Below are 57,671 nucleotides of genomic sequence, written 5' to 3'. Positions count from 1 at the left end.
CCTCCCCTACATTATGCCGGTACTGTGAAACAGGCTCATGAGGAGCGAGTTGTTCAAGCCATTTTTCATAATCGTGGTGCAGGCCTGATTCATCATCATTAATAAAGACCGATGCGGTGATATGCATTGCGTTACAGAGTAATAGGCCCTCTTTAATTTCGCTCTCCTTCAGGCATACCTCAATATCGGGCGTGATATTGATAAAGGCCCTTCGTGTAGACACATTAAACCACAGCTCTTTTCTGTATGACCTCATAAAATCTCCAGCACCTCATACTCCTGGAGCCCGCCAGGTGTTTTTACCCTTACCTCGTCACCCACCTCGCTTCCGATAAGGGCCATGCCTATGGGTGATTTTACAGAGATCCTTCCATTATCAGGGTCAGATTCATATGGCCCTAAAAGCTGATACTGCACCTCTTCTTCCGTTTCCATATTATAGAGGAGCACGGTACGGCCAAAAACTACCCTGTCTGTCGGGCCATTTGTAAAATCTATTACCTCTGCCTGACCGATGACCGATTCCAGTTCATTTATCTTGCCTTCAAGAAATGACTGCTTTTCCTTTGCTGCATGGTATTCTGCATTCTCACTCAGGTCCCCATGTTTTCTGGCCTCTTCAATGGCGCGTATATTATCCGGACGCTCAACCTTTTTTATGTGTGCAAGCTCTTCCTTAACCTTATCAAGACCTTCCTTTGTAAACGGGATTCTCTCCATAAATGCTCCTCTTTGAAATAGTTAGATATTCAGCTTTTGCCATTCTTCCTGACATAAACATCATCCAGCACCTCAGGGTCAATGGCAAGGTCTGTCTCCCCCACCTTGAGTACAAATGCGGGGTAGGTCTGATGAACCTTTACCATCTCGCCTGGTGTGATGCCAAGGTCTGTGAGCCTGTCAAGGCGTGAATGGTGTTTTGTAGAGACATATACAATCCGTCCTGTTTCTCCCGACTTTAATCTGTTAAGGGGCATAATTACAGGCTGTATATTCTGTTCCGCCCTTTTACAGCAGGCCCCCGGAGGGATATGCCTGCCGTGAGGGCATTCACGCGGGTGGCCAAGCAGGGTGCATATGGCATCAAGGGCCTCATGGCTCAGGCAGTGTTCAAGGCTGCATGCAGTCTCTTCCATGGGTGCATCCTCTATCTCCATGACATCTGTAAAGAGCCTTTCAGCAAGCCTGTGAGCCCTGATGAGTTTCCTGGCAATCTCCTCTCCCTTCTGGGTAAGGTTTATCTCATCTCTGACCTCAAATATGAAATCATCATCTATGAGCCCATCAATGACCTCCTCTGTTACCTTAGGGTTCTCTATTTTCAGAAGGTCAGCCCTTTTTACAGAGCCTATCTCCTTACCGCACCATATGGATTCAAGGACCTCATCAATCTCTTCTTTTGTCAGTAACATCTTTATCTCCTTTGGTTACTCTCTTTATCCAGTCAATGATGCCGGATCTTTCAACTGTGCTGTACCCGCAGTGGGGGCAGCAGATGCTCCTGCAATTTTTATTTACAGGACACCCCTTACACTCATTTTTATCAGGGTCAAATTCGTATCCGCACAGGGCGCATTTCATAGGGTTACCTTAAGTATACGCAGAATAAAATTAAATAACCCGCCGAACAAAAAGGCAAAGACAAATATAAAAGATACAATAATGGAGGCTGTCTTTATGCCGCGCTCCTTGATCATTATAAACATATTGGCTATGCAGGGCACAAAAAGGGTGATGGTGACAAGGGCTACGAGCATCTGGATCGGATCAAGGTTTCCCTCCTTTACAACAAGCACTGCAGCGTAATCTCTTCTTAAAAACCCCATCACAAATGCACCTGCAATCTCCTTTGGAAGCCCGAGCAGGTTCACCACAACAGGCGCGGCTAAATCCTGAATCAGTGTAAGTACGCCCAGTTTATCAAGGGTAAATAGTATTATTGTGCCCAGCATGAACAGGGGAACTGCCTCTTTCAGATACCACTCAATACGTGCAAAGGTTTTTATAACTATGTTTGAAAACTTGGGTATCCTGATGGGCGGAGTCTCAAGTATGAAATCTGATTTTTTCCCGGGGATCACGATAGATGAGAAATAGCCGATCACAAAGATGACACATATAATGACGAAGGCCCAGATAATGGTGGCCCAGGGGGATATGGTTGATGTCCCGCCAAAGATTACACCAAGCTGGGCAGAGCACGGGACAGCAAGGGCCAGGAGCAGTGTAATGATAATCCTCTCCTTTTTGCTGGGGAGTATCCTTGCGGTAAGGGTTGCCATGGTCGCGCACCCCAGGCCCAGAATCATGGGTAAAACAGCGGTGCCATTGAGGCCGATTATCCTGAATATCCTGTTAACCATTATTGCAAGCCTTGGCATATACCCTGAGTCTTCCATAAGACCAAAAATCAAAAAGAAGAAACCCACAATGGGAAGCACTATCGCGATGGCGTAGGTGAAGGCCATGGTAAAGATGCCATATTCACCGATCAGGAATTCCCTTATGAGTGCATTACCTGTTACTGAATGAACAACCCTTCTTAAGAATGGGTTGATATATTCACCGAACACGATGCTCTCCATAAAATCAACACATGTGCCTGCGCCGAATTCACCAACAATCTTGTATGTAATGTAGAGCACTGCAAGCAGAATGGGTATGCCCCATACAGGGTGCATGGAAAGCCTGCCAAAGGTCTGGGCGATATTGTGATCCGCGGCCCGTTCATCCTTTGTCTGAACCTCCCTCATGATCTCATCTACCTTTGCCATCCTGCGCTTGTTGATAAGGTAGCTTAACGGTGTGGGGCTCATGGACTGAATAGAGGTTCTTATCGCATATACCCTCTCAATTGCCTCTTTGCCATACCTGGCTGAAAACCATTCATCTATTCCATGCTCCCCCTCAAGGAGCATTATGGCAATCAACCTGGATATCTTTTCAGGGTAAAGCCCCTGTATCTGCCTTATCCCAGTTTCCAGCTTATCGCCATAATCCACAGCTACATTTGGTTTCAGAGGGTTTGAGATCCCCTTTATGATCCCATGTATCCCCTCCCTTCTGGTGGCAACAGTGGGGATAACCTCGGTTCCGAGGATCTGGCCGAGTTTTTTTGTGTCTATGTAAATACCCCTGCTCATCGCCTCATCAACCATGTTGACGTCCAATATAAAGGGTATCTCCATTTCAGAAAGCTGTATGCTTATGGAAAGTCCCCTGCGCAGATTTTTTGAATCGGCCACCTGGACAACAATCTGTGCATTTTCGTCAAGGAGTATGTCGCGCGTAACCCTTTCGTCTTCTGACTGGGGAATGAGGCTGTTGGTGCCAGGGGTGTCAATAACCAGATATTTTTTTTTGCCGCCAAAACGGGAGAATGCCCTTGATACCTCAACGGTTGTTCCGGGGTAGTTGGAGACGGTTACATATTTGCCGGTCAGTAGCCCGAAGATTACACTTTTCCCCACATTGGGGTTACCGACAAGTATGATCTTGTCCCTTTCCATGTAATCCAGTTGTTTTTTGGTATCATGACCGCTCGGGCTCATTTCTTCTCCTGAACACCTTTACTCAATGAAAAACCGGATCGAAAAGTGATTAACTGATCGATCCGGGTATATTTGTAAAACAATAATAGTGTCAAAACGGTTCTGGATTATAGGTAGGTAAACATGCTATGTCAAGTAATAAGCCTTTGCTGGGTCTCTGTATCTTGGACTGTTGAAAAGCCTTCAATAAACATGGATTAATGCTTGCAGATTACCCGGAAATATCAGAGTGGGTATGGGGCACCTCTCCATGACCATGGGTATGGACATGGCTATGTGCAAATTCTCCCCTTTCCTTAGTAATCCTGCCATCTAACATGCCATATATTACCCCGGTGGTATGGCTGATAAAATCCATGTCATGCGAGATGATTATGGCTGAAACATCTATAGATTCAAGTATATGCATTATTTTATGGGTGGTGTCAGGATCAATGCCCGATGTTGGTTCATCAAGGAGAAGGACCTCAGGTTTCATGGCAAGCACTGTTGCAAGGGATACAAGCTTCTTTTCCCCGCCGGAGAGTTTATATGTTATCCTATCCTCAAGATCCCCTATGCCAAGGTCAGAAAGCGCCTTCCTTGAGATATCCTTTGCATCCTTAATACTTTTCCCCTGATTAAGGGGCCCGAAGGCCACATCATCAAGCACGGTCGGGTTAAAAAGCTGGTCATCCGGGTCCTGAAAAAGCAGGCCGATCCGCTGCCTTACCGGAAAGAAGTCCCTTTTATGTGTCATCTCCTTCCCGAAGATAGTGAGTCTGCCGCTCGTGGGTCTTAACAGACCCATTATGAGTCTGAACATAGTGCTCTTCCCGCTTCCGTTTGGCCCGATTATGCCGAGCCTTTCCCCTTTTTTAAGGCGAAGGTCAAGATCATTAATCACCTTTCTACCGGAAGGGTATGAAAAGGATACCTTTTCCAGGTTTATGATGTTATCTGTTTCCGTCATCTTGCAAAGATAATAGCAGTAAGGGTAAAAAGAAATATGATCACAAAAATAAAATCAGCACCATTTATATTAAACCCGGTAAGGTCATAAAACCTACCATGAAAGCCCCTGCACAGCATCGCGGAATGTACCCGCTCTGCGCGGTCATGACTTTTAACAATCAGCATCCCTGCCAGATAGGCATAGGAACGGTAAGTATGCAGGTTTGTACCAGGGCGGAATCCCCTTATCTCCATGGCCTCTTTAAGCCTTCGGTATTCATTCATGATAGTATGGATATACCTGTAAGAAAAAATAAATAGATTTACTATCTTTGAAGGCAGACCCAGCGCCCCCATTGCCCTGCCCATGGTAAACACAGGCATTGTGGCTGTAAGTGCGATAAGAACAGTAATTATGGCATTTGATTTTATTGTAAGGCGAAGGCAGTATATGAGCCCCTCCAGTGAAATATTAAACGGCCCGATCTGTAAAAGGCTCTCCCCCTTTATGGTAAAAGGGAGAAAGAGCCACAAAAACAGTATAAAGAGATTAGCGCAGAGGATACGCACCAGGAATTTTTTAACCTGAAGCCTGGCTAATGCCGCTATTACAAGCGCAGCAATAAGGCCAAGAAAAACAGGGGGAACCCTTTCTGAAGATGATATTACCACTGAAAAGGCAAATGCAGAGAGTATTCTGACCCTGGGATCAAGCCTGTGTATTATGGAACCCCCTTCTGAAAAGCCTTCATTGATATTCATCTTCTGCAAGCCTTTTATTCTGAGCCAGATGCATGCGTGTATCAGGATTTCCTTGCTGTAGGCAGCATCACCTGTGGTTCAGTGAGAATAAAATCCCCTTTTTTGATCCATGTTTTTAATATCTCCGCCACCTCAACAGCTCTCACATATGAAGAAAGGGGTACTGTCGGAATATCCCTGCCATTGAATTTAATCATGCCGCTTTTAAGCTGGGCATAGCTTACCATGGCAAGGGTCTTTGATTCCCCATTAGGGTAGTCATTGCCATAGTCAACAACACGGGTGTAGATATCCTCATCAGCGACACCTGTAAACTTTGCCATATCTTCATTGAGTATGGGTATTGGGACACCGAGCCCTATGTTAATACTGCATCCATAACCCTGCATGCTTACACCCGCAATCCATTTCGGGTCCATCTGTTTCATATCACCCATTACCATGAGTGTGCCTGCCCCGGACAGGGGCGTGCCGTTTTTTGCCCTCTCCGCATTCGGGTTATGCTGTGTGCCGGGGCCTACAATATAACCCTGTGCGCCCCCCAGAAAGATCCTTGTACCCATGCCCAGTGTAAGGTAATAGGGGTCGTTGAAGAGTGGGCTTACACAGCCTGCGGTTGCGTAGTTGGCATTCCCGGCCTTGGGTTTTAGGACTCCCATGTATGTATAGATGGTCTTTGCGCTCAGGTTTATTGCACAGTTATAGTTCTGATAGGCATTCCGGGGGTTCAGCATGGTAGCGTAAGGCAGGTCGGAAAGTGTAATCTTCTTTTCAAATTCCTTTCTGGGGTAACAGTCTGTTCCATATGATGTTGCCCTGAGTGTTATCTTTTTCCCTGCGATAAGGTCATGTATAACATGGCCTCCGCCATACTTGAACTGTCCGGGATATACTCCGTTTAATGGATCATCCTCTGCAACCTCGGTTGCACCGATATATGCATCGACTGCTGCAATACCGCCATAAGCAGGGACATTATTAAACAATACCTTTGAGGCCCTGATAGCCGGTTTTGTGTGGCCGAAGTTAATAAATGCACCGGAAGAACACATTGGTGAAAAGGTCCCTGTTGTGACAACATCTATTTCTGCTGCGGCTGCGCTGGCGCCCTTCTGTTTAACGATCTCTGTCATCTCGTCGGCCCTGACAACTACTGCCTTTCCTGACCTGATCTTTTTATTTATCTCTTCTATTGTCCTGGTTGTCTTTTTACTGGCCACCTTTTAACACCTCCGGGATCATATTGTTATGACATAAAAAAATCTGCCCCATTGAGGCAGCGGGGAGCAATGATAGTTCCAAAACATGGATAAGACAAGCAAAAGTTTATGTTGAAAGACTCTTGAAGATGAGGCGCATGTTGTTTGCTTGACATTTACCTACCCTTTTTATAAGCATTAAACCTTTCCCGGCTAACCATGCCAATTTATGAGGCACATCCCCGGGAAAGAGCTGTTCATTATTCCATGGAGAAGTGTATGGGTAACACAGTATATGCGGGAAATATCAGGATAGACGAAAAAGGGCCATTCTTTATCATTGCCGGGCCCTGCGTCATAGAGTCGGAAGAGATAACATTGAGGGTAGCCTCCTTTTTAAAAGAGACATCCGAAAAACTTGATATCCCGATTATATTCAAGACCTCATATGACAAGGCAAACAGGACATCGGTTACCTCATACAGGGGACCCGGGTTAGAAAAAGGCCTTGAGATCATCATGAAGGTTAAAGAAAAGACTGGCCTTCCGGTACTTTCAGATATCCACAGCCTTGATGAGGTGGAAAAAGCCGCCTCAGTGCTGGATGTACTTCAGATACCTGCCTTTTTAAGCAGGCAGACAGACCTCCTTGTAAAGGCAGGGAAATCAGGGAAGACGGTCAATATCAAGAAGGGGCAGTTTGTATCACCCCTTGATTTTGAGCAGGCCGTAAAAAAGGTGCTATCAAGCGGGAACAAAAATATCATGCTCACGGAAAGGGGCACATTCTTCGGGTACAATAATCTTGTGGTGGACTTCAGGGGTATCCCCATCATGAAAGGCTTCGGATTCCCTGTTGTCTTTGACGCCACCCACAGTGTTCAGCTGCCGGGTGGTGACGGTACCAGTTCTGGCGGAGAGAGAAAATATGCAGCATCCCTCGCCCGTGCAGCAGTGGCTGCGGGCGCTAACGGGGTATTTATGGAGGTGCACCCTGACCCTGACAGGGCACTGTGTGACGGCCCCAACTCTTTACCTCTTGAAGAGGTGAAACCCCTTCTGATACTGCTCAAGGATATCCACTCCCTTGTCAACTGACCCAAAGGAGAAACAGATAATGATAGAAAACAGGGCAAAAGAAATAGCGCTCCTTGTACTTGATGTGGATGGTGTAATGACAGATGGCCGCATAGTAATGAATGACCTGGGGCAGGAGACAAAATATTTTAATGTAAAGGACGGGCATGGCATAAGGCTTTTACTTCATGCGGGTATTGATGTTGCGATTATCACCGGCAGGGAATCTGAGACGGTAAGATTGAGGGCCGCTGACCTGGGGATTACCATGGTCTATCAGGGTATAAAAGAGAAGGAAGCAGTATGTAAAAAGATAATAGCTGAAAAAGGTCTTAAAATAGATCAGGTCTGCTGCATGGGGGATGATCTCCCTGATATCCCCATGTTAAGGTGTGCCGGGCTTCCGGTTGCCGTAGCAGATGCCACCATGGAAACCCGTGATGCAGCCATCTATGTAACCAAGGCCCCGGGAGGGTTTGGCGCTGTAAGGGAGATGTGCGAGATCATCCTCAAGGCAAAGGGGAAATGGCCGGAATTTTACGGAAACAATGAAAAAACCAAATTAGGCTTTACATAGTAAAAATGTATCTGGTATAATTATTGCATTATGGTGAGGCTCTCAAAAAAATCGTTGCCATTAATCGGGGTTGTTCTCCTGTTATCTATCATCGGATTTTTTCTGGTAAAAACCGATAAAGGAGAATCCGAGAATAAGATGCCGGAGGTGACTGTCCCAAAGGCGGATATCAGCTCGGAAAATTTTAAAATTTCTAAGACTGATCCCGACAAAGGTACTAAACTGACACTTGAGGCTGATGAGGGTAGTTTTTCTACTGAAAAGGATAGTGAAATAGGCAGCTTTACGGGGTTCAGGCTGAAATACCAGACAAAAGAGGCCCTTGATTTTAAACTCGAAGGGGCAAGCGGGGAGTTTGACAGGGCAAAAAATGAGATTTACCTATCCGGGGGGCTTAAGGGTAAAACAGCAGACGGGTATCTCCTTTACACCGAGCGAATAACGATTCAACAGGATGAAAACTGTATTAAATCCGATGAGGTTGTTACAGTAGAGGGGCCTTTTTTCAGGATAACTGGCAAGGGGTTGTTTATGGATCTGGAAAAGAAAACACTGGAAATACTCAAAGATGTAAATTCGGTCTTTGATACAGGGGCACTTGATTAATGAAACAATTACACAACATTTTGCTGATATTCATATTATTATTTATATTGCTGCCCGGTAGTGTCTATCCGGAGACAAAAAAAATTGAAAATATCTTTGACACCCAGGCCGGGGAGGTAAAAATAGAGTCTATCTCCTGGAAAATGTACATGAAAGAGTCAAAGGCAACCTTTAATGGTGATGTAAAGCTTGATGGTTTTAAGGTTGAAGGTGATGATATTACCATGTCCTGTCAGAAGCTTGAGTTGTATTTCAAAAACACAGGCAAGGATACAAGCATAAAATCCAATGTGATAGAAAAGATTATTGCCACAGAATCAATAGTAATCAAACGTTCAGATGGAAGTTATGCAGCAGCGGAAATGGCGGAATATATTATAGAATCCGAAAAGATAATCCTTACAGGAAACCCATATTTTAAATATGGTAAAGGCGGTGAAGGGCGTGCCCAAAAGATTATATATGATATAAAAGAAGAAAGTTTCAGTGCTGAAGGAACAAAAGAGGACAAGGCAACATTATCCAGAACCGGAAAGGATGAAAGGTAACAGGATTGTCCATACCGGTTGAAAAACTAGAGGCAAGGGATGTTGCCAAGATATATAAGGGTAAAAGGGTAGTTGATAAAATCAATATCAGCATAGAAAGGGGTAGTATTGTCGGGCTCCTGGGTCCGAATGGGGCAGGAAAGACAACCTCCTTTTACATGATGATAGGCCGTGTAAGGCCGGATGAGGGACGCATCCTGCTCGACGGCAATGATATAACAGATGATCCCATGTATATGCGGGCAAGGAAGGGGATAAGCTATCTGCCACAGGAACCATCTGTTTTCAGAAAACTGACTGTTTATGAGAATATACTTGCGGTTGTAGAAGGAAACAATTATTCTTCAACCGAAATCAAAGAGAGGGTGAACAGGTTTCTTGATGAGCTGGATATAAAACACCTGGCAGGTCAGAAGGCCTCATCCCTTTCCGGCGGAGAAAGAAGAAGGCTTGAGATATCAAGGGCGCTTGTATCGGAACCCAGGTTTATGCTGCTGGATGAGCCCTTTGCCGGGATAGACCCGCTGATCATTAATGATATAAAACAGATAATAAGGCGGCTAAAGGAAAAGGGCATAGGGATTATTATTACTGATCACAATGTAAGAGAGACCCTTGATGTATGTGATGCCGCTTATCTGGTCAAGCAGGGGAATATAGTTGAATACGGTTCACCCGCAGATATACTGAACAGCAAGGTTGCAAGGGATGTATACCTGGGTGAAGACTTTAATATGTAATGACAACACTAATGGATTAATAACAAGGTCAAATGGCGCTTCAACTTAAACAATCTCTAAGCCTCTCCCAGCAGCTCATAATGACCCCGCAGCTGCAGCAGGCTATTAAACTTTTGCAGCTCTCAAGGCTTGAACTGCTTGAAACCATTACACAGGAAATGGAAACAAACCCCCTTCTGGACGAACAGTCCCCATTGGATACAGAAGGCGATAATATTGAGATCGTTGAAGATGCTATCTCTTCACCTGAAGAACAGCCGGCAAAAGAGGTCACCATAGATGAAAATGCCACAAACGATACTGTAGACTGGGAGACATATATCTCAGAATACAACACCGGTTGGGCAGATACACCATATCAGGGCAAGGAGGCCCCTGCCTTTGAAAATATGAACCAGGAGAAGACAAGCCTCAACTCTCACCTGATGTGGCAGCTTTCCATGAGTCATATGGATGAAAAACAGAGAGAAATAGCCATCCAGATTATCGGGAATATAGATGAGGATGGCTATCTTCAGATATCCATGGAGGAACTTTGCGAGGCAACCGGGGGCACTGAAGAGGAGGTGGCTTGTACCCTCCGGGCAATACAGAATTTTGATCCAGTCGGGGTAGGTGCAAGGGACACAAGGGAATGCCTCCTTATCCAGGCCAGGTTCCAGAATCTAACGGGAACGATTGTCGAAAAGATAATCATGGATCACATGGATAACCTGGAAAACAAAAGGTACGACAAGATAGCTAAGGGGCTTTCCATAAGCATGCCTGAGGTGCTTAAGGCGGTTGAAATCATTACCAATCTTGAACCCAAGCCCGGCAGGCTTTACAGTGAAGAGGATACAATATATATAAGCCCGGATATCTATGTATTCAAGGTGGGGGATGATTACGAGATTGTACTGAATGAAGATGGTCTTCCTAAACTAAAAATAAACAGCTATTATAAAGAAATACTTAATCATGACAATGGGGCTTCTCCCGGCAATGACAAGACAAAGGAGTATATCCTTGACAAGATGAAGTCGGCTGCGTGGCTGATAAAAAGCATTCATCAAAGACAGAGAACCATTTATAAGGTAACAGAGAGCATAGTCCAGTTTCAGAGGAAATTTTTTGATTACGGGGTTACCCACCTTAAACCACTTGTTTTGAGGGATGTTGCCGAGCATATACAGATGCATGAATCTACAATAAGCAGGGTGACCACAAATAAATATGTCCACACCCCCCAGGGGGTATTTGAACTTAAATACTTTTTTAACAGCGCTATCAACAGCATGGAAGGTGATTCCATTGCCTCTGAAAGCGTTAAGGAACACATCAGAAACATTATAAAGTCTGAAAATAAAGGTACTCCATACAGTGACCAGGAGGTTGCTGATATGTTAAAAAATCATAACATTGATGTTGCCCGCAGGACAGTAGCAAAATACAGGGAGACCCTTGGAATTTTGCCCTCTAGAAAAAGACGGGAACTTTTTTAGTGATTATATTGATTTAAAACTGATCGGGAACAGGGTGTTTTAAAGGTAGCAATTTTTCCCGGTGTATTAACAAAAACCCAATACAGGAGGTATTCTATGGACATCACCGTAACGTTCAGACACATCGACTCAACAGAAAGCCTAAAAGAGTACGCAGAAGAAAAGTTATCCAAAATTGGTAAATATTTTGATTTTCCAGTAGACGCCCATGTTGTGCTGACAGCAGAAAAATTTAGAAGAATGGCAGATGTGACCTTAAATGTAAACGGCACGGTAATAAAGGCAGAAGAAGAGACAGAGGACATGTATGCTGCCATAGACCAGGTCATGGATAAAATAGAATCCCAGGTTAAAAAATACAGGGACAAGATAAGAAACAGACGGGTCAAATCAGAAGGCACGCTTGGCGCCGGACAGGGAGATGAGGCAGGGGAAATAACAGCCGATGAACCTGTTATTATACTGGAAAAGATGGTTGCCAAGCCTATGGATGCAGAGGAGGCAGCCATGCAGCTTACTATTTCCCAGCAGGATTTTCTGGTATTCAGGAATCCACGCTCCGGCGATATAAATGTAATTTACAAAAGAAAGGACAGAAATCTTGGGTTGATTGAACCGGCAATGTAACATATGGTAAATGAACGTTTAGGTTCATGAACTTCAAGGGGGAGGGCATACTTTTAAAAAAGAGTAGCCCTTTCCTGTTATATCTGTAAATATAGAATAACCTTTGATAAATAATTATGAAACTATCAGACCTTTTAAACATAAAAAATATCACTGTTGCCATGAAGGCAAGGAACAAGAATCTGGCGATTGAAGAGCTGGCAGATTTAATTGTTGAATCCCATCATTCAATTAAAAAGGATGACCTGATCAGGATCCTGCTTGAAAGAGAGCGACTGGGCAGCACAGGAATAGGAGACGGGGTAGCCATACCCCATGGTAAGGTACCTGGAATCATAGAACCGATTATCTCCTTTGGAAAGAGCGAGGCAGGGCTTGATTTTGATTCCATAGACGGGCAGCCTGTTTACCTGTTTTTTCTCCTTGTTGCTCCGGAAAACTCAGCCAATATACATTTGAAGGCCCTTGCCAGGATAGCCAGGATATTAAAAAATCAATCATTACGAAAACAATTACTTGAGGCAAAAACCAGGGAAGATATATATAAGGTCATAATTAATGATGATGAGGAACTCTGATAGACTGCATAACAAAAGTAATGGGTAAAGGCATTATAAGCATAAGGTCTTTGGCTGGATAACCCTCTTCTAATATTATAAACGATCAAACAGGACAGGACATGATAGGAATATTAATTGTTACACATTGTGACCTCGGGAAGGAATTTCTTAATGCTGCCGAGTTTATAGTCGGTAGCGTGCAGGGGGCGGATTTTATATCTATAACCCAGACATCAGACTCAGAGGAGATCCACAGGGCAATAGCTGAAAAAATAAACTCCCTGAATATCGGCGAAGGGGTAATAATTTTAACAGACATGTTCGGGGGCACACCCTCAAATATAAGCCTGTCATTTCTTAAGGATGAAATGGTGGAGGTAATAACAGGTGTCAACCTCCCGATGGTACTTGCCATTGCCCAGAACAGGGAGGGGAGTACCCTGAGTTCCCTAGCAAAAAAGGCACAGGAGGCCGCCAAAATGGGTATTTCCCTTGCGGGAAACCTCCTTAAATGACTGAAGAGTCCACGGGCATATGGGTGGATTACAGCCTGAAAAAGGAGTGGTCTGATTTTAAGACATATGAGGATCAGGTCATAGAAATTGAAAGGGCCTCTTTTCCTGTACCATGGAGTGAAAGATCTTTTAAAGAGGAGATAAACAGGGACATATCAAATCTATGGGCACTTATCATCCAGAAACAGATATATGCATATATCTGTTTCTGGATGTTCGATAAAGAGATTCACATTCTGAATTTTGCCGTGCATCCGCAGAAAAGGAGACATGGTCTTGGAAAATACCTGTTAATGATGGTAATTAATACAGGCACTGCTCACGGAATAGAAAATATCTGGCTTGAAGTAAGGCCCACAAATGGTCCGGCCCTTTCTATATATACAAAATTAGGGTTTTCTGATGTGGGCCGCAGGAAAGGCTATTACAGTGATTCACAGGAGGATGCCATTATCATGGCCCTTGATCTTGCAGGAAACACTGTTCAGGGTGTAAGAGGTTAAAAAATGTGTGGGATAAATATGAACCCGTTAATTTTTTATGGCCTGGCAGAGATACACAGGGAAATAAAAAAATGTCTGACATGGCTATATTAAGGTTTAAAAATTAATAATCATTTTTTCAGGAGGAAGGAAATGACAATAAAGGTTGGTATAAATGGTTTTGGGCGGATAGGCAGGATGGTCTTCAGGGCAGGACTTGCCAAGAAGGGAGTAGAGTTTGTCGCTATCAATGATCTTACAGATACAAAAACACTGGCGCATCTCTTAAAATATGACTCAACCGCCGGAACGCTTGATGCTGAAATTAAATGCACGGATAAGTCTCTGACAGTTAACGGCAAAGAGATCAAGGTTTATGCAGAAAAAGACCCTGCAAAGATACCCTGGGGTGACGTTGGCGCAGAATATGTCGTTGAAAGCACTGGGCTTTTTACAGAAAGATCAAAGGCAGCAGTTCACCTTGAGGCCGGCGCAAGCAAGGTAATAATCTCTGCCCCGGCAGAAAAACCTGATATTACTATTGTTATGGGTGTAAACCAGACAGAGTATGACCCTCAGAAACATAACATTATTTCAAATGCCTCATGTACAACAAACTGCCTTGCCCCTGTATGCAAGGTTCTACTTGATAATTTCGGTATAGAAAAAGGGCTTATGACAACCACCCATGCCTATACCGGTGATCAGAGGCTTCTGGATTTTCCCCATAAGGATTTAAGACGGGCCAGGGCTGCGGCGCTCTCAATGGTTCCTACAACAACAGGCGCTGCAAAGGCTGTTTCACTGGTGCTCCCAAAACTTGCCGGAAAGCTTAACGGCCTTGCAATCAGGGTACCTACCCCGAATGTATCTGTTGTTGACCTTGTTGCACAACTCAGCCGTATAGCAACAGTGGATGAGGTTAATAAGGCACTTAAAGAGGCGGCAGAAGGGCCGTTAAAGGGTATACTTGCCTACTGTGATCTTCCCCTTGTATCCATTGACTTTAACGGGACACCCGTATCATCCACGGTTGATGCCATGTCAACAATGGCGGTTGGCGGTGATATGATAAAGGTACTCTCATGGTATGACAATGAATACGGCTACTCATGCAGGGTGGTGGATCTTATCAATTACATGGCAGGCTGCTAAAACATTTTAGAGGGGAGGTTTTTATGCCTGAACGTACACCTATGATCGCGGGAAACTGGAAGATGAACCTCGGGTTAAAGGAGTCCCGTGATCTGGTAAAATCCATTGCAGAGGGGATAAAGGCAGTGGGGGATATTGATGTGCTTGTTGCCCCGCCATTTATCAACATACCGGCAGTTAAAAGTGCTATTGGTAAAAGCAGTATACTTCTGGCTGCCCAGAATATGTATCATGAAAAAAGCGGGGCTTTTACCGGCGAGGTTGCGCCCCAGATGCTTCTGCAAAATGGCTGCACACATGTAATACTTGGCCATTCTGAAAGAAGGAGCATTTTTGGCGAGACAAGTGAAATGGTCAATAAAAAGGTTGGGGCTGCCATTAAGGCGGGGCTTATACCTATTGTGTGTATCGGTGAAACCATAAAGGAGAGGGAGGCCGGAAAGACCTTTGATATTTTGGGCACACAGCTGGAAGGTTCCCTTGCCTATTTTATTGCCAAGGAAAGCATCTCTTTAAGTGCGATAATTGCCTATGAGCCGATCTGGGCAATCGGCACAGGGCTTACCGCAACACCAGAGCAGGCCCAGGAGGTGCATAAATTCATCAGGGCATGGCTCAAGGACAGGTTTGGGGCTGAGAGCGCCGACACAATACGGATACTGTATGGCGGGAGTGTAAAACCGGAAAATGCGTCTTATCTCATGTCCATGCCGGATATTGACGGGGCATTGGTCGGGGGGGCAAGCCTTACCGCCGCCTCATTTATGGGGATCATCAATTATAAATAGCGGTTTACAGCAGGGGGTGTTTTTTAAAAAACACCCCCTGCTAACACCAAATGACGTCTGCAATGAAAATTTTTATTGATTTTTTTAATTTTTAAACATATATTTCCGAATTCTTTTAGTGCAGTTAAAAATAAAAAGCCTCACAATTTCAAGTGAGTAGCAGGGATAAAAAATGATTGTTGTCATAATATTACATGTAATTGTTTGTATAGCCCTTATTTTAATAGTCCTCTTGCAGAAGGGGAAGGGTGCAGACATGGGGGCAGCCTTTGGAGGCTCCAGCCAGGCGGTATTCGGGGGCGCAGGCGCTTCCTCCTTTTTATCAAAGATAACAACAGCTGCTGCCATTATCTTTATGATTACATGTTTATTGCTGAGCGTTCTTGGAAAGGGAGGTAAAAGCGAATCCATTATGGAAGGGGCACAGGTTAAGATTCCTGCCGCACAGACCGGGAGCGCTACTCCAGGGGATACGCAGGCAGAAGAGAAATAAGATTTTAAAATTGCCGAAGTGGTGGAATTGGTAGACACACTATCTTGAGGGGGTAGCGGGGAGACCCGTGCGGGTTCAAATCCCGCCTTCGGCACCACAGGTTAAAAAGGGCATTAACATCTTATTAATGCCCTTTTTTTATACTACTCCAGTCTTTCAAAGACATATTTTACAGCCATGTCACCATAACCCATCTTGCCGTCAGCAGAGGGCTTTATAGCCTGCATGCCCGGCATAACCATCTTGTCATACTGCGGTTCAAGTATGAGGTTATCTCCTTCCATATAGCACTTGAATGTCATTGTCCCTAAGGAAGGGAATGCAGCTATTTTATGATGGACAATTATCTCATCACCGGTAAACTCATATGTCCCGGCATCTGCCATGAATGAGCGGTTGGCTGAAGGCGCTGTTTCACCCGGAGCGGCTTTTGGGGTAAAATCACGGATTGCGCTATAGTGCTTTTTGGCTATATATACCATGAACTTTGCGTCATCACGGTTTCTTTTGTTTTCGCCAACACCCACATCCATGTTTTTAAGGCTCCACACCCCCTGGATTTTATTTGCATCGGCCTTAATCACCTTTTTGGTCTCTGCGGCCTGTACAGTTAAAAAAGAAAAAACAATCAATAGAATTAGAATAAAAATCGGACGTTTCATAACATTTCTCCTTCATGTAAAATAAATTGTGGTTAATAATTTGAATTTTTTTAAAATACATCTTTATTTTTGTTAAAGAAAGGATTTTGTTTCCAAAAATTTGCGGGAAAAATAGCAGATAAAGCTGAGGCATTATTCAAAAGTCATATATTATATAATTTTTTTAGCTATTGTATGCACGGAATATCTCATTTATAGTCACAAGCAAATTGTTATGATTTTTGGTTTTCTTAACCCATACTGTTTGAGCGTATTATGTCATTAAAAACAAGATTGATATTCAATTTATTTCTTCAAGTATTGATCCTGCTCCTTATTGCAGGCGCGGCACATGCCTGGTATGGGAAAACACACTTTGCCATTGCAAAAAGGGCCGGTTACAGATACTGGTATAATGCCGCTGCCGCTGATATTGCCAGGCTTAAGGCAGGCGATATTGAGAAGTATAACCATTTTGTAAATAACAGGAAGGGCGCAAAGATCACCCCTGATATGGTGCTGGCCCAGATAAAAAAATATGATTCACCCCGGGACCGCAAAGGCCATCTGTACGGTGCAATAGTTGGCTCCATCAGGGGGTATATTAAGGCCAAAAGGGAGGGTAAGTTTGCTGAGGATCACATGGCCTTTTGTGTCCATTATATCGGTGATTTATCCATGCCCCTTCATAATATTGAATACACTCCATTTAATAAGAGATACCACCTTGATATGGATGGCATCCTGGAACAGAAGGTACTGGATAACCTCTTTGAAATAAAGATGGAAAAGATAACGATTAAAACAGAAAATGACCTTATAAAAGAAATATGCCGCATTGCAAGCATATCAATGGAGCTTGGCTTCAGGCTTGAAAAGGAGGAGAGGATGATGACAAAGGCTGAGGCATACAGGCAGATAAGCATGAGCGCTTCGCTTTTAAAGGCGGTTATCGAGTATGCTGATTATAAGACTCATCGTTAATCATGCTTTAAAAATAAGAATACTTACCCTCTGGGCCAGAAATGTATAAAAACAAAAAAATATCAGTGATAATCCCTGCACTGAATGAAGAAAAATCTATCTCCCTGGTGATAAATGACCTGCCCGGTGATATTGCGGATCAGATCATTGTGGTTGATAATGGGAGCAGCGACAACACAGCTCAGGTTGCTCAAAGGGCAGGGGCATTAGTACTCAGGGAAGAGAAAAGGGGTTATGGAGCTGCATGCCAGAGAGGTATTAAAGAGGCTGAGGATTCTGATATTATAGTAATACTTGATGCAGACTACAGCGATTACCCTGAGAGGGTAACTCAGCTTCTTGACCCGATAATAGAACTGGATTTTGATATGGTGTTGGGTTCAAGGACAATGGGTAATGCGGAAAAGGGCTCTCTGACCATACCGCAGCGTTTTGGCAACAGGCTTGCCACATGGCTGATAAAAGGGGTGACAGGCTTCAGATATACAGATATGGGACCCTTCCGGGCTGTAAAGACCCAGAAATTTAAAGAGCTACACATGAAAGATAAAAACTATGGCTGGAATGTGGAGATGCAGATAAAGGCAGTAAAGCAGGGGTTTAAGATCAAAGAGGTACCAGCGGATTATAGAAACCGCATAGGAGAATCAAAGATTAGCGGGACTGTTTCAGGCGTGATAAAAGCAGGGATCAAGATAATCTATTCGGTTTTCAGGTATAACCGCAGCCTTTAAATAGGAGGTGTGTATTTTTTTACCTGCTGATAAGAAGTGAATTACACAGTATTTTTGGTAAAGGTTTACATATCTTTGTTATTTTAAATCCGATCATTTTTAAAAATAAAATATTAAAGATGCAACATATTGATATCTAAAGTAAATAAATGTTTTAATATTATTCCATATCTTTCAGCATTATTGGCACTGCTCTTGCTCTACTAATCTGCAAAACGATGTTAACAAACAACCTTTACTGTATGTGTATACAGAAGATAGAAGGAGGAAATATTATGAAAAAACTATTTTTATTATTTTTATTATGCCTTACAAGTGGAATGGTTGCCCATGCGGATACAATAACACTAGATTTAAATACATCATCTCAGTATTATTTAGGCACCATTTCTTTTTCTGATCCTAAAGTGAACAATAATTCAAGTCCTGGAGAAGAAGTTGGTTACATTAACCAATTAATTACTTTATACCCAGGAGCATCAGCAATTAGCATTATTGATGATCCCTATACTCGTACAAATAATTGTCCGCCACCATTACTTCCTGCGGTAGAGCTGGGTTCCTTCAAAGATGAAACAGATGATAATGATGGTTTTAGTACAAGTATTGATGTTACTGGATATACCTATGTTTATGCAAAATACGGGCAAGATGCATATGTCTGGTATGTAGCTGGAATTCCAGTTGATTATGATAGTTTTGTTTTTAACGTATCCCAAAATATTAACAATTCAGACGTGTCTCATATCTCTATGTACAAAAGCGCTTCGCCTGTCCCGGAACCTGCAACAATGCTTCTGCTTGGGTCAGGTTTGTTAGGGCTAGCAGGCTTTGGAAGAAAGAAATTTAAAAAGTAATTAATTGATCTGATCAATCAATAAAAACCAAAAAGGCAGGGTAAATTTAACCCTGCTTTTTTTATTTCTGCCCCTTTATCTTTACTGGCCTGTCTGACTTGTAATTACCACCGTATCAGGCTCACTGTTCACCTTGCCATCATTTACAATGAGCGTGAGGGTATAAATACCATCAATATCAGGAGTAAACTGGGCAGTAGGGAAATTCACATTAGAAAAAACTACAGCTTCACTCCCTTCAGGTGCATCTAGCGCCCAATAGTATGTCAATGTATCACCATCAGGATCAGAACTGCTGCTGCCATTCAAGGAAACAGCCGTGCCAGTACTTGCTGTCTGATCAGGGCCGGCATTGGCTGTTGGCGGGAAATTAGAGACTGCTGTTATTACCGCCATATCAGGCGCACTGTTTACCTTGCCGTCATTAACAATGAGAGTCAGGGTATAAACACCATCTATGTCAGGTGTTAAAAAGGGCTCACTGCTTGTCGGATTGGTAAGAGAGGCTGTACTCCCTTCAGGACGCTCCATGGTCCAACTATATGTTAACGGGTCATTATCAGCATCAGAACTGCTGGTGCCATTCAAGGTAGCAATTGTACCGGTTTTTACTGTCTGATCTGCACCCGCATTGGCTGTGGGTGGAGTATTGTCGCCAAGCAGTAAAAATAGCCAGGGCATGGAGCCAGCTTTTACGGTGGTTGCGCTTAAGCAACAAAAAATTCCAAAAAACAATATTATGAATCCAGGTTTTAATATGCGCATATTATATTCCTTTTTTAATAGCCTTCTTTGATTTAGTAAGACCTTTAATTAAAAGTTTTTTCGAGATAAACACATTTACAATTTACGATTCGTGGTAATTATAACAGCACAATCTGAACATGTAACCATAATTATTTTTATACCCATAGGTTAATAAAAGATTCCCTGGTTAATAATTGTTATGATTTTTAAAGCCTGAGATAGAAAAAAATATATTAGATCTGATCAATCAATAAACCCGAAAAGGCAGGGTCTTTTGACCCTGCCTTTTTTTATGCCTTTATATCCCTTACCGGCCTTCCTTCAATATACCCTCTGTAACCCTGTGGTTCCATCTGAAACCTTGGCGCATCCGCATCTGCCCATTTAAAACCATAAATCTCAGGATTGTACTGCTTCATTACATCCCACAGATCATGTATGGCCCCTTCAAACGCCTCATCCTTAAATGGCGGCCCCTGAAAAATCATCATCTTGCATGGCTTGAGGTCAATTATTTCAAAGCCTTCAGGCACCTGTCCTTGGTAATTTACCGGCACCTCCACTCCCATTATATATTGTGATGTACCCTTTTTTATCATGCCTTTTGGGAGCCATGCGCCAACCGGTTCATACAGGGCTTCTTTAATGCTAACCAGGATACCCCATATATCGCAACCCACCTCTTCACAATATTTAAAATACTCTGTGGCCTTTACCCCTCTTTTAGTGATCATCTTCCTGGCCGGTCTTTCCACCACCTGCACAAAAACCGCTACTGTTTTACACCCTGTTTTCTCATTTTCCATAAAAATCTCCTTTTTTTCAGGTTTAAATTGAGAGGAGTCCATCACGCGATAAGGGATAAACAATTTTACAGGCGGGGTATGTTTTTTATACTCCTTTGGTGAAATACCGAATTCCCTGGAAAAGGCACGGGTAAACCCCTCATGGGAATCAAAAACAAAATCAAGGGCCACATCAATCACCTTTGATCTTTCATCCCTGAGCTTAAGCGCCGCCTGAGAGAGCCTTATTGCCCTGATATACTCAAATGGATTTTTCCCGGTCAGCTCCTTGAAAACCCTTGAGGTATGCCAGGGTGATAACCCGCATGACTGAGCAAGGTCATAAAGTGAAATAGAATCATTGATGTGCGCCTTTATATAGTCCTGCATTTTACCTACTGTATTTATTTTATCCCTGATCAACGATCTCACCTCCTTTAAAAAGAGAATACAGGGAATATGGATATATTTCTTGACCCCGGTTGCTCAGATTGTTTTTTTTATATAAATTTAAACATATATCTCTTCAAATTTCTTCTGGCTGTTATCCCCTTTTTACTTCTTCCCGGTTTTACAGGCAAATGTCTTGAAGAAGAAAAATGGATGATATATAAAACCAATTATCAGTTGGGGTATAAAATAACGAACCTTATACCTCCTGTCATTTGGTAACAGGGATAATTAATAATGCTGATATCATAATCTATTTAAAATTTTTGGAGGAAATATTATGAGGAGATTTCTTTTTGCATTAACTGTTGCGCTGTTTCTTTTTGGTATCTCTGGATGTTCAAAAGAGGGTAAAGAGGAAAAGGGCGCTAAAGAGGCGGGTGGGAAGATAAAGATCGGCCTTTCCTTTTCTGACTTTGCCACAGAGCGCTGGGCAGTTGAGCGCGATATTATGACAAAGATGCTTGAAGAAAAAGGGTATGAGGTTATGGCCCAGGAGGCAAACCATGATACCAGGGTGCAGAATGACCAGATAGAAAACATGGTTACAAAAGGGGCAAAGGCAATACTCATAGTAGCTGAAGACGGGGCCTCCTGTTCCATCGCTGTGGACAAGGCAGCCAAAGCGGGTGTGCCCTGCGTAGCCTATGACAGGCTTATTAAAACACCAAACCTGGCCTGCTATATCTCCTTTGATAATGTAGCGGTAGGCCGCCAGCAGGCTTTAGGTGTGCTCAAGGTAAAGGACAGCGGCAGGTTTGTGCTGCTTGGTGGTAGCCCCACAGACAACAATGCTGTACTTTTCAGAAACGGGCAAATGGAGGTGCTTCAGCCACTTATTGATAAGGGCCAGATACAGATTGTTGCAGACCAGTGGGTAGATAACTGGGAGCAGGAGATCGCCCTAAAGAAGATGGAGAATATCCTTACCGCATTAAAGAATGAGATAGATGCGGTAGTTGCATCAAATGACGGCACTGCCCTTGGCGCAATACAGGCATTAAAGGCACAGAAGCTGAGCGGGATAGTCCCGATATCAGGCCAGGATGCAACCGCTGCTGGATGCAGATCAATAGTTGATGGTGATCTGACCATGACCGTGTTCAAGGATGTGCGGTTGCTGACCCCACTTGCGGTTGATATTGCAATAAAGCTTGCCAATAAAGAAAGTATTGAGGGGCTTCAGAATTTTTCCCTTGCTGCCCTTACACTTGATAAAAACATTAAGGGGGAGATCCCATGCCGGTTCCTCGATGTAATACAGGTAGATAAAAACAATATTTATGATACTGTAGTAAAAAGCGGGTTCCAGAAATGGGAAGAGGTATACGCTGGTTTACCGGAGGCAGATAGGCCACCAAAGCCATAGGGTTTAGCATATGATATTTTACACCCTGTAGAGACAAGGCATGCCTTGTCTCTACAAAACGTATGATATATTGATTGGTTGGGTGGGGGTGTTTTCTCCCCCTCCCCCAGCCCCTCCCGCAAGTGGAGGGGAGGACATTGCTGGAAGGTTTCCATAATGGATAATTTTATTTTACAAATAAAAAACATCACCAAAAAATTCCCCGGTGTAACGGCCCTCTCGGATATCTCCTTTAATGTGAAAAGGGGTGAGATACACGGCCTGGCTGGGGAAAACGGGGCTGGCAAATCAACACTGGTAAAGATACTTTCGGGTGTATACCCCGCAGATACATATATGGGCACTGTCATATATGATGGCGAGGAGCTTAATTTTGATCGTGAGGCCTTAAGAAGCGCCATGGATATGGGTATAGCAGTGGTATATCAGGAGCTTCTGCTTGTGCCTGAGATGACAGTGGGTGAAAACATCTTTTTGGGCCGTGAGCCTGTAACCGCGAGTGGCTCTGTAAACTGGAACAAACTCTATGCGGATACCAGGGAGTTGCTTAAGAAATACAATCTGAACATACCCTTCTCCGCAAAGGTCTCCTCCCTTGGTGTTGGCAAACAGCAGATGGTGGTTATTGCAAAGGCCCTCTCTGAAAATGTTAAGGTGCTTATCCTTGATGAGCCCACCTCAGCCCTGACCGAGGCGGAGGTTGATACCCTCATGACGATACTTGAGCGGCTCAGGAAGGATGGCATTACCTGCATCTATATCACACACAAACTCAATGAGTTTTTCAGAATCACAGACACCATAACTGTATTTCGTGACGGCACGGTTGTTGATACGGTAAAGACAAAGGAGATCACCACTGAAAAGATCATCTCCATGATGGTTGGCCGTGAGATGAAGGAGAGATATCCGGCTGAAACCCGTAACCCGGGTGATGCTGTGATGGAGGCAACAGGGATATCTGTACCTGACCCTCTGCTTCAGCATAAAAAACTGGTTGATGATGTAAGCTTTTATGTGAAGAAGGGTGAGATCCTGGGTATAGCAGGCCTGATGGGGTCGGGCCGCACTGAGCTTGTCTCCGCCATATTCGGTGAGTACGGGAAAGGCCGACAGGGCACTATAAAAATAAACGGCGAAGAGGTCTCTATCCTTTCAGCGCGCGATGCTATAAATAATGGAATAAGCCTTGTGCCAGAAGACAGAAAACTTCTGGGGCTTATTGTAAGCCAATCCATTTTAAAAAACATCTCTTTACCAAACATGGATCAGTTTACCAGAGGCTTCAGTGTTAACCGGCACAAGGAGTATTATGAATGCAATGAAATGTCCAAAAGGCTCTCTGTAAAATGCCCGTCCATTCATTCAATCGTGGAGTCACTCAGCGGTGGGAACCAGCAGAAGGTGGTGCTTGCAAAATGCATCATGTCAAACCCCAGGATACTCATCCTGGATGAGCCTACAAGGGGCATAGATGTAGGGGCAAAATATGAGATATACAAACTCATGAACATGCTGGCAGGTCAGGGGGTGGCCATAATAATGGTTTCAAGCGAACTCCCTGAGATACTTGGCATGAGTGACAGGATACTTGTGATGCACGAAGGCAGATGTACAGGCATTATTGATAATGACGAGAATGCGACACAGGAACGTATAATGACCCTCGCAACAGGAACATCGGTTTTAAATTAATTAAGGAGACAGAATGAGTAAGATTGTTGATTCCCTCCATGCAAATTTTCGCACATATTCCATGGTAATAGCCCTTGTGGTGATCTGGATATTATTCAGCATACTGACAAACGGTGTGTTTTTTGAGCCACGGAACCTCTCAAACCTTGTAAGGCAGACCTCCCTAATCGCCATACTTGCCATCGGCATGGTACCTGTTATTGTTACAGGCAACATAGACCTCTCCATTGGTTCTGTTGTGGGCTTCATAAGCATTATAGTTGCCTACTGCCAGTATTTTATCTTTCCCGGTTTCCTGAGCGGGCTCTTTCCTTCATTTGAGGCACAGACAACCTTCCTTGGGATATCCACCAGCATGAACGGCGTAATATCAACAATCCTTTCAATTATTGTTGCACTATTTGTTGGTCTTCTTGTGGGAATCTGGCACGGTACTCTAATTGCCTATCTGAAGATACCTGCATTCATTGTGACATTAGGCGGGTACCTTGCATTCAGAGGCGGGGTGCTGCTTGTAAGCGGCGGCAGGACCATAAGCCCTGTTGAAAATACACTGGTAGAGATCGGCCAGGGTTATATCCCTAAAGATATAGGGATGATTCTTGCTATACTGGTTGTTATCTCTGTCTTTGCATTCATACTGTGGGGCAGGGGCCAGAAATTCAAATACGGGTTTGAAAGATATTCCATTACAAAAGACCTCTTCAAGGCATCCCTGATATCGGCTATCGTGCTCTTCTATGTCTTATATATAGCAAATGGTTATGAGGGTATACAGAACCCGGTACTTCTGATGGTGATCATCCTCATGATCTTTACCTACCTAACAAACAATACCCGCTTTGGCCGTTACATATACGCATACGGCGGTAACCGTGAGGCTACAAGGCTCTCGGGCATCAATACCAGCTTTATAATCTTCAAGGTCTATATCCTTATGGGGATCCTGTGTGCTGTGTGCGGGGTCGTTTTAACAGGGTATGTATCAGCCGGCACAACATCAGGCGGCAACCTGTATGAACTCCTTACCATTGCTGCCTGTGTTATAGGCGGCACAAGCCTGATGGGCGGCGAGGGCTCTGTTGCAGGCGCTGTAGTCGGGGCACTGGTGATGGGAAGCCTGAATAATGGCATGGACCTTTTAGGCTGGACCAACTCAAAGCAGTGGATCATCCAGGGGCTTGTTTTGATTATTGCGGTTTATGTTGATGTGGTTTCAAAGAAGAAGAGGTAGTATTTATCCAAAACAAAGATTTTGGATAAAGGCTTTCAGCATTCAGCAATCAGCGTTCAGCCAAATCCTTTGTGTTTGTGACTTAATCTGATATCTGAAGGCTGATGGTTCATTTTATGTAGAGACAAGGCATGCCTTGTCTCTACGAGGTGAAAATAATAGGTTGTTGCATCGAAATCGTTATCTAAATCGAAATCGTAATCAAAATCGATTTCGATTTTGATTACGATTTCGATTTAGAGACCAGGGTGATGCGATAAACGGCACTGTGCCCCTGCCATAATTAACCCATCAGGAGGATAAAACATGAAATACTATTCAAGGCTAAATTTATCAGTTTTTTTGACATTAATACTCCTGATACAAAATGTCTTCGGAGAGGAATGGAGTTGTGAAGACCTTATGCAGTTTAAAGTGGAGGGATGCAACCTCTCCATTACAAAGGCCGCAACCATTCCGGAGGGGAAAATGCAGTCAACCCCATTTGGCCCCCCTGCATATGACGGGATAATACCAGCGTATTGCCGTGTTGATGGGGAGATAGATAAACGTATCGGGCATGAGGATAAACCCTATGCCATAGGCTTTGCCATTGCCCTGCCAAAAAATTGGAACGGGAGGCTCATGTTTCAGGGCGGCGGCGGTATGAATGGGACAGTTGCAGACCCCATAGGCGCCCAGGGGGGCGGCATACCTGCCCTTGCAAGGGGATTCGCCGTGATCACATCCGATACTGGCCATAAAAGTGGAGGTGGAGCCTTTGATACCTCCTTTATGTCAGACCAGGAGGCCTACATGAACTTCCTCTACAAGGCCATTGGCAAGGTTACTATGGTCGGTAAGGAAATAGTCAAAAAGCATTATGATAAACCAATCAGCTATTCCTATTATGTGGGCTGCTCCACCGGAGGCCGTGAGGCAATGATCATGTCACAGCGCTACCCTGATTACTATGATGGTATTGTATCAGGCGCGCCGGCCATGAGAACCAACTACTCAAACCTTGGCACAAAATGGATGCAGGTATCTCTTAATCAGGCAGCGCCCCTTGATGCAAATGGTAACCCTGTACCGGGAGGGGGCCTTTCTGAAAAGGACAGCCAGTTACTGATTGATTCATTCCTTAATGCCTGCGACATGAAGGACGGGGTAAAGGATGGTATGGTTTTTAACAACACCGGTTGTGCCTTTGATCCTGAAAAGCTGCAATGTAAGGGTGAAAAGGATGATGACTGCCTGACAGAAAAACAGGTAAAGGCGGTTAAACAGGGATTGGCCGGCCCTGTTACATCAGGCGGAGTGCGTGTATATTCTCCTTTTGCGCTTGATACAGGTTTGAATGCAAAGGTCGGGATCCCCGGACTTCTGGTAATGACACAGAGCATACTCGGCCCCCCTGTAAAAGATACGACAATGGATATTGACAAAGAATATATTGAAAAGACCGATGGTGTTGCAGCGGTAGGGGATACCTTTTTATGGACAAACCTCACCACCTTTTCAGGGCACGGTGGAAAGCTGATATTTTACCACGGGATGAGCGACCCCTGGTTTTCTGCCCTTGACACGGTTGATTACTATAAGCGTCTTATAAGAGACAATGGTGGAGCGGAAAAGGTGCATGATTGGAGCAGGCTTTTTCTGGTGCCCGGGATGTGTCATTGCAGCGGAGGGGAAAAGACAGTTGATTCATTTGATATGCTGAGTGCCATAACTGCCTGGGTGGAAAAGGGTGTTGCACCTGACAGGGTTATCGCAACCGGAAGGAATTTACCGGGCATAAGCAGGCCACTCTGCCCATACCCGGAATATCCCCATTATAAAGGTGCAGGGGATAGCAATAATGCGGATAATTTTAAATGCAGGAATAATATTTAGAAATATCTCAAGGAGGCTCTCATGAAGCAGAATAAAAAATTTTACAGTAATTCAATCCTTCAACAACCTGTAAACCGCCGCACTATTTTGCGCACCATGGCATTTGGGGCCGTGGGGCTTTCAGTCGGGTTAACGCCTGCATGCCAGCCTGTTCAGGAAAAGAAGGAGCCTTTGCCTGAGCCTATTGTTAAAACCCAGTACGGGCCGGTGCGGGGCTATAATAATAAAGGTGTCTATACATTTCGTGGTGTCAGGTATGGTGCATCAACAGGAGGTGAAAACCGCTTCAAACCGCCAAAGGCCCCTAACCCATGGACAGAAATCCGTGATGCCTCCTCATATGGTTATCGTGCGCCACAGACAAACCCGGCTGCTCCCTTTAGCATGTCACCTGATACAGAGATAGGTAAGATACTTCTGGCATCTGATGGCTTCAGGGTGCCTGCGCCTGAAAGTGAAGACTGCCTGTTTTTAAATATCTGGTCTCCTGCCATTGATCAGAAGGAAAAACGGCCTGTCATGGTATGGCTTCACGGCGGAGGTTTTTCAATGGGCTCTTCATCAGACCTGCTTTACGACGGCACAAACCTTGCCAGGAGGGGCGCTGTTATGGTGGGCGTGAATCACAGGCTGAATGTGTTCGGGTACACGCATCTTGGTGACATAGGTGGAGAAGAGTTTGCCCATTCAGGTAATGCAGGCCAGCTTGATATAATCTTTGCCCTGAAATGGATACAAGCAAATATAGATAAGTTTGGCGGAGACCCTGATCGTGTGATGATATTCGGTGAGTCAGGCGGAGGGGCAAAGGTGTGCATGCTCCTTGCCTCACCTGCTGCAAAGGGGTTGTTTCATTCCGCTGTAATAGAGAGCGGCCCAGGGATCAAGGTGGAGGAACGTGAGTCAGCAACAAAGGCGGCAGAGGCCCTTCTTGAGGAACTTACAATCACAAAGGAAAACCTTGATGAGATACATAAACTGCCAACAGAAAAGATTCTTTCCGCCTATTTTGCAGCCACTGCAAAGCTAGTCGGCCAAGGTGGTTTCGGGCCTGTTATTGACCCTGTTATTTTGCCTGATCATCCCTTTTTTCCAAAGGCCCCTCTCATATCCGCAAATGTTCCCATTATGGTAGGGTGGAACAAGACTGAATCAACTGCATTTTCACTGGGCCAGGATGAGCTCTGGGCCCTTGATGAAGAGGGTTTAAGAAAAAGGGTAGAGATGATTGCAGGCGCGGAAACAGAAAAGCTCATAGGGCTTTATCGAAAAATTAACCCCAATATGTCACCATCATCCATCTACTTTCATATAGCAAGCTATTCAGGCATGGGCTCAGGCTCTGTCACCATTGCAGAACGAAAGATGGCCCTGGGCAAGGCCTCTGCATACCTGTATCGCCTTGACTGGGAAACCCCTGTGCTGAATGGAAAGCTCATATCACCCCACGGGCTTGAGATGCCGTTTGTGTTTGATAATGTTGATGAGGGTGGAATCGGGCTATCAGGAGGGGGAGCAGAGGCACAGAAGATGGCGGATAAGATGAGTGAGGCATGGATCGCCTTTGCAGCTACAGGCGATCCCAATACACCTGAAAGCGGTCTACCGCTGTGGGACCCTTATGATACATTAAAGCGGCCGACCATGATATTTGATAAAGAGAGCCGTGTGGAGTTTGACCCATTAAAGGAGCAGCGGATTATATTTGAAAAGATAAATGAGATGAAGCTGTAAATTTTATTTGGGAAGAAAAATGTACCTGATGCATACAGATGAAAGCGGTGACAGTGGTATTGTGAACAGCCCTACCCGGTATTTCGTGTTATCAGGGATTGTTTTACATGAACTCCGCTGGAATGAATACTTATCAAGATTGATTGAATTTCGAAAAAGAATGAGAAATGCCTTTGGCCTGCTTTTAAGAGAAGAAATTCATTCTGCCAGGATGATTAACAGACCAGGTGAATTGGTGAGAATAAAACGAAATGATCGTTTAACAATTATAAGAAACTTTATAGATGAAATTGCTACCATGCAGGATTTGAGCATCATTAATGTAGTCATTGATAAAAAGGGAAAGGCTGCTGATTATGATGTGCTTGAGAATGCGTGGAAAATACTTCTTCAGAGATTTTCAAATACTATATCTCATCGTAATTTCCCAGGTCCTGCAAATCCAGATGACCGGGGATTGGTTTTACCTGATATGAGTGAAATTAAAAAGATTACCCAAATTATTCGAAAAATGAGGAGATATAACCCCATACCAAATCAGACTGAATATGGTGCAGGGTATAGAAATTTAATGATTTCTAACTTTGTTGAAGATCCTTATTTTAAAGATTCAGAAAAATCATATTTTATTCAAGCTGCGGATGTAGTTGCTTTTGCATTATATCAAAGCATTGCTCCTTCATCATATATTAAGAGTAAGTCCGGGCAGAATTTTTTTAAAAGATTGAAGGGGGTTTTATGTACTGTAGCATCTTCAAAGAACCCGGATGGGATTGTCTGGGTATAAAAAAAGGGACCTTTCGGCCCCGGGTGAATCCTACTACCCAGTTATGCTGAGGTTCAGATTCGCTAATAAATTAATATGTTAGTGTTAAATTGTCAAGAAATTACTTTTTAACAGTGTCTTGCTCGAATCAGAGCATACCCTCTTTTTCACCTCACATCATAACGGATAAAAGCAATAAATGTCCCGGCGATGGTAATCAAGATGTAAAATGATATTATGGTTATATCGATCACCGTGGATTGCAGCACCTGTTTCAGGTCAGGGTTTATATAGATAAATTGCGGTATCTCCCTGGTATCAATATTTTCAGGTTTTTTATCTTTAGAAACCTGTGCAAATATTCCGCCTGATTTATCTTCTTTTTTGGTAATAAATGTGTTGAAGATTTCTTTATATGCCTGCAGTTGATCTTCATATCTTGTTTTTATATTTACCCCTGTACCGGAGAGTTCCATGGCGGCAAGCTGAAAGGCAGATGCAGGAGAGAACCTTGACAAAGAAAATCCAAGCCTTTCCTGTTCAATCTTCCTGTTACGCCACTCCTCATTCAATGAAACATGGTATTTATCTATCTCCTGGTTAAGCTCTGAGAATTTTATTGTCACATCTTTACTGTATTGTTCCCGCAATTCATTCGCCTTGTTTTGCCGATCCTCATCGTTTAAAGATTCAATACGTTTCCGGTATTCGCTTGAACGCCCTGACAACCATTCGGAAAGTTGCCTGGATGTATCTCTGTTTTTTTCAGTAAGTTTTGCTGATATTTCTGCAGCAGTAGGCACCGATAGAAACTGGCCCGCTATCATTACACCGGCGCGGGGAATGATCAGGACAAAACCGATCCATATTACAAGCAGGTATAAAAAAGAGCTGGAGGCAACTTTGCTGAGGGAAGAAAACAATACCCCCAGGCAGACAAAAAAACTCAAATATAGACCTGACATAAATATCAGCAGAAAAAACCGAATCCAGTGCGCCGATGTCATGGGTATGCGGCAGATCAATACCAGCGCAATCCCAATTGCAAGAGGTATTATGAGAGGTATCATAAGACCAAGCCATGACCCCGCAACCTTTGCCAGGACGTAGGTTGTTCGTGGTATAGGGTTTGCGAAATTGAGTTTCAGCGTTCCGACCTCTCTTTCACCGCAGATGGAATCATACGTGAAGAGAATGGCAAATAAAGAGAGGACTACCTGTACAATAAACATAAGGTCCAGTGATCTGAATATCGCGAAAAGAAGCTGATCAGAGTATCGGCTGGCATAAAGTTTTATGATATCTCCCCTGATAATAGGGGACTGCCTGCCAATATCATTATTAACCCCGGTAACAAAAATATGCATCGGGTCAGGACGGCGCACAACATTCAGGCGCACACTTGACCAGCTTGTCAGCTCCTTTGTCTGCTGATCCAGCTGGGCATTCATTGTCTCGTAATGTCTGACTCCGGTTTTGTATTCATCTATCCCTATGTATATACTCAAAATAACAAGAATAGAGCAGACAAAAAAAACCGCGACAAATTTGGGGCTCAGTAGAATGGCCTTCAACTCTTTTTCTATTAATGTTTTAAGCATGAGTATCTTCCAGATTACCTTGGGTCGTATCTTAAAAATGCAATAAATGCCCCTGAAAAAAACACCAGGTTGAAAATAAGCAGTATGGCTATATCAGGAAAAACCTTTCGCATAATAAGGGCAGGTTCACTTGCCTGAAATATAAACTCAGGGATCTCAGATGGTTTAATCGGGTTAGCCTGCATATCGTCCTGGTTCTCTTTTTCTCTTTTCTCTATAAAGTCCGAATAAAACCCGGAATATATTGCGACCTTTTCCCTGTAATTGTTTCTCAGGCCAAGAGAGGTGCCGCATAATTCAGTCGATGCCAGGGTAAGCACCGCAGATGGAGAAATGCGTGCTATCCAGAGGGCGAGCCTTTCCTGTTGAGCCTGCCTGTTATAACGCTCCTCATAAAGGCGGCTTACATATATCCCGAGATTTTTATCCATATCTGCCTGGATATTTTCTAAAGTTACTGAAATTTTCTTTTGTGTCTGCTCCATTGCCTCAGGGCTGGTATCTCCACTTTGGGCTAATTCTTTGTAAAAGCGATTATAGATATCATTGAGTTTTGTGAGGTATTCTCTGGATTGCTGATTCGCCATCTGGAGCCGCTGGTAATAAATCTTAGATGTTGATGGCACTTCAATCATATTTCCGGCCAGTAATGCCGAGGCCCTGGGGATGATCAAGACTGAGCATACCCATATTAACAGCATAAAAAGGAAAGAGCTTGATGAATGTTTCGTGATACATGAAATAAAGACTGAGAGCGTTAAAAACACCCCCAGGTAGAGCATACCGCATACAATCAGGATAATAAGCCTTAACCATTCCCCTGCTGATAAAGTGACTCCCATCACAGGAAGAAGCAGCAATCCAATCAGGAGGGGCACAAGCAGGGGCAGCCCAAGCGCTGCAAAGGCACCGGTTATTTTACCGAATATAAAGATGGCGCGGGGCACAGGGCTCGCAAATGAGAGCCTTAAAGTACCTCTTTCTTTTTCACCATTTATGGCATCAAAGGAAAAAAGTATGGCAAAAAGCGAGAGGACTATCAAGAAGACAAACTCAAGGTCCATAAAACGAAATACTGCAAAAACCGGGTTAACACTGTATGTGCTGTCGCGAAAGGCCTGGTAGCTTCGATCATATATGACTGCCGATCTCCCAATATCATTGGATATCCCTAAAACCAGCGATGCAAGGGGTTCAGGGGGAAGAAAAACCGTGCGCCTTGAAGTTATACTATCTGATTTTTCATACTGGCTGATCTCTGCTGCCCTGGATGCATTATATTCCTCCACACTATTTTGGTAATTCTTTATGCCTGTATAAAAGGCCATGATTATAAGTAGAGAACAGACACCAAATGTGGCGGCAAATTTTGTGGAGAGGATAATCTCACGTAATTCCTTGAATATTATGAGCTTCAACATAACCTATGCTGCTGCCTCCAATAATTAACGTTACCTCACATCATACCGAAGAAATGCGATGAATGATCCGGCAACTGCGAGCAGGATATAAAAAGAGAGTATTCCTATATCGATTACAGTTTTCTGCAGTAGTTGATCGATATCAGAACCTGAAAACTCAAACTGAGGAACTTCACTGATATCAATGGGTTTGGCTTTTCCTTCCAACCTCGCCTGATAGGCCTGATAATCGTCCTTTTCTTCCAGGTCTTTTTTATCACGAAACCTACTGAAAATATCTCTATAATTACGAATCTGATCTTCATATTTATATTTCAGATCAATTCCTGTTTCCGCGAGGTTATCGGCGGCCAGTTGAAACGCCGATGCGGGTGAAAACCTTGACAATGAAAATCCAAGTTTTTCCCTAACTGCCTTTCTGTTTCTCCAGTCTTCCTTTAAAAGGGCGTCATATGCAGCCCTGTCTTCGGAAAGCTTTGCCCCTCTTGTTTTTATCCCTGCGAGCGTCTTATCGCTGAGCTCTTTATATCTTTTTTCTATTTCTTCTCGACTTAAAGAGGTTGAAGAAAACAGAGCTTTTTGTTCAGCCGTCTCTTTATCCATAATTTCATTGGTAACCTTCCTGTACTCTTCAACAAGCTCACGGTTTTTTATTGAATATTTGGAAGCTATTTGGGTTGCGGTTGGAACCTTGACAAAGTGACCGGCGATCATGACCCCTGCCCGGGGAATGATCAAAACGAAGCATACCCATATAACAAGCAGGTAAAGAAATGATGTTGAAGCCCTTCTGGTAAGTGAGGACACGAGAATACCCAGACATAGAAAAAAGCTGAAGTACAGGAATGACACACCCATCAAAACAGAAAACCTGAGCCAGTGCGACTTTGTCATTGGGATATCGTAGATTATAACCAGCAACACACCGAGTAAAACAGGTATAAGTAGTGGAATAACAAGACCAATCCAGGAACCCAGAATTTTTGCCGCAATATATCTTGCCCTGGGCACCTGGTTTGCGAAACTCAGTTTTAATGTGCCGGCTTCTTTTTCTCCGCAGATAGAATCATATGTAAACAGTATTGCAAAAAGAGAAAGAACAATCTGTACAATGAACATAAGATCCATTGATCTGAATACTGCAAAGATTGTATTTTCCGAATAATGGCTGTTATATAATTTTATTACCCTTGCTATGGGAGCCTGCCTTCCAACATCATGGGTAATTCCGGTTACAAAAATCTGCATGGGATCAGGACGTCGTCCAACTGTAGTGCTCAGGCCTCCCCATGAAGTGGTCTTCTTCAGTTGCTGGGTATTGTTTGACACAACCGATTCATACTGGGACATGGCTGCTTTATAATCTTCGATTCCCAGGAAGAAGCTGAGAATAATAAGAATGGAGCAGACAGAAAATACAGCAACAAATTTGGGGCTCAGCAGAATACTCTTTAATTCTTTTTCTATTAATGTTCCGAGCATATTCAACTCCAGATCAGCGCAGATCATAGCGCAGAAACGCCAGAAATGAGCAGCAAAAGAATATCAGGTTAAATAATACCAGTATGGCAATATCAGGCAGGGCGGCATTTAAAACCGTTGATAATTCAGGTGACTGATACATAAACTCGGGAATTTCTCCGGTATCTATAGGTTCAGGGGGTTTCTTCTGCACCTGACTGTTCTGGTTAAACAAGCTCATGGGCAGAGTGCCTATAGTATAGCCGGTTTTATCTTTTATAAATTCTGCAAGTGATTTTGAGTATGATGCGGCATTTTCATAAAATTGATTTTTTAGATCTATTGATGTGCCGCATAGTGTTGAAGAAACCAGTGTAAATAATGAAGCAGGCGATAACCGTGATATATTAAAGGCAAGCCTCTGCTGCGCTATCTGCTTATTGTGCCTTTCTTCATACAGACGACCAACAAAGGCTTCGACTTTTTGATCATATTCGACTCTCAACTTTTCATGAAAATTACGTATTTTTGCCATATAACTGTCCGCTGTCTCCTGGCTATTATTACCGTTTTTAGCCCTTTCCAACATCAGTTTCTGGAAGAACTCATTCGATCGTTTTGAATATTCTAATGAGTTTTTTTCTTCCATCTGGTTCTGCTGGAATAAAATACTGTTAAGCGAAGGGACCTCGACTGAATTCCCGGCAATCAATACCGAGGCCCTGGGGATAATAAGCACGGAAAAGACCCATATTACCAGAAGGAAAAGAAATGAGCTTGATGAACGTTTTGTAAGGCATGACATAAATACAGACAGGGTAAGGAACACTCCCAGGTAAAGAAGGCTACTCACAATAAAGATAACAAGCCTGGCCCATTCACTGTTTGTCATTGATATCTCCATTAGGGGTAGCATTGCCATACCAATAAGAACCGGTATAAGAAGAGGCACAACCAGAGCCAGAAAAGAACCTGTGAGTTTTCCAATAATGTAATTAGCCCTTGGAACTGAGTTGGCAAAGGAAAGCCTTAATGTGCCCCTCTCCTTTTCACCATTAACAGCATCAAAGGCAAAAAGTATGGCAAACAAGGAAAATATTATCTGAAAAACAAACTCGAGATCCAGAAAGCGGAATACCGCAAAAACCGACTGCTCGCTGTATGTGCTTTCATCAATAAAAGGAAGGGAACCGCCGTCAACAGTCGCGGTTCTGCCTATATCGTTGGATACTCCCATAACAAGGCATGCAAGGGGTTCCGGCGAAAGAAAAACCTTGTTACTGGTCACATAACCCCACTCTGTAACTGTTTCAAACTGCTGAAGCTGCGCTGTCTTTGAATCATTGTACTCCTGAATTCCGGTATGATAATTCTTAATTCCAGTATAGAACGCCATGATAATAAGAATGGAACATACGCCAAAGGTAGCAACAAATTTAGCAGAGCCGATGATCTCACGCAATTCCTTGAATATGATGAGCTTTAACATAACCTATGCTGCTGCCTCCATATGCCCTGCCATGTATTTCATGTAAAGCTGCTCAAGGTCTTTGTCAGTCAGCTCATCCCTTCCTGCCTGCATCACGAGTTTGCCCTGGTTCATTATCCCTACTGTATCTGATATCTCACGTGCCCGGAATATGTCATGGGTGGACATTAATATGGATTTGCCTTCGCTCCGCAGGTTATCCAGCAGTTGTATAAACTCATAGCCTGCCTTCGGGTCAAGGCCTGATGTGGGTTCATCCAGAAGTATGGCCGGTGCGTCCTTCAGTATGGCTATTGCTATACCGCATTTCTGGCGCATGCCCTTTGAAAAACCCTTAAGGCGTTTATTATGTGCCTCTTCCTGTAAACCAACCCTTAAGAGTACATCACGGTAGTCATCCCTTGTGTAGTTTTTCTTTCCGCCCAGTTTTGCAAAATAGTCCAGGTTCTGTATGGCGGTAAAATTCTGGTAGAGCATAACATTCTCTGACACAAAGGCGAGCTTTTCTTTGGCGAGTAGTGGTTCCTTGTGGGTAACTATCCCCATAACCCTTGCTTCACCGGATGTGGGCTCTATAAAGTTAAGAAAGAGATTTATGGTAGTGGTCTTACCTGCCCCGTTCGCCCCAAGCATGGCATATATCTCTGAACTCTTTATGGTAAATGAGAGCGCATCAAGGGCCAGCACCCCATCCTCATAACGCTTGGTGAGTTTATCTGCCTCAAGGACTACCTGATTTTCTGATAAGGAATTAATTGATTCTGTCATTGGTGTAAGCCTCCTTTTTTGTATCTAATGTTATAAGGCGGGTGTAAGCCCTTTTGTTGTTGAATTAAGGAAACCACACAGGCATTTCGGCTTAATCTTAATTCAACAACATAGGAAGCAAAACCCCATGCTTTGTTTTCCCTGTTCTTTGTAGGGTTGGGCTTTATGCCCGATCGAAAATATTGTTATCCTGTCAACACTGCGGGCACAGGTGCTGTGCCCCTACAGATCACATCGGGATATTATATATTTCCAGGCTATACCCTTTACTGTCTTACCCCTCTTAAATCTCCCCTCCAGCCTTTCCATTCGGGCACGCTGCGGCGTTCCCCTACTATAATACATGGTGATAGCGGATAATTGCTTTTCTATCAGACCGTAGGGGCACGACGCATCGTGCCCTTCCGGTAACGCATCAATATGATGGATAATTGCACGACATAATAAAACCTTTAACGTCTCGATAGCTTTATCCCGAATACAACCATCCCGCCTACAAGGCCAAGGATAAGCAATATTATTATTGATATGCCCCACAGGTTGGTTTCCGGCTTTATCTCAACATTAATGGTCTTATCCTCTCCTGTTATGGGCTGCTCATCAGATAATGACTTTGTAGTTACCCTTATCTCATAACGCCCGGCAGCAACATCCTCACCAGGTGTAATGGTGATTATGGCCCTCTTTTCTTCTGATACCTTAAGATGCGCAATGGTCTTTGGTTCAATGGAATGGGACCAGTTAAGGGGCAGGTCCACATCTATCTGCACATTGTCAAGCCCCCTTGTCCCCTTGTTTACAAGGTCAACCGGCACCTGCACAGCATCACCGGGGTTTATGGAAAAGAAGAGCTGCTGCGCCTTTACCAGCAGTTCCCCTGTGCCCCTGGGTACAAGGTCAAGTTTTATAAAACCGACATTCATGTTGATCAGCTCTTCTTCGCTGTACTGTTTTGAGAAATCCGGTTTTATCTCATCCACACGGTTCTGGGGAATAGCCAGCACATAGAATTTGATGGATTGCCCTATAACAATGGAGTCACTGGCGCGGTCAGGCAGGAATACCTTTAAGGATACCTTCTGGGTGCTTGTGCTTTCTGTGAATTTAAATAAACTAAGGCGTGTCTCACTCCCAAAGTTTAAAAAATAGCGGTTTATCTGGCTCGGCAGGTTCACCACCTCAAGCTTGAATGTATCGTTCTTGCCGCTGAAGAGTTCAAGGCTGAGGTCATATGAGGAGGATTTACCCAGCTCCACCTCCTGTGAAAATTGATCTGATTTTATATCAACCTTGTTTATGGTTGCATCTTTTTTTAGATATATCTTCTTTTTCGCCTCTGTTTTACCATTCCCATAAAGCAGGTAGACAGTAACGACATCAAGATCCTGCAGCAGGGTGAAGCTCAGCTCTTTTGGCTGGTTCGCCGGTAGCCTTTCTATCTTATGCTCATAGGGCTGACTGATGATCGCCCCTTCATCATTAATTATTGAGACATATATATTATTAATGACATCCGGTTCCAGGGCATTGAATATCTGTTCATCAAAGGAGACAAGTTTCTTAAGTTCAGCGCTGCCGCTTGAGCTGTTATTCAATGTAATACGTACTATCTTTTCCCCTGATGCACTGGTGTACTTGACCGCATTATTTATGGTTACATACTGGTTTTCAAAAAGGATTGCCAGGAGCTGCTGCTGATAATCTACCTCTGCGCTGTTGTATATCTTTCTAACCTCATCATACTGTGACTGGGATATCTGCCCCTCTTCGAACAGGGTTTTTTTACGATTGAGTTCATCCTTTGCCAGTTCAAACCCCTCCTTTGCCCTTTTTAATCCCAGCAATTTAAAATCTGCATCCCTTGGATTGTAATAGGTTGAGCCCGCCTGGGCACATACGATGTCAGATAGAAAAAAGATTAAACAGAGGGTAAGCACAAAGGCAAATATTACCTTTTGAAACAGGATATCCACTCCTCCTGGTCTGATTTTAGTAAGGCCTGCTGAATTGACGCTGTGAATCGTTACCTGTGAATAAGTCATTCTTTACTCCGAATAAATAAAAACCCTTAACAAGCAAACTTCTACAAAAGACTGTAAATCAAGAAAATCTGATGGCGGTTATTAAACCTGAATGGGTGTTGCTTTAAAACTATGTTGAGAGAATAATTATTCTCATGAAGCAATGTCTAAGTATCATGTAATGTTTCATTAATCAACTTTAAATATTAAATCGCAGGGATTATGAAACTGAATTTCTCTTTTTTTGAGTATGACTCCCCAAAAACATAAAAGTTCCAAAAAATATTTCACAGGATAATATGCTTGATCAGGATGCCTGAAGTTATGTATATGTTGTCAGGGTAAAGAGAATAGGGCCAAAAAGTTAGGCACCTGTGATTGGGAGTAAAAACAAGACTTACAAAAAGGAGAAACATCGGGTAACACTATGGAACAGGACAGGCTTGACAGCAATAACAGCGTTATAGATGAGTCCCCTTTTTATGCTGCAAAGGACTGGAAAATCCCCTTTGATGCTGTTAATGATGCTATATGGATACTGAACAGTGAACGACGTATACTCCGCACAAACAGGGCAGCAGAGACGCTTTTTAATAGATCAAAAAATGGGATAACCGGTAAATATTGCTGGGAGGTCACAGGTTGCAAGGAAAACAGCAGCTCTGAATGCCCGTGTGTCCGGGCAAAGATAAGTCATACCCGTGAAAAACTTGAATTCCGGCATGGAGAGGAATGGTTACAGGCCATATCAGACCCTATTTTTAACAATGATGGTCATTATTCAGGGTCTGTACACTTCTTTAGAAATATTACAAACAGCATGCAGACCGAAAAGGCCCTTGTTTATAGTGAAAACAGATATCGTGCAATGTTCAGCAAGATGCTCAATGGATGCGCCCTGCACGAGATTATCTGTGATAAAGGGGGTAAACCTGTTGATTACCGCTACATTGATGTTAATCCTGCGTTTGAAGAGATGACAGGGTTCAGGGCAAAGGATCTGCTTGGGAAAACTACCCTTGAAATCGCACCCGATATTGATCCTTTTCTGATAGAGACCTATGGCAGGGTGGCGCTTACAGGAGAACCTGTCTCATTTGATTTTTTCAATCAAAAATCAGGACGATACTTTATAATAACAGCCTACCAGCCAACACATGGACAGTTTGCAATTATTTGTCAGAACATTTCTGAACAGAAGAAGACTGAAAATGCCCTGAGAGAAAGTGAGCAAAAATTCAGGATACTTGAAGAAAATCCTATTGTCGGCATCTTTGTGAGTCAGGACAAAAAACTAATTTATGTAAATGATCGAATGGCAGAAATGCATGGTTATTCTAAAGAAGAGATTTTGGGTCAACCTTTTGACATCCTCATACATCCTGATGACAGGAATACAATAAAATCAAAAATGGATACCTACCTTGAGATGGGAGAAAGATACCGGCAGCGATTTGAGATCCTTCGTATTAAAAAAAATGGTGAGAGCTTCTGGGGTGGCGCCATTGTAACCAGGGGTAAATACAATGGCAAGGATGCTATTTTGGGCTCTGTTATTGATATCTCAGAATCAAAACTGGCGGAAGAGGAGCTTAGAAAGAGCGAGGAGCGTTACAAGGAGATTGTGGAAGAGACAGATGACCTGATAATAAAGGTGGATAATACCGGGAGTATTACTTTTGCAAATCATATGGCAAACAAGATATTCGGGCTGCCTCACAGTGATATAATTGGCATGCATATCTCCAAATGCATTCACCCTGATGACAAACTTCATACCAGGACAATTATTGATGAAACTGTAAAAATAAAAGAGAAAAGCGCAACCTTTGAAAACAGGCAGGTTAGCCAAACAGGGGAGATACGCCATCTGCTCTGGACAAGTAATTTTCATTATGATAGCAAAGGTTACCTGTTAGAGGTCACAAGTATTGCCCGCGATATCACCCAGCGGAGAAAAATGGAAGAGGCTCTGAAAAAGGCCCATGATGAACTTGAGCAGCGTGTTATTGAACGAACCCATGAGATAGCAAAGGCCAATGAAGACCTGCAGGTCAAAACAAAAAACCTTGAAGAGCTTAATACTGCGCTCAAGATCCTCCTTGACAGAAGGGAAAAGGACAAGGAGGAGACCAGTGAAAAAATACTTCTTAATGTGAAGGAGCTGGTGATTCCCTATATCAACCGGCTGAAGTCAGGCCCCCTGAACGATAATCAGAAGAACTACCTTGAGGTACTTGAGTCCGGGCTTCAGGAGATAACCTCCCCATTTGCCCAGAAGCTTACATCACGTTATATGCATGTTACACCCAGGGAGCTTCAGGTGGGTAATCTTGTAAAACAGGGGAAGACCTCAAAGGAGATCGCTGATACGCTGCATACAACCGAAAGAACTGTTGTTGCCCACAGGGCAAACCTTAGGAAAAAACTTGGGTTGGATAAGAACTCTAATCTCAGGACATACCTTCTGTCTCTCCAGTAAAAACCTTAAAACGCTGAAAGTACAATTTTATATTGTATTTTTACTGATGTTTTTCTGAAGTTTACAATCTTACAATAAAAAAATATTAATGGCTGCATACGAAATGTTATACTGCTTACGGTTTTTTGCTGTCGAACATTCGTATTTGTACTTTTCAGGGTAAAAATGCGGCAGATTCCGCATTGCACACAGACCGTAAATCAATGTTTTAATCAATGAATTGGTAACCTCCCCCCCTCCGATTCGCTGGTTTGTTCGGTCTGTGTGTAACCACCCTATGGTTAAAAAGCATGTCATATGTTCTTATCATATTGAATTTACTATTATTAAAATTTTCTATTTATATTTCAGATTTTTTACTTTTTAAACAATCTGCTGAATGCTTATACCTATTGACCTCTCCTGTAAACTGGGATTATACCCCTTTCCCCAGTAAAACACCTTTATTTAAGTACAATAATATATTGTAATCTAATTGTATTATTTATGATGTTTACAATAAATAACCTATCCATTATTCATTAGAAATAAGATCAAATTATACAGTGCTGCAAACTTGTACCAAAGAACAGCTTCTTCTGTATACAGGCCACAAACCACAAACCTCAGCCAAAAAGGTGAATTGGCAAATCCTCTCCTCCAATTCTTAAAAAAGTGGTTTGTGGCCTGTGCACAGAATGGCTTTAAGAAATACATGCTGATTGTACAGGGTTTGTCGTTTTAAATTTTTCAACAAATTTAACGTTCAGGAGGGAGTTTATGTGCAGCAAAAGGAAGTTAACATGTAAAAATTGGTTTAATTGTCTACTGATTATTTACCTTGTGTCTCTGTTGTTATGTTTAAACAACCCGGTGCTTGCAAGAGATGAAAAAAAGGACCCAGACGAATTTCAACTTGAAGAAATCGTTGTTACCGCTGAAAAAAGAGAAGCTGAATTGCAAAAAATCCCAATGGATATTTCTGTCGCCAGACCGGATGACCTGGCCCGCCTTAACATCACTCAGATAGAAGAACTTGATAAAATGATGCCAGATCTTAACATCGAAGGTACAAGCGGCATGCTGAGAATTAATATCCGTGATGTTGAAACGAATTTCTGGAATAACACCGCTGAAACAACAGTCGCCGTTCAGCTTGATGGTGTTATGCTTACAAGAAGTAATTCTCTGGAAGGTAAATTCTATGACCTTGAGCGTGTTGAAATGCTGAAAGGTCCTCAGGGAACCCTTCAGGGCAGGGGTTCTACTGCTGGAAGTATGAACATGGTCAGTAAAAGGCCGGATGTAGGCGGTTTTGGTGGTAATGTTCAGCTTGAATTCGGCAATTACGGACGAATAAGATCAGAGGTTGCCCTGAATGTCCCTGCTAATGACAAGCTGGCTTTCCGTCTGGCTGGACGTGCTATAACACGTGACGGTTATGATGATGCAAATCTCAGCACCCAGGACATGTGGGGTATTCGTTTATCAATGAGATGGGAACCTACTGACAGGCAGTCCCTTAATGTTACAGTGGACACAGATAAAACAAAAAATAAGGGTGGTTCTTCCACCGGTGTTTATCTTGATGTTTTTGGGGATCTTGAAATTGTAGAAAATCCAGGCTGGCAAAACCTTCCACAATCCGTTCAGCCATATGCAAGGGGCGGGGCAGTATACTCACCATATGGTGTAAAATGGTGGATAGGTGATGTTGATTTACGTGATCAATTCACAAACAATGACTCCCTTGGAATCAGCGCCACATACGACTATGAATTTGACTGGGCTTACGCTACAATTCAGGCTGGTTACCGTGATTTTAATGAACATAAGAAATGGATATTAAACTTTGCACCTGGCCTGTTCCCGGTTGGCACTGTGGTTGGAGGAACACTTTTTGCCGCAGAAACATATGACCCAAATACAGGTATTATTACCCCGGCAAAAAGGCCTCCAACAGGTGGAGGACCTGGTACCTCATATTTAATTCAAAACCGCGTCCCTACTCGTGGTGCTAATGATCCTTATTACACCCAGGTAATGCTTATGCCTGCAGCAGTTCAATCTCTTGTGGCAACGGATTCATATACAGATTCCTCCAGTTTTAATCTGGAGGCCCGTCTTGCCTCAAAAACATCAGTATCCGGTGGTGACAGCACTGAGTGGATTATCGGTGGCATGTACATGGATGATCAGGTTAAGGCAAATGTGTATCTGTACGAAAATGCATATAACGATATAACCCTCAAAGAAAAGGCCCTGTTTGGTCAGGCATCATGGGTGCCCTTTGCCAATATAAATTTTACCGGTGGTTACCGCCATACCTGGGATACCAAAGATTATATTGGTTATACTTACGGCGCCGGTTACAGGGATGAAGATAATTATAATCTGGTTTACCCAAGGTATCTCGATCCTGATATGTGGGCATACCATACCTATGACTATGACTACTCAAGCTACAAGGCAAATGTATCATGGAGCGCCAGTGAAAATATTATGCCCTATATACAGTTTTCCAAAGGTGTCAAAACAGTTAATGTTACAAGGGACGGGCGTGCTATTCCGCCTGAAGTGCTTAATGCATATGAAGCAGGGTTAAAGAGTAGACTATTTAATAACCGGCTTCAGGTTAATGCAACCGCATATCTCTATGACTATAAGAACTATAATGACTGGGTTACAGCCTATAAATGTATTACTCCACAGACTGCGCCTGTAGAAGAAGGAGGATATGGGGAAACAGGCACTCCAGGCCAGTGTGTACCCCTTACCGGAAGCACTGTAACTCAGGCTGATTACGAGGAATATATGTATGGGCCCATATCTATTGGAAGCGCTGAGCAGAAGGGATATAACATGAACGTCATGTGGCTGCTCTCCCCAAATGACACTATCAGCGCAACCGCTGCATACTCAATTAACAGATATAAAAACTACAATGTCGCTGCAGCAATGCTAAGAGACTTTGAACCACTGTGGGGCAGGGTTGATTCGGCCTATCTTGCCTCAAATAATAACGATAGAAGCGGAGACAGGTTTGGAGGCAGGGGCTTCAGGGGTAATGCCACATATAATCGCACATGGTATTTGGGTACAGATTTCTTGTCTATGGCCGGAACAGTTTTTTATACTGGCAAAGCCCGTAAACAGGTCTTGCTACAGGACACGGCCAATGAGTTTGTAATGCCTGGTGCTCCTGATTACTGGACATTCGATCTTTCTTTTGCTTACACATCAACCAAATGGGTGCCCAATGGTTGCAGATGGACTGCAACCCTCTACAGCAACAATGTATTTAATAACCTGAAATGGACAAACCTGACTTATGCTACTAATTCGAGCTATTATGCCCCGGGGACTGGAACAATCTCCGGAACCTTCCTTCCACCGCGTACATATGGTGTTATATTAGCCTTACATTTCTGAACACCTGCTGTTTAAATGTAAGGCATGGCGGATAATTGAAGCAGAACTGATAAATAGGCCGGTACCCCGCGTGGTGCCGACCTTTTTAATTTCACACATCTTGTCAGGTTATAGCCTTTGATGAATATTTTCTAAAGCATCTTTTGTTTTGCCATATTTTCGCGTTATATGATAAACCCGGCAAAAATAATCAGTGTAAGCAGCAATGAAAACAGACCGGGATACCTGTCCAATAGCGAAATAATATTTTCATAAACTGTGCTTTGATCTTTATTTATTGAGTCCATTTTTTCTCCTTTTATTTTTTGTTTGTTTACATATAGGTATAGCTAAAACCGTGCCAGAAAGGCTAAACACGAATTTCATATATAATATCAATATATTATGAAGATCGCTCAATATAGCAGATTTATAAGTGGGCATTATGTAGCCATTATTGTAAACAATAATATAACAACTGGATACTTTGTTCTCATACTGATGGGATTTTGCGTATTTCCAGTTGGATATATTATAATTAGATAAAAAAGGAGAAGAAAAATTAAAAAAAGATAAATTTAACTAAAGGTTTTAGTCTTATATATCTATAAACCTTCAGGGGTGAATGCAACCACATCGTCTATTGATGGGCTGTCTGTGAGGAGCATTATGAACCTGTCTATCCCGAATGCGATACCGGCTGATGGGGGCATGAATTCAAGGTCATTAATGAATTTGTCCGGGAAGGGGTATATGGTTTTTCCTTTTTCCGCCCTGCTGTGAAGCTCCTCCAGGAACCTCTTTTTCTGCTCAGCCACATCAATAAGCTCGGAAAAGGCGTTTGCCAGTTCAAGCCCACCCATATATAGCTCAAACCTCTCGGCCACTCCCGGGTCATCCTTCTTTGTACGTGAAAGGGCCGCCTGTGATGCAGGGTAATCATATAGAAAAACCGGCCTGCCCATATCAAGCGAAGGCTCTATCTCTGTCACCATGATTTCATCAAAGCTACCGGCTTCAATCGCCTTCTCTGGCGAACTCCCGGTATATTTTAAAAAGGCATCTCTTACGGTTATCCTCTCCCATGTGCCTGAGATATCAATACCCTTTCCCTGAAAGAATAACTGTCCTTTGTCCAGGGCGCTGGTAACATGCTTTATCATCGCCTCGCATTCATCCATAAGATAGATATAATCCGCATCAGCCTGATACCACTCAAGCATGGTGAATTCAGGCAGATGCTTATCTCCCCTTTCAGCGTTCCTGAAGCATTTGCATATCTGGAATATACTACTGTAACCCATAGCGAGAAGACGTTTCATGCAGAGTTCGGGTGATGTCTGCAAAAATCGGCCTGATGCTGCAATGGCATCTATATTGGCCTCGGGTGCAGGCGCAGGAATAACAACAGGGGTCTCTACTTCAAGATAACCCCTGCTTATAAAAAACTCTCGTATGGATTGTATTACCCTTGAGCGTATAAAAAGGCGGGATTTGTCAGGCAATGGCAGAGCTAATCCTTGACCCTTGTTACATAGTCCCCTGTACGGGTATCCACCTGTATCTTTGTGCCCTCCTCCACAAATGGGGGAACCCTGAGCTCATAGCCTGTCTCAAGGGTTACAGGCTTACTGTCACCGGCTGAGGTGTCTCCTTTAACCCAGGGGTCTGACCTGGTGACAACCAGGTTTACAAAGTTAGGCGGTGTGATGCCTATTGGTAAGGTACCAAAAAAGAGGATAGAGACTTCCAGGTTATCAATCAGGTAGTTCTTAACCTCCCCGACCTGTTCTCTATTGAGTATGACCTGCTCGTAATTGGCAACATCCATGAAGCAGTATTCGTCTTCCTGATTATACAGATATTGCATCTTGCGCTCATCCAGTATTGCAGGCTCAAATGTCTCGCCTGACCTGTAGGTGCGTTCAAAGCTGGTACCATTAATCATATTTTTTAGTTTGCATTTATAAAGGGCCTGTCCCTTGCCGGGTTTAGCAAATGTAAAGTCGGTAATAATATAGGGATCACCGTCTATCTGTATCTTTAAACCCTTTCTTAAGTCACCTGCATTGTACATAAAATTATCCTTCTTTCAAAATATTGCTGGGAATATATGGAAGAGAGGCCGCTCTGTCAAGGAGAAAAGAAGGAATAAAGGCTCACGGCTCAGGGCACATCCGTCGTCACATAAAGCTATGACGGGAAAAGAGGCGCAGGGGAAAATGGGCATTAATCACTCTGAATAAAAAAGGGCACGCTGCAGCGTGCCCCTTCAAGTCATTACATAATCCCTACTTTTTCTCCTGCTGACCCGCCTTTTTGGTTCCTTCTGCTGTCTTCAGGTCACCCAGGTATTTGGGCAGATCAAGCCCTGCCATCTCTGCTATTTCATGCAGCGGGGGGAGGCTTTTTACCATACCGGACAGGAAATTGGCTGTGGTATTTCCATTTTTACCATCTGCGCCCGAATCCCATACAGTAATCTTGTCTATCTTGAGGTTCTTTATGGCCTCTACCTGCATGGCCACCATGCTTTCCAGTTTTTCGATCATGAGCAGGGTTGCAGCGGCCTTAGCATCCCCGTCGCAGCTTTTAAACAGCTCTGAATAGCCCTCGGCCTTGCTTTCAAGCACCTGCCTGATACCCTTTGCCTCTGCCTCATATTTCAAGAGTATTGCATCCGCAGTACCCTTTGCCTCACGTCTGATCCTTTCTGCCTCTGCCTCTGCGGCAATCTCTATCTTGCGCTTTTCTATCTCTTTCTGTACAACCTCTGCGGCATTAAGCCTCTCTGCCTCTGCCCTGTACTGTGCCTTCTGTATCTCCTCTTCTGCAGCACGCTTTGCCACCTCCCCACGCATAAAGGCATCAGCCTTTTTTATGGCAAGAAGGGCCTCAGACTCCGCAATGTCTGCCTTTGCAGTATTTTCACCTGCTACTGCTGATGCCTCCTGCTGCTGCACGTAGATACGCTTTTCAGCCTCTGCCTTTTTTTTGCCCTTTTCAGACCCGGCCTCATTTTCAGCTACCTTTATCTCCTTTTCCCTGTTTGCCTCTGCCTCACCAATTGTTGCATTGGTTTCCTGCTGCTGAACAAAAACCCTTCTCTCTGCATCCGCCTTTTTCTTTCCCTTTTCCGCCTCTGCAATATTTTCAGCAACCCTGATTTCTCTCTCTTTTGTATTCTCTGCCTGGCCAATCTCACCATGTTTTTCCTGTACAGCTACATCGATCTTTGCCTGGTTGATTGCTTCTGCTGCGGCCTTCTTACCAATGCTTTCTATATAGGTGGACTCATCAGTAATATCAGTAATATTTACGTTGATCAGGTATAAGCCTATTTTGTTCAGTTCAGGGGAGACATTGGTTCTTATCTCTTCCAGAAACTTTTCCCTGTCCTGATTGATCTGCTCTATTGTAAGGGATGCAACAGTAAGCCTGAGCTGGCCAAAGATGATCTCCTTTGCCATCTCCTCTATATCAGTAGGGGGCAGGTTCAGGAGTCTTTCTGCAGCATTGTTCATTATGCCCGGCTCAGTGCTTATACCGACCGTAAATGTGCTCGGCACATTTATCCTGATATTCTGAAAAGAGAGGGCATTCTGCAAAGGAATGCTGATTGTCATGGGGGTCAGGTCCATGTAGGCATAATCCTGAATAAGTGGCCATACAAGTGTTCCTCCTCCATGTATACACTCTGCTGACTGGTTTTCACCGACCTTACCGAAAATTACCAGTATCTTATCAGAGGGGCATCTTTTATAACGTGATGCAAGAAACATCAGCGTCATAAAAACAAGAATCAAAATAGCAATAATAGCAAGCATCCACGGTTCCATATTAAATCTCCTTTTCGTTTATCTTAAATTATATTCTTTCAACCACCAGTTGGTTTCCATCTACCCATACAACCCTTACAGGTGTCCCTGTATTAAGGGCTTTGCCATCATTTGAGGTGGCATCATACTCCCTGAGGCTGTTATTTACAGTCACAAGGACCCTGCCTGACCCCTTTTCAGGTATGTGCATATAGACCTTACCCTGAGCGCCAACAGTATTATCTATGGATATTGTGCCGCTCGACTTCATTTTACTGGCAAGCATAAATATCTTGCCGATAATCCACACAGAGGCACAACCGGCAATAACTGCGCCTACAAGGGACATAACAATCCCCATACTGCTTTGCCTGTACATCGCAAGACCGACAAGCCCGAACATCATTAAAAAGGAGGTGATCCCGTGAAGGGAGAGGATATGAAATCCCACATCCGAATCGGAATGATGGGCATCTATATCATGGCTGTCCATGTTAAGATCATGACCTCCATCACTGTCCATCCCTATAAACTGCATAATAAATTTTATGATGACAAAAAAGCCGCCTACAACAGCACATATAATAAAAAAGATCTCTATGGCGCTGTAATGAGAAAAGAATGTCCCCATGCTAATTACCTCCTCATCCGTGAATCTGATAAATATTGATGTGTGACCGGTTTAAAAGCTACAGTAAACTACATAAACCAACAGATTGTTTATACAGAAAAAACAAAAATCAGATTTTGTACCCCCCCTCAAAAAAATGGCTCCAATACTTGCCGGAGATCATCTGAGAGGATTAAAAAGTTTATGAAATTAATTTGTTGATATAATAAAGATAACCTTTTATTATTTTTTAACCTATGGAAATCATAATTGGTTGTCAAGGGATTAGTTATTTTCAATTTTTTCATCATTTGCTCACTTCATTTACAGGACTTTTATGGAAAAGAGAGATTACAATATATTGAAACAGATGAGATCAGAGGCATTACAATGCTTTAAGGCTGCAATCGATAGCGTTAACCCCTATGATGCAATAAAGAGGGCGCTGACCCTTTCAGGTAATATCCTTACTGTTGTGGCTAATGGGGAAAGACATGGCTTTGATCTTAATAAATTTGACAGGATATTTCTTGTGGGAGGGGGAAAGGCCGGAGCACCTATGGCCGCTGCCCTTGAAGAGTTGCTTGGCAACAGGATTACAGAGGGTTTGATTGTTGTTAAATATGGGTTCACCAGGGAGCTGTTATACACCGGTATAATAGAGGCAGGGCACCCTGTACCTGATGAAAAAGGCCGCGCAGGGACAAAAAGGATAATGGATATCATTATGAAGGCGGGGGAGAGGGACCTTGTCTTTTCCATTATTTCAGGAGGGGGTTCTGCCCTTTTGCCTCTTCCAGTGGAGGGCATTACCCTTGAACATAAACAGAAAATCACTCAAATGCTGCTGGACTGCGGCGCAGGCATTGATGAGATAAACTGCATAAGAAAACACATATCTGCAACCAAGGGCGGCCAGATGGCAAGGGCTGCCTATCCTGCCACAACCATCAACCTCATGCTTTCGGATGTTGTCGGGGATAAAATGGATGTAATAGCATCAGGCCCCTTTGTCCCGGATAAAAGCACCTTTAAAGATGCCTTAGGTATAATTATAAAATACAGGCTTAATGATATTATCCCTTCATCCATCCGTGATCACCTGAAGGCCGGGCTGGATAAAGAAATAGAGGAGACCCCAAAACAAGGTGATGTGATTTTTACTAGGGTCTTTAACCTTATTATTGGCAGCAACATGATTGCCCTTGAGGTGGCTGAAAGAGAGGCCCGGAGGCTCGGATATAACACCCTGATTCTCTCATCCATGATCGAGGGCGAAACAAGGGATGTTGCTTGTGTGCATACCGCAATAGCCCGTGAGGCCATAAAGAGAGGCAGGCCCATTGCGCCTCCATGCTGCATCATTTCAGGTGGAGAGACAACAGTAACCATCAGAGGAAATGGAAAGGGGGGCAGAAACCAGGAGTTCTGCCTTGCAGCAGCAATCGATATCTATGACATGGCTGAAAGGGTTGTTATTTTAAGCGGGGGGACAGACGGTAATGACGGCCCCACAGATGCAGCAGGGGGAATAGTTGATCCCCTCACCTTGAGAAGAGGAGAGAAGGCAGGGATCAGGGCTTCAGAATACCTTGCCAGTAATGATTCATACCATTACCTCAAAAAGACAGGGGATCTGCTCATTACAGGGCCAACCAATACAAATGTGATGGATGTGAGATTCGTTTTTGTCAGGTAAGGAAATGGGCATCAGGTTTGTGGATGTGGATGATGACAGGGGTGGCCAACAGGCACAGGGCTCAAGGCGCAGGGTGCAAGGTTGAAGATTCAAGATTCAAACTTAAGGTTCAAGAGAACAGGTTAACAAGTTAAAAGGTTAATGCCTTTAAATATATTCGCCCTGCGCCCTAAGCTTTTTGTTCTGTTATATCTTTATTCGACGATGGATGTGTCTTCTTATCTTTTTTGTTTTTCACCCTGCGCCTTGTGCCCTGCGCCCTTATATTTTCTTCCCCCACTTCCCTGCAAGATAGGGTTTTACAGATTCAAAAACCATGCACTCCTCCTCTATGGCCGCCTCTGTCTGCTGTGTTGTCATCTTTTCGGTCTTCCTGATAAATGATAATGTCTTGGCAAAGTATAGGGGGACAAGTGCATCCATCAACCGGTCAGGATTATCCGCATCCCTGTATGCAACTGCCCAGTCATACAGTGTCCTTGCCCAGAGCTCTACCGGGAAGGTAAAATCATTTATGGTCATCTCCCTTATTTCATAAAGCTTTCCGAAGATATCCGAAGAGAGTCTCTTTTTCCACACCTCATCATATTCCCTGAACCCGTCATGGAAACAGTTGAACAGGCTTACAGTGTCTATATCCACCTTTGGGGGAAACTCGGTTTCCCATGAACCAAAACCGTGTATGGCAGTAGGCTTACTGTTTTTCACCCTGTACCAGTTATGATGCAGCCTTTTAATCAGTGAAAATATTGTCCCAACCTCCTGCCTGAACATCGGGTAAATGGTTTCAAACAGGTCTTTGTTTCTGTGCTCCTTGGGCCTGCCTATAAAAGACTGGCATAGTCTGATCTGCTGGTTCATGGCAATAGTGCTCATCCAGATATCTATCCCGAAACCTGTAACTGCGTCATTCCGGATATCGGTTTCAAGGTAAATCCTGGCCAGGTCTCCGCTGAATCCAAAATCCCCGCCAATGGGCTGGCGCACCCTTTTTCCATAGAGCGCCCTTGAAAGGGGATATGCAATGCTGTTTGTAATGGTGCCGTCATACTTGTGCCTTGCATAGAGAGGGGTAACAAAAGAAAACCCTTTAAACAGCGGCTCTCCCATGCATTTGATCCATTCGGGTGTTATGCTTTTAAGGTCCGCATCCACCACCAGCACTGCTTCTGCCCGGAGCTCTTTTACCTTCCTGAAAAGGTTAAATAAATTGTTACCTTTACCCTGAACCCCTGGGGGGGTTGAGAGATATATCTTCGGGACATCAGTAGGGGCCGTTAAAAATGTCTTTTTTGTATTGTCAGGGGAATTATTGTCACAGTTGATAATAACCGCCTTTTTGTCAGCGAAATATTTTTTTAGCCCGATACTCACCTGAAGGGTGGGGTAGGCAATGGTGTCTGCCTCATTACAGGAGGGGATACCCACAACAAGGTCTGCCCTTTCTATTTTTTCCGGGTTGACCTCCATTTCAAACATAGGAAAAGTCCTCTCTTTCTACCTAAAAAAGCCTTTTCTGCGCTTCTTCCTTATCGCCTTTATATTCCAGTTTGAAATGGCTGTAGGCGGGTCTTGTAGCTACTCTTCCCCTGGGTGTCCTCTTTATAAAGCCCTTCTGTATAAGGAAGGGCTCATACACATCCTCTATTGTGTCCTTTTCTTCACACACAGCCGCTGCAAGGGTGTCAAGCCCTATGGGGCCACCATCATAGTTGTTGATTATGGTAAGCATGATGCTCCTGTCCATCTTGTCAAGGCCAAGCTCATCCACATCAAGCATGTTAAGGGCGTGCATGGATATCTTTTTTGTTATCACACCATCACCATCAATCTGGGCAAAATCCCTCACCCGTCTCAATATGCGGTTAGCCACCCTTGGTGTGCCCCTTGATCTTCTTGCTATCTCCATTGCGCCGTCATCCTGGATAGGGATATCAAGGATTGAGGCAGACCTTGTGACAATCTTTTTAAGCTCCTCATCAGTATAAAACTCAACGCGCTGTATCACCCCGAACCTATCCCTTAATGGGGGTGTTAAAAGCCCTGTGCGGGTTGTAGCACCCACAAGGGTAAAGGGTTTAAGCGGGATCTTCATGGTGCGGGCTGATGGCCCCTGGCCTATAATAAGGTCAAGCTGGAAATCCTCCATTGCAGGGTAGAGTATCTCCTCCACAACATGGTTGAGCCGGTGTATCTCATCTATAAAGAGCACATCCCTTGGCTGGAGACTTGTAAGTATGGCAGCAAGGTCACCGGGCCTCTCTATCACAGGGCCGGATGTGCTGATGAAATTCACACCAAGTTCAATGGCTATTACATTTGCAAGAGAGGTCTTACCAAGACCGGGGGAACCGTGAAACAGCACATGATCAAGGGCATCTGAACGCGCCTTTGCCGCCTCAATAAAGACCTTCAGATTCCTCTTTACCTCGGTCTGGCCTATGTATTCCTCAAAACAGGTGGGTCTGAGACTGGTCTCCGCAGGTATCTCATCATCATGCAGTTCAGGGTCTATTATTCTTTGATCATCTGTGTCCATGTTAATCCATAAGGTAATTATCAGACAAGCACCCTTAGCGCCTCTGTGATAATAAATTCAAGCCTCTTTTCACCAGGCCCGGTTAATGCCTTATCAACCGCCTTTTCAGCGGCCTTAAGGGTGTAACCCAGGTTTACAAGGGCTGAGATGGCATCATCCCTGAGCAATCTATCTTCATGGGAGGCAACCTTTATTGGTGGCATATCATCAGTATCAGGCCTGATCAGCCTTGCCTTGTCCTTGAGTTCAAGCGCGATCCTCTCAGCGGTCTTTTTCCCGACTCCGGGGATAGACTGCAGCTTTACCACATCACCCTGTGCGATGGCTGTTAACAGTGCATCAGGCCCTATACCTGAAAGGATATTGAGGCCAAGTTTTGGCCCTATACCTGAAACAGAAATGAGTAGTCTGAATATCCTTTTTTCAATAATAGTCTTAAAACCATAAAGCAGAAATGCATCCTCTCTTACATGGGTGTGTATTTGGAGGCTTATCTCATTGCCCTGTTCATCAGGCAGTGTATAAAAGGTGGAAAGGGGGACAAAAACCTCATAGCCTACCCCGTTAATATCTATAACAACAGAGTCGGTTGCCTTGGTTAACAGAGAGCCTTTCAGGTGAGCGATCATATCTTCTTCTCATATCTTGTCCAGTTAAGGTGGCATATTGCCGCTGCAAGGGCATCAGTGGTGTCGGCCCTCTTGATTGAGGGGAGGTTAAGGATCATCCTTACCATTGAACTGACCTGCTCCTTTGTTGCCCTGCCATAACCTACAACCGATTGTTTTATCTCAAGCGGGGTGTATTCATATATCTTTACGTTACACTTAACAGCCGCGATAAGCGCAGCTCCCCTTGCATGGCCAAGCTTCAGACTGCTTTTAACATTCTTTGCAAAAAACACATCCTCTATGGCCATTTCATCCGGTTTATAAAGCTCCATAAGCTCGACCATCTTCTCAAATATCTTAAAGATCCGGTCGTAAAATGGCACATCGCCGGATGACTCAATTGCCCCTGATGTGATGCAGGTAAAAAGGTTATTATTTTTCCTTACAATGCCGTATCCGGTAGTTATAGAGCCGGGATCAACCCCCAGCACCAGCATCAGCCTATTGCCTCCATGACCTCATCCGGGATATCAAAGTTGGCATACACATTGTTAACATCGTCGTTCTCTTCAAGGGCCTCCATCAGATTGATCATCTGTTCCGCCTTTTTACCCTCAAGCCTTACTGTCATCTGGGGGATCATGCTTATCTCAGCGCTGCTGTATTCCAACTTGGCGTCATCAAATGCCTTTTTAACCGTTTCAAAATCGTTCGGAGCGGTTAAAACCTCAAAGCCATCATCCTCTTCCTTAACATCCTCTGCCCCTGCATCAAGGGCGATCTCCATAAGCTTTTCCTCTTCTGCCTTATCCTTGTCAAAACAGATAATGCCCTTTTTATCAAACTTCCATGCAACGCACCCAGGCTCACCCAGGCTACCGCCATGACGGTCAAATATATATTTTACTTCAGCAACAGTCCGGTTTTTATTGTCTGTAAGACATGCAACAAGCATAGCAACACCGCCGGGGCCATACCCCTCGTATGTCATCTCTTCATAATTTACACCCTCAAGCTCCCCTGTGCCTTTCTTGATCGCCCTTTCTATATTATCCTTGGGCATGTTTTCCGCCTTGGCAGCAAGGACTGCTGATCTCAGCCTGGGGTTACTGTCTGGGTCACCGCCCCCCATCCTGGCGGCCACGGTAATTTCCTTGATAAGACGGGTAAATATCCTTCCCCTCTTTGCATCAGCCGCGCCCTTTTTATGTTTAATTGTACTCCATTTTGAATGTCCGGACATCAGTTGCCTCCTAAATAGACTGTTATTATAACCTTTTTATCCCGAGCAGATAAATTTCACGGCTTCTTTTTCTTACGGCCAATGGCCTTATAAGCCTTACCTGCCCGAAATATTCTGAAACTCTCTCTTTAAAATATTTAAAATCCTCTCCTTCAAAGACCTTGCACAAAAAATCATGATCCTTTTTGAGGAGCCTTACTGCTATATCAAGGGCCCTGTTTGAAAGCTCAAGGGATCGGGCGCAATCAGTGGTATTATTACCGGTCGTACTTGGCGCCATATCACTCAAAAGGAGATCCATCTCGCCTGTCTCCTTAAAAAGCGCCTCCGGGTCTGTATTAAGGGCATCGCCCCTTATGAACCTGAAATTGGGTGCCGAGATTTTTTTGGGGATTTCTATATCAAGGCCTATAACCTCGCCATTTTTCCCCACCCTCTCAAGTATATACTGTGACCATGAACCAGGATAACAACCAAGGTCCATTACTCGCGCGCCCGTTTTAATCAGGCGCTGCTTACTGTCAATCTCTTCAAGCTTGTACACTGAACGGGCAAGCCAGTTTTCCTCCTTTGCCCTTTTTGTATAGTGATCATCCCATCTGTTGCCTTTTTTCATTCTATTATCGCCTGAACCCGGAGGATAGCTCTCTTTTTTTAATTAAGTACCATATATTATTGCCTTTTGTAAAAAGATTTCTTTCTAAAACCATGAAGAAAAACAGCTGGTTCCTGTAAAATACGGCCAGAAAACAGATTGTATTAATAAAATTTTCAAGAAAGACAAATATTTTGTCGATATGATAATGAAGGCAACTCATTTGGGATAACCAGGTGCAATCCCTTCGGTTATAAAAGGAGGCAAAAATGATTTCTTCAATAGGTAACACCATATCTGCCCTTAATGCCTATGTAACAGGCATTAATGTAAAGGCCAACAATATAGCCAATGCAGGCTCAGAGAATTTTTTAAAAAGCCGCGCCGCCTATCTGGAAGGTGAAAATGGAGATGTAATGGTGGAGATAAGCAAGGTCGGACTTGAAAGTGAACTGCTTGCAATGTCCGGTACTGACACTATTACAGTACCTCAGCACTCAAACGTGGAACTGGCCGAGGAGATCCCGGATATGATGGTAGATCAAAAGGGGTTTGAGGCAAACCTCTCTGTTATCAAAACAAAGGATCAGATGCTGGGTACTATTCTGGATATAATCGCCTGATTCTGTTTATAGACGATCCAAAAGACATTGATTTAGCCTGCTTAATAAAAAGCGTCCAATTATGGCCCTGCCACATTGATTAGCTTTATTAATTCTATTTATAACTTCCTCCTCATTAACTTAACTACTGGTTATTTATGATGGGGATATCAGCAGAGGAAAGGGTGCGAAGAAGGGTATCCTGTTAAAGACTGGCGTGACCATCTCTGATACAATAAAACCGGAGGCGAAAGATGCAGTATCAGGGTTGAAACAGATGGGCCTTAAGGTAAGCAGGCAGACAATGGGTGTTATTAAACAGAACCTCTTCTGGGCCTTCTTTTATAATGTGGCGCTAATACCTGTTGCAGCAGGGGCCTTGTACCCGCTTGAATTTTTACCCATCTTTCTGCGGCAGCTTCATCCCATACTGGCAGCGCTGGCAATGGCCATGAGCAGCATTACTGTTGTTTCGAACAGTTTGAGGCTGTACAGATCAAGAAAGTAGAACACACTTTATAGGGGCGATAATTTTTTCGCCCCTGTTTTTGATGTGTAGACATTTTAGAATTATTTACACAACGCCCTGTAGGGGCACGGCGCAGCGTGCCCATGAGGGCACAGAGCTCTGTGCCCCTACCCGTGGAATGAAATATTTTTACAGAATAAACGAGGTGCTTGAATAACATGGATGATAACGATAACATTGAAAATGACGATATAATCGAACTCCCCATAGAAGGCGTAATAGACCTCCACACCTTTTCACCAAAGGATGCCGCTGATGTGGTGGATGAATACATACATGCCTGCGTGGAAAAAGAGATATATGAAGTACGCATTATCCACGGCAAGGGAAAGGGTGTATTAAGGAGGATCGTTCATTCCCTTTTAGAGAAACATCCCCTTGTAGCAAGGTTCATTCTTGATCCTGGTTACTCAGGCTGGGGCGCAACAATAGCTTACCTTAAAAAAAATCAATAATACAAAAACTCTGCCATTCGCGAGTGTCACTGTCTCGCTCTCAAATACAATATCTGTTTTCACCACGGAGGACACGGAGATCACAGAGTTTTTTTAAACTCTTATTCCGTGCTTGAATTGCTTGCCATTTTGTCAGGCTGTTGCCTTTTAAAAATGCTGAAGCCTTGAAGGTGTCAGCAGGTAGATCGGGTTAATAACCCGACATGCTTTTGATTGAGAACTAATAATGTAAATGATTGAATCACTCTTGTCCAAAAACGGTTTTTAGTTAATGAATTTTGATATTGAAAAAGTCCTCCTTATGGGAGATCGTTAAGTTACCAGACAAAACGAATTCCCAAAAGCAAAAGGAGGACAAACCTATGG

At 43.6% G+C, this 57,671-nt stretch carries 54 protein-coding genes, 1 tRNA gene and 1 pseudogene (1 of these 56 running past the window's edge); 29 read left to right on the top strand and 27 right to left on the bottom strand.

The genetic code is table 11. The annotated features are described in order from the left end of the window. From GX654_11975 to GX654_11940, 8 genes are all read right to left on the bottom strand, one after another. Positions 1 to 256 carry the 5' portion of a YjbQ family protein gene (locus GX654_11975; protein NLD37575.1) on the bottom strand. The gene continues 161 nt to the left of window position 1, outside the view, so 256 of the gene's 417 nt are visible here — the first part of the coding sequence; it begins with the start codon at positions 254 to 256; its stop codon lies beyond the left edge, outside the window. Further along, the gene (greA, locus tag GX654_11970) at positions 253 to 720 is read right to left on the bottom strand and encodes a transcription elongation factor GreA (GenBank protein ID NLD37574.1); all 468 of its coding nucleotides are present in this window, start codon (positions 718 to 720) and stop codon (positions 253 to 255) included. The genes GX654_11975 and greA overlap by 4 nt, the downstream gene beginning before the upstream one ends. A 29-nt stretch (positions 721 to 749) precedes the next feature. Continuing rightward, positions 750 to 1,412, bottom strand: coding sequence for a metal-dependent transcriptional regulator (locus tag GX654_11965; GenBank protein NLD37573.1), 663 nt, complete (start codon positions 1,410 to 1,412; stop codon positions 750 to 752). Next, a complete protein-coding gene (locus tag GX654_11960) occupies positions 1,387 to 1,581 on the bottom strand; it encodes a hypothetical protein (protein ID NLD37572.1) in 195 nt (64 codons plus the stop codon). The genes GX654_11965 and GX654_11960 overlap by 26 nt, the downstream gene beginning before the upstream one ends. Beyond that, a complete protein-coding gene (gene feoB / locus GX654_11955; protein NLD37571.1) occupies positions 1,578 to 3,551 on the bottom strand; it encodes a ferrous iron transport protein B in 1,974 nt (657 codons plus the stop codon). The genes GX654_11960 and feoB overlap by 4 nt, the downstream gene beginning before the upstream one ends. 211 nt (positions 3,552 to 3,762) lie before the next feature. Continuing rightward, positions 3,763 to 4,503 carry an ABC transporter ATP-binding protein gene (locus GX654_11950; protein NLD37570.1) on the bottom strand — a complete coding sequence of 247 codons (741 nt, stop codon included), beginning with the start codon at positions 4,501 to 4,503 and terminating at the stop codon, positions 3,763 to 3,765. Then, positions 4,500 to 5,246, bottom strand: coding sequence for a cobalt ECF transporter T component CbiQ (gene cbiQ / locus GX654_11945; GenBank protein NLD37569.1), 747 nt, complete (start codon positions 5,244 to 5,246; stop codon positions 4,500 to 4,502). The genes GX654_11950 and cbiQ overlap by 4 nt, the downstream gene beginning before the upstream one ends. A 41-nt stretch (positions 5,247 to 5,287) precedes the next feature. Next, complete coding sequence (locus GX654_11940) at positions 5,288 to 6,466, bottom strand: hypothetical protein (GenBank protein NLD37568.1); 1,179 nt, start codon at positions 6,464 to 6,466, stop codon at positions 5,288 to 5,290. A 258-nt stretch (positions 6,467 to 6,724) separates the two neighbouring features. Between GX654_11940 and kdsA the strand changes: the two genes are divergently transcribed. The 14 genes from kdsA (at position 6,725) to GX654_11870 (ending at position 16,194) form a co-directional block, all read left to right on the top strand. Further along, positions 6,725 to 7,543, top strand: coding sequence for a 3-deoxy-8-phosphooctulonate synthase (kdsA, locus tag GX654_11935; protein NLD37567.1), 819 nt, complete (start codon positions 6,725 to 6,727; stop codon positions 7,541 to 7,543). A gap of 22 nt (positions 7,544 to 7,565) precedes the next feature. Beyond that, positions 7,566 to 8,099, top strand: coding sequence for an HAD-IIIA family hydrolase (locus GX654_11930; GenBank protein ID NLD37566.1), 534 nt, complete (start codon positions 7,566 to 7,568; stop codon positions 8,097 to 8,099). A gap of 54 nt (positions 8,100 to 8,153) precedes the next feature. Beyond that, positions 8,154 to 8,705, top strand: coding sequence for an LPS export ABC transporter periplasmic protein LptC (gene lptC, locus GX654_11925; GenBank protein ID NLD37565.1), 552 nt, complete (start codon positions 8,154 to 8,156; stop codon positions 8,703 to 8,705). Further along, the gene (locus GX654_11920) at positions 8,705 to 9,253 is read left to right on the top strand and encodes a hypothetical protein (protein ID NLD37564.1); all 549 of its coding nucleotides are present in this window, start codon (positions 8,705 to 8,707) and stop codon (positions 9,251 to 9,253) included. The genes lptC and GX654_11920 overlap by 1 nt, the downstream gene beginning before the upstream one ends. 5 nt (positions 9,254 to 9,258) lie before the next feature. Continuing rightward, a complete protein-coding gene (gene lptB, locus GX654_11915; GenBank protein NLD37563.1) occupies positions 9,259 to 9,993 on the top strand; it encodes an LPS export ABC transporter ATP-binding protein in 735 nt (244 codons plus the stop codon). A gap of 32 nt (positions 9,994 to 10,025) precedes the next feature. Further along, positions 10,026 to 11,477, top strand: coding sequence for an RNA polymerase factor sigma-54 (gene rpoN / locus GX654_11910; protein ID NLD37562.1), 1,452 nt, complete (start codon positions 10,026 to 10,028; stop codon positions 11,475 to 11,477). A 96-nt stretch (positions 11,478 to 11,573) separates the two neighbouring features. Then, on the top strand, positions 11,574 to 12,104 hold the full coding sequence (gene raiA / locus GX654_11905; GenBank protein ID NLD37561.1) for a ribosome-associated translation inhibitor RaiA: 531 nt from the start codon (positions 11,574 to 11,576) through the stop codon (positions 12,102 to 12,104). A gap of 116 nt (positions 12,105 to 12,220) precedes the next feature. Further along, positions 12,221 to 12,682 carry a PTS sugar transporter subunit IIA gene (locus GX654_11900; GenBank protein NLD37560.1) on the top strand — a complete coding sequence of 154 codons (462 nt, stop codon included), beginning with the start codon at positions 12,221 to 12,223 and terminating at the stop codon, positions 12,680 to 12,682. Positions 12,683 to 12,783: 101 nt separating this feature from the next. Next, entirely contained in the window at positions 12,784 to 13,179 is a 396-nt protein-coding gene (locus GX654_11895) for a PTS sugar transporter subunit IIA (GenBank protein ID NLD37559.1), read from the top strand. Further along, the gene (gene rimI / locus GX654_11890; protein ID NLD37558.1) at positions 13,176 to 13,682 is read left to right on the top strand and encodes a ribosomal protein S18-alanine N-acetyltransferase; all 507 of its coding nucleotides are present in this window, start codon (positions 13,176 to 13,178) and stop codon (positions 13,680 to 13,682) included. Before GX654_11895 ends, rimI begins: the two co-directional genes overlap by 4 nt. 132 nt (positions 13,683 to 13,814) lie before the next feature. After that, positions 13,815 to 14,816, top strand: a complete 1,002-nt coding sequence (gap, locus tag GX654_11885; protein ID NLD37557.1) for a type I glyceraldehyde-3-phosphate dehydrogenase — start codon at positions 13,815 to 13,817, stop codon at positions 14,814 to 14,816. 23 nt (positions 14,817 to 14,839) lie between these two features. Further along, complete coding sequence (locus GX654_11880; GenBank protein ID NLD37556.1) at positions 14,840 to 15,604, top strand: triose-phosphate isomerase; 765 nt, start codon at positions 14,840 to 14,842, stop codon at positions 15,602 to 15,604. A gap of 172 nt (positions 15,605 to 15,776) precedes the next feature. Then, the gene (gene secG / locus GX654_11875; GenBank protein NLD37555.1) at positions 15,777 to 16,097 is read left to right on the top strand and encodes a preprotein translocase subunit SecG; all 321 of its coding nucleotides are present in this window, start codon (positions 15,777 to 15,779) and stop codon (positions 16,095 to 16,097) included. Positions 16,098 to 16,109: 12 nt separating this feature from the next. Continuing rightward, positions 16,110 to 16,194, top strand: a tRNA-Leu gene (locus GX654_11870). A gap of 46 nt (positions 16,195 to 16,240) precedes the next feature. On the opposite strand, the gene GX654_11865 is transcribed toward GX654_11870, so the two are convergent. Continuing rightward, positions 16,241 to 16,759 (bottom strand): lipocalin-like domain-containing protein, encoded by a 519-nt coding sequence (locus tag GX654_11865; protein NLD37554.1) that lies wholly within the window; start codon positions 16,757 to 16,759, stop codon positions 16,241 to 16,243. Between the two features lie 255 nt (positions 16,760 to 17,014). Here GX654_11865 and GX654_11860 point away from each other — a divergent pair, with 255 nt between their 5' ends. The 3 genes from GX654_11860 to GX654_11850 all read left to right on the top strand — a co-directional run bounded on the left by GX654_11860 (position 17,015) and on the right by GX654_11850 (position 19,313). Continuing rightward, positions 17,015 to 17,722: a hypothetical protein gene (locus GX654_11860; protein ID NLD37553.1), complete on the top strand. Its 708-nt coding sequence runs from the start codon at positions 17,015 to 17,017 to the stop codon at positions 17,720 to 17,722. Positions 17,723 to 17,763: 41 nt separating this feature from the next. Beyond that, entirely contained in the window at positions 17,764 to 18,456 is a 693-nt protein-coding gene (locus GX654_11855) for a glycosyltransferase family 2 protein (GenBank protein ID NLD37552.1), read from the top strand. A 275-nt stretch (positions 18,457 to 18,731) separates the two neighbouring features. Then, complete coding sequence (locus GX654_11850) at positions 18,732 to 19,313, top strand: PEP-CTERM sorting domain-containing protein (GenBank protein ID NLD37551.1); 582 nt, start codon at positions 18,732 to 18,734, stop codon at positions 19,311 to 19,313. Between the two features lie 81 nt (positions 19,314 to 19,394). Here the strand turns inward: GX654_11850 and GX654_11845 are convergent, their stop codons facing one another. After that, complete coding sequence (locus GX654_11845; protein ID NLD37550.1) at positions 19,395 to 19,994, bottom strand: hypothetical protein; 600 nt, start codon at positions 19,992 to 19,994, stop codon at positions 19,395 to 19,397. Between the two features lie 356 nt (positions 19,995 to 20,350). Beyond that, on the bottom strand, positions 20,351 to 21,235 hold the full coding sequence (locus tag GX654_11840; GenBank protein ID NLD37549.1) for a helix-turn-helix transcriptional regulator: 885 nt from the start codon (positions 21,233 to 21,235) through the stop codon (positions 20,351 to 20,353). 340 nt (positions 21,236 to 21,575) lie between these two features. Between GX654_11840 and GX654_11835 the strand changes: the two genes are divergently transcribed. The 6 genes from GX654_11835 to GX654_11810 all read left to right on the top strand — a co-directional run bounded on the left by GX654_11835 (position 21,576) and on the right by GX654_11810 (position 29,992). Next, entirely contained in the window at positions 21,576 to 22,664 is a 1,089-nt protein-coding gene (locus tag GX654_11835; protein ID NLD37548.1) for a sugar ABC transporter substrate-binding protein, read from the top strand. A 156-nt stretch (positions 22,665 to 22,820) separates the two neighbouring features. Further along, positions 22,821 to 24,359: an ATP-binding cassette domain-containing protein gene (locus tag GX654_11830; protein NLD37547.1), complete on the top strand. Its 1,539-nt coding sequence runs from the start codon at positions 22,821 to 22,823 to the stop codon at positions 24,357 to 24,359. A gap of 13 nt (positions 24,360 to 24,372) precedes the next feature. Then, on the top strand, positions 24,373 to 25,593 hold the full coding sequence (locus GX654_11825; GenBank protein ID NLD37546.1) for a sugar ABC transporter permease: 1,221 nt from the start codon (positions 24,373 to 24,375) through the stop codon (positions 25,591 to 25,593). Positions 25,594 to 25,899: 306 nt separating this feature from the next. Continuing rightward, positions 25,900 to 27,471, top strand: coding sequence for a tannase/feruloyl esterase family alpha/beta hydrolase (locus tag GX654_11820; GenBank protein ID NLD37545.1), 1,572 nt, complete (start codon positions 25,900 to 25,902; stop codon positions 27,469 to 27,471). A gap of 96 nt (positions 27,472 to 27,567) precedes the next feature. Next, entirely contained in the window at positions 27,568 to 29,205 is a 1,638-nt protein-coding gene (locus GX654_11815) for a carboxylesterase/lipase family protein (GenBank protein NLD37544.1), read from the top strand. A gap of 28 nt (positions 29,206 to 29,233) precedes the next feature. Next, positions 29,234 to 29,992: a DUF3800 domain-containing protein gene (locus GX654_11810; GenBank protein NLD37543.1), complete on the top strand. Its 759-nt coding sequence runs from the start codon at positions 29,234 to 29,236 to the stop codon at positions 29,990 to 29,992. Between the two features lie 146 nt (positions 29,993 to 30,138). Here the strand turns inward: GX654_11810 and GX654_11805 are convergent, their stop codons facing one another. The 6 genes from GX654_11805 to GX654_11780 all read right to left on the bottom strand — a co-directional run bounded on the left by GX654_11805 (position 30,139) and on the right by GX654_11780 (position 38,753). Next, entirely contained in the window at positions 30,139 to 31,572 is a 1,434-nt protein-coding gene (locus GX654_11805; GenBank protein ID NLD37542.1) for an ABC transporter permease subunit, read from the bottom strand. Positions 31,573 to 31,586: 14 nt separating this feature from the next. Continuing rightward, positions 31,587 to 32,993, bottom strand: a complete 1,407-nt coding sequence (locus GX654_11800) for an ABC transporter permease subunit (protein NLD37541.1) — start codon at positions 32,991 to 32,993, stop codon at positions 31,587 to 31,589. Positions 32,994 to 33,023: 30 nt separating this feature from the next. Next, on the bottom strand, positions 33,024 to 34,475 hold the full coding sequence (locus tag GX654_11795; GenBank protein ID NLD37540.1) for an ABC transporter permease subunit: 1,452 nt from the start codon (positions 34,473 to 34,475) through the stop codon (positions 33,024 to 33,026). A gap of 13 nt (positions 34,476 to 34,488) precedes the next feature. Then, positions 34,489 to 35,943, bottom strand: a complete 1,455-nt coding sequence (locus tag GX654_11790; GenBank protein ID NLD37539.1) for an ABC transporter permease subunit — start codon at positions 35,941 to 35,943, stop codon at positions 34,489 to 34,491. A 3-nt stretch (positions 35,944 to 35,946) separates the two neighbouring features. Next, entirely contained in the window at positions 35,947 to 36,711 is a 765-nt protein-coding gene (locus GX654_11785) for an ABC transporter ATP-binding protein (protein ID NLD37538.1), read from the bottom strand. Positions 36,712 to 37,163: 452 nt separating this feature from the next. Beyond that, positions 37,164 to 38,753 (bottom strand): hypothetical protein, encoded by a 1,590-nt coding sequence (locus GX654_11780; GenBank protein NLD37537.1) that lies wholly within the window; start codon positions 38,751 to 38,753, stop codon positions 37,164 to 37,166. A gap of 406 nt (positions 38,754 to 39,159) precedes the next feature. Between GX654_11780 and GX654_11775 the strand changes: the two genes are divergently transcribed. After that, positions 39,160 to 41,214, top strand: coding sequence for a PAS domain S-box protein (locus tag GX654_11775; protein NLD37536.1), 2,055 nt, complete (start codon positions 39,160 to 39,162; stop codon positions 41,212 to 41,214). A gap of 759 nt (positions 41,215 to 41,973) precedes the next feature. Continuing rightward, positions 41,974 to 44,625 carry a TonB-dependent receptor gene (locus GX654_11770; protein ID NLD37535.1) on the top strand — a complete coding sequence of 884 codons (2,652 nt, stop codon included), beginning with the start codon at positions 41,974 to 41,976 and terminating at the stop codon, positions 44,623 to 44,625. Between the two features lie 584 nt (positions 44,626 to 45,209). Here GX654_11770 and genX read toward each other — a convergent pair. From genX to GX654_11750, 4 genes are all read right to left on the bottom strand, one after another. Then, positions 45,210 to 46,115 (bottom strand): EF-P lysine aminoacylase GenX, encoded by a 906-nt coding sequence (genX, locus tag GX654_11765; protein NLD37534.1) that lies wholly within the window; start codon positions 46,113 to 46,115, stop codon positions 45,210 to 45,212. 2 nt (positions 46,116 to 46,117) lie between these two features. Beyond that, positions 46,118 to 46,681: an elongation factor P gene (gene efp / locus GX654_11760; GenBank protein NLD37533.1), complete on the bottom strand. Its 564-nt coding sequence runs from the start codon at positions 46,679 to 46,681 to the stop codon at positions 46,118 to 46,120. A gap of 214 nt (positions 46,682 to 46,895) precedes the next feature. After that, entirely contained in the window at positions 46,896 to 48,443 is a 1,548-nt protein-coding gene (locus GX654_11755) for a flotillin family protein (GenBank protein NLD37532.1), read from the bottom strand. 28 nt (positions 48,444 to 48,471) lie between these two features. Further along, positions 48,472 to 49,053, bottom strand: a complete 582-nt coding sequence (locus GX654_11750) for a hypothetical protein (GenBank protein ID NLD37531.1) — start codon at positions 49,051 to 49,053, stop codon at positions 48,472 to 48,474. A gap of 316 nt (positions 49,054 to 49,369) precedes the next feature. Between GX654_11750 and GX654_11745 the strand changes: the two genes are divergently transcribed. Then, on the top strand, positions 49,370 to 50,731 hold the full coding sequence (locus GX654_11745) for a glycerate kinase (GenBank protein ID NLD37530.1): 1,362 nt from the start codon (positions 49,370 to 49,372) through the stop codon (positions 50,729 to 50,731). Positions 50,732 to 50,992: 261 nt separating this feature from the next. Here the strand turns inward: GX654_11745 and GX654_11740 are convergent, their stop codons facing one another. The 6 genes from GX654_11740 to GX654_11715 are packed head-to-tail and all read right to left on the bottom strand — an operon-like array spanning position 50,993 to position 55,740. Next, positions 50,993 to 52,210 carry a glycosyl transferase gene (locus tag GX654_11740; protein NLD37529.1) on the bottom strand — a complete coding sequence of 406 codons (1,218 nt, stop codon included), beginning with the start codon at positions 52,208 to 52,210 and terminating at the stop codon, positions 50,993 to 50,995. 22 nt (positions 52,211 to 52,232) lie between these two features. Continuing rightward, positions 52,233 to 53,270 carry a Holliday junction branch migration DNA helicase RuvB gene (gene ruvB, locus GX654_11735; protein NLD37528.1) on the bottom strand — a complete coding sequence of 346 codons (1,038 nt, stop codon included), beginning with the start codon at positions 53,268 to 53,270 and terminating at the stop codon, positions 52,233 to 52,235. Between the two features lie 20 nt (positions 53,271 to 53,290). Continuing rightward, entirely contained in the window at positions 53,291 to 53,899 is a 609-nt protein-coding gene (gene ruvA / locus GX654_11730) for a Holliday junction branch migration protein RuvA (GenBank protein ID NLD37527.1), read from the bottom strand. Further along, positions 53,896 to 54,378, bottom strand: a complete 483-nt coding sequence (gene ruvC, locus GX654_11725; protein ID NLD37526.1) for a crossover junction endodeoxyribonuclease RuvC — start codon at positions 54,376 to 54,378, stop codon at positions 53,896 to 53,898. The genes ruvA and ruvC overlap by 4 nt, the downstream gene beginning before the upstream one ends. Further along, positions 54,378 to 55,124, bottom strand: coding sequence for a YebC/PmpR family DNA-binding transcriptional regulator (locus tag GX654_11720; protein NLD37525.1), 747 nt, complete (start codon positions 55,122 to 55,124; stop codon positions 54,378 to 54,380). Before GX654_11720 ends, ruvC begins: the two co-directional genes overlap by 1 nt. Positions 55,125 to 55,149: 25 nt before the next feature. Next, a complete protein-coding gene (locus GX654_11715) occupies positions 55,150 to 55,740 on the bottom strand; it encodes an RlmE family RNA methyltransferase (GenBank protein ID NLD37524.1) in 591 nt (196 codons plus the stop codon). Positions 55,741 to 55,988: 248 nt separating this feature from the next. Here GX654_11715 and GX654_11710 point away from each other — a divergent pair, with 248 nt between their 5' ends. From GX654_11710 to GX654_11700, 3 genes and pseudogenes are all read left to right on the top strand, one after another. Then, positions 55,989 to 56,342 carry a hypothetical protein gene (locus GX654_11710; GenBank protein NLD37523.1) on the top strand — a complete coding sequence of 118 codons (354 nt, stop codon included), beginning with the start codon at positions 55,989 to 55,991 and terminating at the stop codon, positions 56,340 to 56,342. A 262-nt stretch (positions 56,343 to 56,604) separates the two neighbouring features. Continuing rightward, a pseudogene (locus GX654_11705) lies at positions 56,605 to 56,829 on the top strand (hypothetical protein). A 197-nt stretch (positions 56,830 to 57,026) separates the two neighbouring features. Continuing rightward, on the top strand, positions 57,027 to 57,305 hold the full coding sequence (locus GX654_11700; GenBank protein NLD37522.1) for a Smr/MutS family protein: 279 nt from the start codon (positions 57,027 to 57,029) through the stop codon (positions 57,303 to 57,305). Positions 57,306 to 57,671: the final 366 nt, after the last annotated feature.

It is taken from the genome of Desulfatiglans sp. (assembly GCA_012513605.1).
In the GTDB taxonomy this organism is placed as follows: Bacteria; Desulfobacterota; DSM-4660; order Desulfatiglandales; family HGW-15; genus JAAZBV01.
This window is presented reverse-complemented; position numbering and strand designations above follow the sequence as displayed.

Coding starts and splice junctions, on each gene's coding strand:
- GX654_11845 (NLD37550.1), bottom strand. CDS start 19,994: ATGCCCTGGCTATTTTTACTGCTTGGCGACAATACTCCACCCACAGCC.
- gap (NLD37557.1), top strand. CDS start 13,815: ATGACAATAAAGGTTGGTATAAATGGTTTTGGGCGGATAGGCAGGATG.
- GX654_11960 (NLD37572.1), bottom strand. CDS start 1,581: ATGAAATGCGCCCTGTGCGGATACGAATTTGACCCTGATAAAAATGAG.
- GX654_11715 (NLD37524.1), bottom strand. CDS start 55,740: ATGAAAAAAGGCAACAGATGGGATGATCACTATACAAAAAGGGCAAAG.
- greA (NLD37574.1), bottom strand. CDS start 720: ATGGAGAGAATCCCGTTTACAAAGGAAGGTCTTGATAAGGTTAAGGAA.
- GX654_11895 (NLD37559.1), top strand. CDS start 12,784: ATGATAGGAATATTAATTGTTACACATTGTGACCTCGGGAAGGAATTT.
- GX654_11825 (NLD37546.1), top strand. CDS start 24,373: ATGAGTAAGATTGTTGATTCCCTCCATGCAAATTTTCGCACATATTCC.
- GX654_11780 (NLD37537.1), bottom strand. CDS start 38,753: ATGACTTATTCACAGGTAACGATTCACAGCGTCAATTCAGCAGGCCTT.
- GX654_11755 (NLD37532.1), bottom strand. CDS start 48,443: ATGGAACCGTGGATGCTTGCTATTATTGCTATTTTGATTCTTGTTTTT.
- GX654_11795 (NLD37540.1), bottom strand. CDS start 34,475: ATGCTCGGAACATTAATAGAAAAAGAATTAAAGAGTATTCTGCTGAGC.
- GX654_11750 (NLD37531.1), bottom strand. CDS start 49,053: ATGGGGACATTCTTTTCTCATTACAGCGCCATAGAGATCTTTTTTATT.
- GX654_11800 (NLD37541.1), bottom strand. CDS start 32,993: ATGTTGAAGCTCATAATATTCAAGGAATTACGTGAGATTATCCTCTCC.
- GX654_11965 (NLD37573.1), bottom strand. CDS start 1,412: ATGTTACTGACAAAAGAAGAGATTGATGAGGTCCTTGAATCCATATGG.
- GX654_11785 (NLD37538.1), bottom strand. CDS start 36,711: ATGACAGAATCAATTAATTCCTTATCAGAAAATCAGGTAGTCCTTGAG.
- ruvB (NLD37528.1), bottom strand. CDS start 53,270: ATGGACACAGATGATCAAAGAATAATAGACCCTGAACTGCATGATGAT.
- GX654_11835 (NLD37548.1), top strand. CDS start 21,576: ATGAGGAGATTTCTTTTTGCATTAACTGTTGCGCTGTTTCTTTTTGGT.
- raiA (NLD37561.1), top strand. CDS start 11,574: ATGGACATCACCGTAACGTTCAGACACATCGACTCAACAGAAAGCCTA.
- GX654_11710 (NLD37523.1), top strand. CDS start 55,989: ATGATTTCTTCAATAGGTAACACCATATCTGCCCTTAATGCCTATGTA.
- rpoN (NLD37562.1), top strand. CDS start 10,026: ATGGCGCTTCAACTTAAACAATCTCTAAGCCTCTCCCAGCAGCTCATA.
- GX654_11720 (NLD37525.1), bottom strand. CDS start 55,124: ATGTCCGGACATTCAAAATGGAGTACAATTAAACATAAAAAGGGCGCG.
- GX654_11815 (NLD37544.1), top strand. CDS start 27,568: ATGGCATTTGGGGCCGTGGGGCTTTCAGTCGGGTTAACGCCTGCATGC.
- GX654_11855 (NLD37552.1), top strand. CDS start 17,764: ATGTATAAAAACAAAAAAATATCAGTGATAATCCCTGCACTGAATGAA.
- GX654_11805 (NLD37542.1), bottom strand. CDS start 31,572: ATGCTTAAAACATTAATAGAAAAAGAGTTGAAGGCCATTCTACTGAGC.
- GX654_11830 (NLD37547.1), top strand. CDS start 22,821: ATGGATAATTTTATTTTACAAATAAAAAACATCACCAAAAAATTCCCC.
- efp (NLD37533.1), bottom strand. CDS start 46,681: ATGTACAATGCAGGTGACTTAAGAAAGGGTTTAAAGATACAGATAGAC.
- GX654_11865 (NLD37554.1), bottom strand. CDS start 16,759: ATGAAACGTCCGATTTTTATTCTAATTCTATTGATTGTTTTTTCTTTT.
- GX654_11745 (NLD37530.1), top strand. CDS start 49,370: ATGGAAAAGAGAGATTACAATATATTGAAACAGATGAGATCAGAGGCA.
- kdsA (NLD37567.1), top strand. CDS start 6,725: ATGGGTAACACAGTATATGCGGGAAATATCAGGATAGACGAAAAAGGG.
- GX654_11850 (NLD37551.1), top strand. CDS start 18,732: ATGAAAAAACTATTTTTATTATTTTTATTATGCCTTACAAGTGGAATG.
- secG (NLD37555.1), top strand. CDS start 15,777: ATGATTGTTGTCATAATATTACATGTAATTGTTTGTATAGCCCTTATT.
- GX654_11880 (NLD37556.1), top strand. CDS start 14,840: ATGCCTGAACGTACACCTATGATCGCGGGAAACTGGAAGATGAACCTC.
- cbiQ (NLD37569.1), bottom strand. CDS start 5,246: ATGAATATCAATGAAGGCTTTTCAGAAGGGGGTTCCATAATACACAGG.
- rimI (NLD37558.1), top strand. CDS start 13,176: ATGACTGAAGAGTCCACGGGCATATGGGTGGATTACAGCCTGAAAAAG.
- GX654_11740 (NLD37529.1), bottom strand. CDS start 52,210: ATGTTTGAAATGGAGGTCAACCCGGAAAAAATAGAAAGGGCAGACCTT.
- GX654_11775 (NLD37536.1), top strand. CDS start 39,160: ATGGAACAGGACAGGCTTGACAGCAATAACAGCGTTATAGATGAGTCC.
- ruvC (NLD37526.1), bottom strand. CDS start 54,378: ATGCTGGTGCTGGGGGTTGATCCCGGCTCTATAACTACCGGATACGGC.
- GX654_11810 (NLD37543.1), top strand. CDS start 29,234: ATGCATACAGATGAAAGCGGTGACAGTGGTATTGTGAACAGCCCTACC.
- GX654_11860 (NLD37553.1), top strand. CDS start 17,015: ATGTCATTAAAAACAAGATTGATATTCAATTTATTTCTTCAAGTATTG.
- GX654_11900 (NLD37560.1), top strand. CDS start 12,221: ATGAAACTATCAGACCTTTTAAACATAAAAAATATCACTGTTGCCATG.
- feoB (NLD37571.1), bottom strand. CDS start 3,551: ATGAGCCCGAGCGGTCATGATACCAAAAAACAACTGGATTACATGGAA.
- ruvA (NLD37527.1), bottom strand. CDS start 53,899: ATGATCGCTCACCTGAAAGGCTCTCTGTTAACCAAGGCAACCGACTCT.
- GX654_11770 (NLD37535.1), top strand. CDS start 41,974: ATGTGCAGCAAAAGGAAGTTAACATGTAAAAATTGGTTTAATTGTCTA.
- GX654_11950 (NLD37570.1), bottom strand. CDS start 4,503: ATGACGGAAACAGATAACATCATAAACCTGGAAAAGGTATCCTTTTCA.
- GX654_11790 (NLD37539.1), bottom strand. CDS start 35,943: ATGTTAAAGCTCATCATATTCAAGGAATTGCGTGAGATCATCGGCTCT.
- GX654_11820 (NLD37545.1), top strand. CDS start 25,900: ATGAAATACTATTCAAGGCTAAATTTATCAGTTTTTTTGACATTAATA.
- GX654_11840 (NLD37549.1), bottom strand. CDS start 21,235: ATGCAGGACTATATAAAGGCGCACATCAATGATTCTATTTCACTTTAT.
- GX654_11920 (NLD37564.1), top strand. CDS start 8,705: ATGAAACAATTACACAACATTTTGCTGATATTCATATTATTATTTATA.